This window comes from Gordonia sp. 852002-51296_SCH5728562-b (genome assembly GCF_001665475.1).
GTDB classification, from domain to species: Bacteria; Actinomycetota; Actinomycetes; order Mycobacteriales; family Mycobacteriaceae; genus Gordonia; species Gordonia sputi.
In genome coordinates this window covers 1-57671 of the sequence record NZ_LZMI01000063.1, presented here as the reverse complement: position 1 = coordinate 57671, position 57671 = coordinate 1, and the positions used below count along the sequence as shown (strand labels likewise).

52 protein-coding genes, 1 pseudogene and 1 riboswitch (2 of these 54 only partly in view) are annotated in these 57671 nt (G+C 65.8%); of the genes and pseudogenes, 27 read left to right on the top strand and 26 right to left on the bottom strand.

Annotated elements, in window-relative coordinates:
* Positions 1 to 23, top strand: partial view of a response regulator gene (locus A5766_RS23880; RefSeq protein WP_082965506.1) — the 3' end only. 733 nt of this gene lie to the left of the window's left edge; the window shows 23 of its 756 coding nt (coding positions 734-756); its start codon lies off the left edge, out of view; it ends in the stop codon at positions 21 to 23.
* Here A5766_RS23880 and A5766_RS11955 read toward each other — a convergent pair.
* Positions 1 to 732: the 5' portion of a maleate cis-trans isomerase family protein gene (locus A5766_RS11955; protein WP_064904845.1), read on the bottom strand. It extends 78 nt beyond the left edge of the window; 732 of the gene's 810 nt are visible here — the first part of the coding sequence; it begins with the start codon at positions 730 to 732; the stop codon falls past the left edge of the window. The two genes, A5766_RS23880 and A5766_RS11955, sit on opposite strands and share 101 nt — an antisense overlap.
* Before the next feature lie 73 nt (positions 733 to 805).
* On the opposite strand from A5766_RS11955, the gene A5766_RS11950 reads away from it, so the two are divergent.
* The 5 genes from A5766_RS11950 to A5766_RS11930 all read left to right on the top strand — a co-directional run bounded on the left by A5766_RS11950 (position 806) and on the right by A5766_RS11930 (position 5626).
* On the top strand, positions 806 to 2263 hold the full coding sequence (locus tag A5766_RS11950; protein ID WP_064904864.1) for an amidase: 1458 nt from the start codon (positions 806 to 808) through the stop codon (positions 2261 to 2263).
* Positions 2260 to 2757 (top strand): DUF3830 family protein, encoded by a 498-nt coding sequence (locus A5766_RS11945; RefSeq protein ID WP_064904843.1) that lies wholly within the window; start codon positions 2260 to 2262, stop codon positions 2755 to 2757. The genes A5766_RS11950 and A5766_RS11945 overlap by 4 nt, the downstream gene beginning before the upstream one ends.
* Before the next feature lie 15 nt (positions 2758 to 2772).
* The gene (locus A5766_RS11940; protein ID WP_231894627.1) at positions 2773 to 3480 is read left to right on the top strand and encodes a GntR family transcriptional regulator; all 708 of its coding nucleotides are present in this window, start codon (positions 2773 to 2775) and stop codon (positions 3478 to 3480) included.
* A 78-nt stretch (positions 3481 to 3558) separates the two neighbouring features.
* Complete coding sequence (locus A5766_RS11935; RefSeq protein WP_064904841.1) at positions 3559 to 4953, top strand: MFS transporter; 1395 nt, start codon at positions 3559 to 3561, stop codon at positions 4951 to 4953.
* Between the two features lie 88 nt (positions 4954 to 5041).
* Complete coding sequence (locus A5766_RS11930) at positions 5042 to 5626, top strand: TetR/AcrR family transcriptional regulator (RefSeq protein ID WP_082965505.1); 585 nt, start codon at positions 5042 to 5044, stop codon at positions 5624 to 5626.
* On the opposite strand, the gene A5766_RS11925 is transcribed toward A5766_RS11930, so the two are convergent.
* From A5766_RS11925 to A5766_RS11900, 6 genes are all read right to left on the bottom strand, one after another.
* Entirely contained in the window at positions 5615 to 6820 is a 1206-nt protein-coding gene (locus A5766_RS11925; protein WP_064904838.1) for a M20 family metallopeptidase, read from the bottom strand. The two genes, A5766_RS11930 and A5766_RS11925, sit on opposite strands and share 12 nt — an antisense overlap.
* A gap of 72 nt (positions 6821 to 6892) precedes the next feature.
* Positions 6893 to 8101: an aminotransferase-like domain-containing protein gene (locus A5766_RS11920; RefSeq protein ID WP_064904860.1), complete on the bottom strand. Its 1209-nt coding sequence runs from the start codon at positions 8099 to 8101 to the stop codon at positions 6893 to 6895.
* A 19-nt stretch (positions 8102 to 8120) separates the two neighbouring features.
* Complete coding sequence (locus A5766_RS11915; protein WP_064904836.1) at positions 8121 to 9314, bottom strand: M24 family metallopeptidase; 1194 nt, start codon at positions 9312 to 9314, stop codon at positions 8121 to 8123.
* A gap of 21 nt (positions 9315 to 9335) precedes the next feature.
* Positions 9336 to 10781 (bottom strand): NAD-dependent succinate-semialdehyde dehydrogenase, encoded by a 1446-nt coding sequence (locus A5766_RS11910; protein WP_064904834.1) that lies wholly within the window; start codon positions 10779 to 10781, stop codon positions 9336 to 9338.
* Positions 10778 to 13774 carry an FAD-binding and (Fe-S)-binding domain-containing protein gene (locus A5766_RS11905; protein ID WP_039855742.1) on the bottom strand — a complete coding sequence of 999 codons (2997 nt, stop codon included), beginning with the start codon at positions 13772 to 13774 and terminating at the stop codon, positions 10778 to 10780. The genes A5766_RS11910 and A5766_RS11905 overlap by 4 nt, the downstream gene beginning before the upstream one ends.
* A 9-nt stretch (positions 13775 to 13783) precedes the next feature.
* The gene (locus tag A5766_RS11900; protein WP_005206305.1) at positions 13784 to 15088 is read right to left on the bottom strand and encodes an aspartate aminotransferase family protein; all 1305 of its coding nucleotides are present in this window, start codon (positions 15086 to 15088) and stop codon (positions 13784 to 13786) included.
* A gap of 80 nt (positions 15089 to 15168) precedes the next feature.
* On the opposite strand from A5766_RS11900, the gene A5766_RS11895 reads away from it, so the two are divergent.
* The 5 genes from A5766_RS11895 to A5766_RS11875 all read left to right on the top strand — a co-directional run bounded on the left by A5766_RS11895 (position 15169) and on the right by A5766_RS11875 (position 19135).
* A complete protein-coding gene (locus A5766_RS11895) occupies positions 15169 to 16191 on the top strand; it encodes a D-2-hydroxyacid dehydrogenase (protein WP_039855751.1) in 1023 nt (340 codons plus the stop codon).
* A 107-nt stretch (positions 16192 to 16298) separates the two neighbouring features.
* Positions 16299 to 16610: a hypothetical protein gene (locus tag A5766_RS24705; protein WP_064904832.1), complete on the top strand. Its 312-nt coding sequence runs from the start codon at positions 16299 to 16301 to the stop codon at positions 16608 to 16610.
* 206 nt (positions 16611 to 16816) lie between these two features.
* Positions 16817 to 17764: a hypothetical protein gene (locus tag A5766_RS11885; protein ID WP_005207609.1), complete on the top strand. Its 948-nt coding sequence runs from the start codon at positions 16817 to 16819 to the stop codon at positions 17762 to 17764.
* An 80-nt stretch (positions 17765 to 17844) separates the two neighbouring features.
* A complete protein-coding gene (pyrE, locus tag A5766_RS11880) occupies positions 17845 to 18423 on the top strand; it encodes an orotate phosphoribosyltransferase (RefSeq protein ID WP_005207608.1) in 579 nt (192 codons plus the stop codon).
* Positions 18424 to 18427: 4 nt separating this feature from the next.
* Positions 18428 to 19135 (top strand): TrmH family RNA methyltransferase, encoded by a 708-nt coding sequence (locus tag A5766_RS11875; RefSeq protein ID WP_005207607.1) that lies wholly within the window; start codon positions 18428 to 18430, stop codon positions 19133 to 19135.
* A gap of 9 nt (positions 19136 to 19144) precedes the next feature.
* On the opposite strand, the gene A5766_RS11870 is transcribed toward A5766_RS11875, so the two are convergent.
* On the bottom strand, positions 19145 to 19882 hold the full coding sequence (locus tag A5766_RS11870) for a DedA family protein (protein WP_005207606.1): 738 nt from the start codon (positions 19880 to 19882) through the stop codon (positions 19145 to 19147).
* Between the two features lie 137 nt (positions 19883 to 20019).
* Positions 20020 to 20736 carry a VTT domain-containing protein gene (locus tag A5766_RS11865; RefSeq protein WP_039856338.1) on the bottom strand — a complete coding sequence of 239 codons (717 nt, stop codon included), beginning with the start codon at positions 20734 to 20736 and terminating at the stop codon, positions 20020 to 20022.
* A gap of 175 nt (positions 20737 to 20911) precedes the next feature.
* On the opposite strand from A5766_RS11865, the gene fbaA reads away from it, so the two are divergent.
* The gene (gene fbaA / locus A5766_RS11860) at positions 20912 to 21946 is read left to right on the top strand and encodes a class II fructose-bisphosphate aldolase (RefSeq protein WP_005207604.1); all 1035 of its coding nucleotides are present in this window, start codon (positions 20912 to 20914) and stop codon (positions 21944 to 21946) included.
* Positions 21947 to 22131: 185 nt separating this feature from the next.
* Here the strand turns inward: fbaA and A5766_RS11855 are convergent, their stop codons facing one another.
* Positions 22132 to 22470 carry a hypothetical protein gene (locus A5766_RS11855; RefSeq protein WP_005207603.1) on the bottom strand — a complete coding sequence of 113 codons (339 nt, stop codon included), beginning with the start codon at positions 22468 to 22470 and terminating at the stop codon, positions 22132 to 22134.
* Entirely contained in the window at positions 22467 to 24830 is a 2364-nt protein-coding gene (locus A5766_RS11850; RefSeq protein ID WP_064904830.1) for an Rv0361 family membrane protein, read from the bottom strand. The genes A5766_RS11855 and A5766_RS11850 overlap by 4 nt, the downstream gene beginning before the upstream one ends.
* Before the next feature lie 253 nt (positions 24831 to 25083).
* On the opposite strand from A5766_RS11850, the gene A5766_RS11845 reads away from it, so the two are divergent.
* On the top strand, positions 25084 to 25551 hold the full coding sequence (locus tag A5766_RS11845; RefSeq protein ID WP_039856335.1) for a DUF3151 domain-containing protein: 468 nt from the start codon (positions 25084 to 25086) through the stop codon (positions 25549 to 25551).
* Entirely contained in the window at positions 25548 to 26663 is a 1116-nt protein-coding gene (locus tag A5766_RS11840; RefSeq protein ID WP_005207600.1) for an FUSC family protein, read from the top strand. The genes A5766_RS11845 and A5766_RS11840 overlap by 4 nt, the downstream gene beginning before the upstream one ends.
* A gap of 3 nt (positions 26664 to 26666) precedes the next feature.
* On the opposite strand, the gene A5766_RS11835 is transcribed toward A5766_RS11840, so the two are convergent.
* Positions 26667 to 27083 carry a DUF2568 domain-containing protein gene (locus A5766_RS11835; protein ID WP_005207599.1) on the bottom strand — a complete coding sequence of 139 codons (417 nt, stop codon included), beginning with the start codon at positions 27081 to 27083 and terminating at the stop codon, positions 26667 to 26669.
* A 134-nt stretch (positions 27084 to 27217) separates the two neighbouring features.
* On the opposite strand from A5766_RS11835, the gene A5766_RS11830 reads away from it, so the two are divergent.
* Positions 27218 to 28141: a cation diffusion facilitator family transporter gene (locus A5766_RS11830; protein ID WP_064904828.1), complete on the top strand. Its 924-nt coding sequence runs from the start codon at positions 27218 to 27220 to the stop codon at positions 28139 to 28141.
* Between the two features lie 75 nt (positions 28142 to 28216).
* A complete protein-coding gene (locus A5766_RS11825) occupies positions 28217 to 29017 on the top strand; it encodes a polysaccharide deacetylase family protein (protein ID WP_064904826.1) in 801 nt (266 codons plus the stop codon).
* A gap of 50 nt (positions 29018 to 29067) precedes the next feature.
* Here the strand turns inward: A5766_RS11825 and A5766_RS11820 are convergent, their stop codons facing one another.
* Together A5766_RS11820 and A5766_RS11815 are read right to left on the bottom strand one after the other, a co-directional pair.
* A complete protein-coding gene (locus A5766_RS11820) occupies positions 29068 to 29931 on the bottom strand; it encodes a site-2 protease family protein (protein ID WP_005207593.1) in 864 nt (287 codons plus the stop codon).
* Positions 29932 to 29941: 10 nt separating this feature from the next.
* The gene (locus A5766_RS11815) at positions 29942 to 30565 is read right to left on the bottom strand and encodes a hypothetical protein (protein ID WP_156527445.1); all 624 of its coding nucleotides are present in this window, start codon (positions 30563 to 30565) and stop codon (positions 29942 to 29944) included.
* Positions 30566 to 30720: 155 nt separating this feature from the next.
* On the opposite strand from A5766_RS11815, the gene A5766_RS11810 reads away from it, so the two are divergent.
* The 3 genes from A5766_RS11810 (at position 30721) to A5766_RS11800 (ending at position 35140) form a co-directional block, all read left to right on the top strand.
* Positions 30721 to 32007: an adenylosuccinate synthase gene (locus A5766_RS11810; protein ID WP_005207590.1), complete on the top strand. Its 1287-nt coding sequence runs from the start codon at positions 30721 to 30723 to the stop codon at positions 32005 to 32007.
* A gap of 215 nt (positions 32008 to 32222) precedes the next feature.
* Positions 32223 to 33566, top strand: coding sequence for an NAD-dependent succinate-semialdehyde dehydrogenase (locus tag A5766_RS11805; RefSeq protein WP_005207589.1), 1344 nt, complete (start codon positions 32223 to 32225; stop codon positions 33564 to 33566).
* Positions 33567 to 33592: 26 nt separating this feature from the next.
* Entirely contained in the window at positions 33593 to 35140 is a 1548-nt protein-coding gene (locus A5766_RS11800) for an adenylate/guanylate cyclase domain-containing protein (RefSeq protein WP_064904822.1), read from the top strand.
* A 3-nt stretch (positions 35141 to 35143) separates the two neighbouring features.
* Here A5766_RS11800 and A5766_RS11795 read toward each other — a convergent pair whose 3' ends face one another.
* Positions 35144 to 36733 (bottom strand): Na+/H+ antiporter, encoded by a 1590-nt coding sequence (locus A5766_RS11795; protein WP_005207586.1) that lies wholly within the window; start codon positions 36731 to 36733, stop codon positions 35144 to 35146.
* Between the two features lie 88 nt (positions 36734 to 36821).
* Between A5766_RS11795 and A5766_RS23875 the strand changes: the two genes are divergently transcribed.
* Positions 36822 to 37166 carry a UBP-type zinc finger domain-containing protein gene (locus tag A5766_RS23875; protein WP_082965504.1) on the top strand — a complete coding sequence of 115 codons (345 nt, stop codon included), beginning with the start codon at positions 36822 to 36824 and terminating at the stop codon, positions 37164 to 37166.
* Positions 37167 to 37278: 112 nt separating this feature from the next.
* Complete coding sequence (gene purT / locus A5766_RS11785; protein ID WP_231894626.1) at positions 37279 to 38925, top strand: formate-dependent phosphoribosylglycinamide formyltransferase; 1647 nt, start codon at positions 37279 to 37281, stop codon at positions 38923 to 38925.
* Positions 38926 to 38947: 22 nt separating this feature from the next.
* Here the strand turns inward: purT and A5766_RS11780 are convergent, their stop codons facing one another.
* The 3 genes from A5766_RS11780 to A5766_RS11770 are packed head-to-tail and all read right to left on the bottom strand — an operon-like array spanning position 38948 to position 41909.
* Positions 38948 to 39775 (bottom strand): ABC transporter ATP-binding protein, encoded by an 828-nt coding sequence (locus tag A5766_RS11780; RefSeq protein ID WP_064904817.1) that lies wholly within the window; start codon positions 39773 to 39775, stop codon positions 38948 to 38950.
* Positions 39772 to 40878: a FecCD family ABC transporter permease gene (locus A5766_RS11775; RefSeq protein WP_005207582.1), complete on the bottom strand. Its 1107-nt coding sequence runs from the start codon at positions 40876 to 40878 to the stop codon at positions 39772 to 39774. The genes A5766_RS11780 and A5766_RS11775 overlap by 4 nt, the downstream gene beginning before the upstream one ends.
* A complete protein-coding gene (locus tag A5766_RS11770) occupies positions 40875 to 41909 on the bottom strand; it encodes a FecCD family ABC transporter permease (RefSeq protein WP_005207581.1) in 1035 nt (344 codons plus the stop codon). The genes A5766_RS11775 and A5766_RS11770 overlap by 4 nt, the downstream gene beginning before the upstream one ends.
* Before the next feature lie 265 nt (positions 41910 to 42174).
* Between A5766_RS11770 and A5766_RS11765 the strand changes: the two genes are divergently transcribed.
* A complete protein-coding gene (locus A5766_RS11765; RefSeq protein WP_005207580.1) occupies positions 42175 to 42723 on the top strand; it encodes a hypothetical protein in 549 nt (182 codons plus the stop codon).
* A gap of 100 nt (positions 42724 to 42823) precedes the next feature.
* On the opposite strand, the gene A5766_RS11760 is transcribed toward A5766_RS11765, so the two are convergent.
* Together A5766_RS11760 and A5766_RS11755 are read right to left on the bottom strand one after the other, a co-directional pair.
* The gene (locus A5766_RS11760; protein ID WP_005207579.1) at positions 42824 to 44215 is read right to left on the bottom strand and encodes an FAD-dependent oxidoreductase; all 1392 of its coding nucleotides are present in this window, start codon (positions 44213 to 44215) and stop codon (positions 42824 to 42826) included.
* Positions 44216 to 44363: 148 nt separating this feature from the next.
* Positions 44364 to 45404 carry an ABC transporter substrate-binding protein gene (locus A5766_RS11755; protein WP_005207578.1) on the bottom strand — a complete coding sequence of 347 codons (1041 nt, stop codon included), beginning with the start codon at positions 45402 to 45404 and terminating at the stop codon, positions 44364 to 44366.
* A 114-nt stretch (positions 45405 to 45518) separates the two neighbouring features.
* Between A5766_RS11755 and A5766_RS11750 the strand changes: the two genes are divergently transcribed.
* On the top strand, positions 45519 to 46019 hold the full coding sequence (locus A5766_RS11750) for an Rv0361 family membrane protein (RefSeq protein WP_005207577.1): 501 nt from the start codon (positions 45519 to 45521) through the stop codon (positions 46017 to 46019).
* Positions 46020 to 46042: 23 nt separating this feature from the next.
* On the opposite strand, the gene A5766_RS11745 is transcribed toward A5766_RS11750, so the two are convergent.
* Together A5766_RS11745 and A5766_RS11740 are read right to left on the bottom strand one after the other, a co-directional pair.
* Positions 46043 to 46909 carry a 3-hydroxyacyl-CoA dehydrogenase family protein gene (locus tag A5766_RS11745; protein ID WP_005207576.1) on the bottom strand — a complete coding sequence of 289 codons (867 nt, stop codon included), beginning with the start codon at positions 46907 to 46909 and terminating at the stop codon, positions 46043 to 46045.
* Between the two features lie 82 nt (positions 46910 to 46991).
* The gene (locus A5766_RS11740) at positions 46992 to 47906 is read right to left on the bottom strand and encodes a hypothetical protein (protein ID WP_005207575.1); all 915 of its coding nucleotides are present in this window, start codon (positions 47904 to 47906) and stop codon (positions 46992 to 46994) included.
* A gap of 142 nt (positions 47907 to 48048) precedes the next feature.
* Between A5766_RS11740 and A5766_RS11735 the strand changes: the two genes are divergently transcribed.
* Positions 48049 to 48912 carry a LysR family transcriptional regulator gene (locus tag A5766_RS11735; protein ID WP_005207574.1) on the top strand — a complete coding sequence of 288 codons (864 nt, stop codon included), beginning with the start codon at positions 48049 to 48051 and terminating at the stop codon, positions 48910 to 48912.
* Positions 48913 to 48921: 9 nt separating this feature from the next.
* Here the strand turns inward: A5766_RS11735 and A5766_RS11730 are convergent, their stop codons facing one another.
* Positions 48922 to 49746 (bottom strand): hypothetical protein, encoded by an 825-nt coding sequence (locus tag A5766_RS11730; RefSeq protein WP_064904816.1) that lies wholly within the window; start codon positions 49744 to 49746, stop codon positions 48922 to 48924.
* Between the two features lie 9 nt (positions 49747 to 49755).
* On the bottom strand, positions 49756 to 51477 hold the full coding sequence (locus A5766_RS11725; RefSeq protein ID WP_082965503.1) for a vWA domain-containing protein: 1722 nt from the start codon (positions 51475 to 51477) through the stop codon (positions 49756 to 49758).
* Between the two features lie 243 nt (positions 51478 to 51720).
* Between A5766_RS11725 and A5766_RS11720 the strand changes: the two genes are divergently transcribed.
* Positions 51721 to 52134 carry a rhodanese-like domain-containing protein gene (locus tag A5766_RS11720; protein WP_005207570.1) on the top strand — a complete coding sequence of 138 codons (414 nt, stop codon included), beginning with the start codon at positions 51721 to 51723 and terminating at the stop codon, positions 52132 to 52134.
* Positions 52131 to 53330 (top strand): O-succinylhomoserine sulfhydrylase, encoded by a 1200-nt coding sequence (locus A5766_RS11715; protein WP_064904858.1) that lies wholly within the window; start codon positions 52131 to 52133, stop codon positions 53328 to 53330. The genes A5766_RS11720 and A5766_RS11715 overlap by 4 nt, the downstream gene beginning before the upstream one ends.
* Here A5766_RS11715 and A5766_RS11710 read toward each other — a convergent pair.
* Entirely contained in the window at positions 53315 to 54253 is a 939-nt protein-coding gene (locus tag A5766_RS11710; RefSeq protein ID WP_005207568.1) for a GntR family transcriptional regulator, read from the bottom strand. The two genes, A5766_RS11715 and A5766_RS11710, sit on opposite strands and share 16 nt — an antisense overlap.
* A gap of 85 nt (positions 54254 to 54338) precedes the next feature.
* Here A5766_RS11710 and A5766_RS11705 point away from each other — a divergent pair.
* Positions 54339 to 55635: pseudogene (locus tag A5766_RS11705) on the top strand (aspartate aminotransferase family protein).
* Between the two features lie 553 nt (positions 55636 to 56188).
* Here the strand turns inward: A5766_RS11705 and A5766_RS11700 are convergent.
* Positions 56189 to 57289 carry an isochorismate synthase gene (locus tag A5766_RS11700; protein WP_064904811.1) on the bottom strand — a complete coding sequence of 367 codons (1101 nt, stop codon included), beginning with the start codon at positions 57287 to 57289 and terminating at the stop codon, positions 56189 to 56191.
* Between the two features lie 166 nt (positions 57290 to 57455).
* Positions 57456 to 57569, top strand: a riboswitch (SAM riboswitch).
* Positions 57570 to 57671 lie beyond the last annotated feature (102 nt).

Genomic DNA, 57671 nt, shown 5'->3' with positions numbered 1-57671 from the left:
CTGAAGAAGCGTCGTCTGACTGAACAGCGCGCCCAGCTTGTCCGAGTGCGGTGTCGCGCCCGCGAGCCGCGCGCCCTCCCAGGCGGTCACCTGATTCGCGGTCAGGACGGGTTTGCCGACCTGCGCCTCGAGGTCGTTGATCCAGGTTGCTGTGTGCAGCGCCGTGTCGGGGATCAGAATGGCCTGTGCCGCTGGGTGATCGGCGGTGACGACCATGTCGAACAGAGTGTCGCCGTCGATGGTCCCGGCGTCGGTCGCGGTCAGAATGTCGTTGGCGCGCATGCCGACGACCTCGATATCCGCGCCGGCGAGGAACGTCGTGAATCCCGCGGCGACCTCGCCCGGGTAGCTCGCCGCGACCGCGACAGCGTCGATCCCGAGCGCTCTGCACGCCTCGGCAAACGCGAGCGACGTCGACGATGCGGGTAGTCCCGCAGCCTCCGACAACTGTGCGGCCTGCCGCTGTGCGCCCTCCCATCCGTAGAGGAAGCTGCCCGAGGTGCAACCCCACATCAGCGCTGCGGGGTTGTATGTGCGTGCGCGCTGAGCGCCGTCGAGCAGTCGGTCGGACTCGCCGACAGCGCGCATGGCGCCGACGGTGTGATCGTCGGAGTCGATCTCGGTGATCACCACCGGCAGGCGAATCGACGGATCGAGTGCGTCTTCGATGAGCTGGTAGTCGTCCTCGGCAGCGTGGCCCGGGTAGAGCACCGCGCTGGTAGCGGTTGTCACGGGTTGACCTCCCGACTAGATTGTCAACAATCAAACAATTGTCGGTCTCACCGTATCGGAACTCGAGGTGACCATGCAGGACTCAGTGCGCACGATGTCGGCGTCGGAGCTCGGTGACGCCTACCGCAGTGGATTGCTGAGCCCTGTCGACGTCGCTGCCGAGCTACTGGACACCATCCCGCAGGTGAACGTCGAGATCAATGCCTTCTGCCTCGTAGACCCGGATACGACGATGGCTGCTGCGCGCGCGTCCGCAGATCGCTACGCGGCGTCGACTCCACTCAGCCCGCTCGACGGTGTGCCCGTGTCGATCAAGGATCTCCTGCTCACCGAGGGTTGGCCGACGCTGCGCGGCTCGTTGACGCTGAGCCCGGACACACAACGATCCGACGTCGACGCTCCAGCGGTGGCACGACTGCGCGATGCGGGAGCCGTGCCGCTCGGGAAGGTCACGACACCTGAATTCGGCTGGAAAGGCGTGACCGACAGTCCCCGCACCGGCATCACGCGCAATCCGTGGTCGACCGATCGGACGTCCGGTGGTTCGAGCGGCGGAAGCGCCGCTGCCCTCGCGGCGGGACTCGGGCCGTTGTCGGTGGGCACCGACGGTGGCGGCTCGATCCGTATTCCGGCTGCGTTCTGCGGAATCGTCGGACTCAAGCCGACGCTCGGCCGGGTGCCGATGTATCCGCCGAGTCCGTTTGCGCCGGTCGCGCACGTCGGACCGATGACACGCACCGTCGTCGACTGCGCATTGTTGCTCGACGTCATCGGCGGTTTCGATTCGCGCGACTGGTCGGCGGGGCCTACGCTCCAACCTGTCGCGCCCGCGATCATCGCAGGCGAGCGGGGCCTGTCCGGCCTCCGCATCGCCTACAGTCCTGATCTCGGCTACGGCGTCAATGACGCTGTGGTGCAATCGAATACGGAAACCGCGGTCGGGATACTGCGCGACCTCGGGGCCACGGTCGACGAGGTCGAGATCGGGTGGGACGATCCGGTCTGGGCTTATCACACCGTGTGGTTCGCGGGAGCGGCAGCCGTGGTCGAGGGTCTCGACCCCGCGCTCAGAGAGCTCGTCGACCCGAAACTGCTTGCGGCACTGGAACGTCACAGTGACTTCAGTGCGGCCGACTACGTGGATGCCACTGCGCTGCGGATGGCAATGGGCACACAGATGGGTGCGCTGCACGACGACTACGACGTTCTGGTGACACCGTCGATGCCATCGGTCGCGTTCGAGGCGGGTGAAGACGTGCCTGCGGGCTCGTCGTCGCAAGACTGGACGTCGTGGACGCCGTACAGCTACCCGTTCAATCTCACCGGCCAACCTGCGATAACGGTGCCGAGCGGATGCGCGCAGAACCCGTTGCTGCCGACCGGAATTCAGATCGTGGGCGCGCGGCACGACGACGCGACGGTACTGCGCGTTGCCGCAGCGTATGAGTCCGCCGCGAACGTCGGCGCGCTCGCGGAGGTGGCGCTCCAACGAAAGCCGCAGATTCCCAACGAAAGTCGAGATGGCTCGTGACCGATCGCTTCATCATCGTCAGCCTCACATCGCGCGATGTCAGCGCCAGGGCGAGACTGCTCGACGTCGAGGCGCCACGCACCGCCTCCGCGGTGTGGGACGCTTTGCCGTTGGGGGGTCAAGTTTTTCACGGTAAGTTCGCGCGCAACGAGATCTATACGTTGACGCCTGCGTTTGCCTCAGCGGAACCGGGATTCGAGAATACGACGGTCACGCCCATACCCGGCGACCTTTGCTATTTCACGTTCGACGGTGTATTGGACAATCCCGCTTACGGTTACGAATCCGACGCCGCGCCGTCGGAACACTCACTGCTCATCGACCTCGCGGTCTTCTATGGTCGAAACAACTTGCTGGTCAACGGGGATGTGGGGTGGGTTCCCGGAAATGTGTTCGCCACCATCACAGATGGTCTCGACGAGTTCGCCGCGGCGTGCAATGACATCTGGATGGGCGGCGCTCGCGGCGAAACCCTGACATTTGCGCGTGCATAGAGTACTAAGAAGAGGATGGTCACGATGGCAATGGAGCGAACACGATCGGACGGGCGTCGTGGAATTTCGGACGGGCGTCGTAGGGTTCTCGAACCGATCGAGCAGGAGTCGACACCTGCGATCATCGCCCGAAAGTTGCATGATGCGATTGCGAACGGTAACTTTCCGTCCGGCTCACAGTTGACCGAAGCAGGTCTCGCGGCAGACCTGGGAGTGAGCCGGGGCCCGCTGCGAGAGGCGATGCAACGCCTGACTGCAGAAGGGTTGCTGGTGAGTCACCGCAACCGAGGCTTGTTCGTCGTCTCGATGGACGACGACGACATCCGGGACATGTACATCGCCCGGACGGCCGTTGAACGTGCGGCGATAGAGCAGGTGATCGAACGTGGCGATCCTGCGGCGGTACAGGCTCTCACCGACGCAGTTGCGTTGATGCGTCGTCATATCGACGATCCGAACGGCGAAGACATGGCCGAAGCGGATATGCAATTCCATCAGACGTTGGTGGAATACGCGCGGAGTCAACGTTTGTCGCGCTTGCACAGCACGATCCTCGTGGAAACGAAGATGTGTCTACGCGCGATGCGAGGAACGTATTCCTCGGGAAAGGAACGTACCGACGAACACCAGGCATTGGTGGACTCCATCGCAGCGCGAGATGCGAAGGCGGCCGACGAGCTGATGATCGAGCACATGAGAGACGGTCTCCGCCGACTGCTCTAGACGATTGCGACGATCACCGCCCACCGATGTGAGTCAGCGCGAAGACACACTGGCCCCGAGTCCACCAGGAAGGCACAGATGGCTACGGCAAACTCCTCGGCAACCTATGAGGACCTCGCACCCGATCCCGAGTCGCGAGAAGGAAAAGCTCTACTCCGCAAGGCAATTGGCGCGTCGGCGATCGGCAACGCCACCGAGTGGTACGACTACGGCGTCTACGCCGCGACCGCCACCTACCTCACGCAGGCATTCTTCCCGGGGTCGCTCGGCTCGATAGGCACCATGCTCGGGTTCGCGATCTCGTTCGTTCTACGTCCGTTGGGTGGCATGATCTGGGGGCCGATCGGCGACCGGATCGGACGAAAGTCCGTGCTGGCCATAACGATTCTGTTGATCGCCGGTGCGACCGCGCTGATCGGCGTACTTCCGACACATGCCGTCGCCGGAATCTGGGCGCCGATTCTGCTGATCGCGCTTCGCGTGATCCAGGGCTTCTCCACCGGCGGTGAGTACGGCGGCGCGGCGACGTTCATGGCCGAGTACGCGCCGGACAACAAGCGCGGCAAGTACGGTTCGCTGCTGGAGTTCGGCACGCTCGCAGGGTTCAGCGCGGGCACCGCTATTGTTCTGTTCCTCGAGCTGTTGCTCTCCGACGAGCAGATGCAGACGTGGGGTTGGCGAATTCCGTTCCTGATCGCGCTGCCGCTCGGGTTGATCGGTCTCTATCTGCGTTCGCAGCTCGAAGACACCCCGGTGTTCCAGGAACTCGACAAGCGCGACGAGATCACCGGAAACGCCTACACCCGCTTCAAGGATCTGCTGAGCAACTACTGGAAGCCGATCCTGATCATGTTCGGCATGGTGATCGCACTCAACGTCGCGAACTACACGCTGCTGGCGTATCAGCCGACGTACCTGAAGGAGACGATCGGGCTTTCGGAGTCGTCGGGTTCGACGGTGGTGCTCATCGGTCAGCTCGCGATGATGGTGGTGATCCCGTTCTTCGGAGCGGCGTCGGACAAGACCGGGCGTAAACCGATGTGGTGGTTCTCCCTCATCGGACTCTTCGTACTCGCGATACCGCTCTACTGGTTGATGGGTAAGGGATTCGCCTGGGCGATAGTCGGATTCGTGATCCTGGGGCTGTTCTACGTGCCCCAGCTCTCGACCATCTCCGCGACGTTCCCGGCGATGTTCCCCACTCAGGTGCGCTACGCGGGCTTCGCGATCTCCTACAACGTGGCGACCGCCGCGTTCGGCGGCACCGCACCGCTCGTCAACGAGGCGGTGGTCAACGACACGGGCTGGAACCTGTTTCCCGCCGTCTACATGATGGGCGCGTGTGTGATCGGCATGGTGGCGTTGATCTTCTTGAAGGAGACGGCCGGGGCGTCGTTGCGCGGCACCGAGATTCCCGAGCGGACCGAGGACATCACGGCTTCGGAGAGCTCCGCTGCGGTGACTTCGCGCTGATCCCGGCTCCGACGTGCGGTGCTGACACCGGATTCGCCGTGGAGTGCTGAGGGTCTCCGGCGGTGCAACCAGCGATAAGATGGCGCATATGCCGAGACCTGAGTCGTATCATCACGGCGATCTCGCCGCAGCGTTGGTGCAGTCGGCGATCGAGTTGCTCAACGAGGACCACTCTGCGGATTTGTCGTTGCGCGCCGTCGCACGACGTGCAGGCGTCTCGCCCGCGGCACCCTACCGGCACTTCGCCGACCGTGAGGCATTGGTCTCGAGTGTTGCCGCGGTGGGCTATCGCGAGCTGACTGCGCGACTGAAAGCAGCCAGCGAGTCGCCGTCGAGCGTCGACGATGTAGCCGACATCGCCGTCGCCTACGTACGGTTCGCGTTGGAGCGGTCGGGCCTGTTCCGCGCGATGTTCGCGCAAGCGTGCGACCCGACGAGCCCGGATCGCATCGAGGCTGTCGACGCGATCCGGGAGTATCTGAATACTGTTGTCGCTGCCACGGTTTCGACGTCGGAGCCAGACGAGGTCGCGACCGCGATGTGGGCGCTGGTGCACGGGCTGGCGTTCTTGTACCTCGGCGGAAAGTTCACCGAAACCACCCCGGCCGAGATCGACGCACGCGTGCGCTCGACGGTGCGCGCTGTGCTCGTACGGACGCCGTCAGCCGAGTAGCTCCAGCGCCACCAACGCGTAAGCCCGTGCGGCAGTGACCAGATCGTCGACCGCGACGGATTCGTCCGGCTGATGGGCCTGGGTGTTGATGTTTCCCGGACCGCAGACGATTGCCGGGATGCCGAGGTCGCGACTGACGAAACCGCCGTCACACGCGGCGGTCCAGCCGCCGACGGACGTCTGGGCGTCCAGCGCGTTGAGTGCATCAACGGTTGCGGTGACCAGTGTGTGGTCGGCTGGAGTCTCGAAGCCCGGCATCTCCATGGTGACCGCGACGTCGACCTCGATGCCGTCGGAGTCGATGCCCGCGGCGGCGATACGGCTGCGCAGCCAGTCGGCGACGGCCTCCGCGCTCTCGTCCGGCATCAGTCTGCGGTCGACGCCGAGCGCCGCCATCGGGGCGACGACGGAAATACCCTGCCCGCCGCTCATCGTCCCCACGTTCCAGGTACCAGAGCCGAGAAGACCTGCGGCGCCCGCGGTCATCGCCTCGTGGTCGGCCCGGATGATGTCGATGATCGACGCCGCCGCATAGATCGCGCTGCGGCCGTCGTCGGGGCGACCGGAGTGTGCGGCCTTGCCTCGGATATCGATTTCCAGATACGACGCCCCGCGACACCCGCGCACGACGACCAGGTCAGTGGGTTCGGCGACGACGCAACCGACGAAGTCGCGGGAGGTGTCGGTGGTTGCGAGGTCTGGGCGGGCCACCAGGTCGCGGACGCCTGCGCCGTGCTCCTCCTCGTCGACGGTGCAGACCAACTGCACCGAACCGGAGAGTCGACCCTGCGCGGCCAGCGGCGCCAACGCCGACATCGCTGCGACGACCGAGGCCAGTCCGCCCTTCATGTCGACGGTGCCGCGCCCGGTCAGCACGCCGTCAGACAGCCGGGTGCGGTAGGGATCACCGGTCCAGCCGGGGCCTGCGGGTACGACGTCGGAGTGGCCGAGGAACATCAGTCCTGGCCCGTCGCCGCCGGGTAGCGTCGCGATGAGGTTGGGTCGGCCGGGCGACACCTCGTAGGTGGTGACGGTGAATCCGGCGTCACGACAGGCACTTTCGAGAACGGCGACCGCCCGGGCCTCGGTGCCGCCGGGGTTCTCGCTCGGGGCGTCGACCAAAGCTCTGGTGAGTGCGACGATCTCGTCCGGACGGATCCGGGCCACCACCGCGTCGGACTCGCTCACCGTCACTGGGATTCCCTTCGTGGTCGTCGGCCGGGCAGTGCCAACGTCAACTGCCGAGCCGACCTCAGCTGTTCTGTGTCATCCTCTCGCAGACATCCTCTCGCAGCTTCCTGCGAGACGTCGAATTCCCTCGTCGATGCGATCGGGCGTGCTCGACGCGAAGCACAGACGCAGGGCGTTGCGGAACCGGCCGGTCGGCGACAGCGCGGGGCCGGGGATGAACGCGACGCCGTCGGCGAGAGCGGTCTCGAACAGTTCTCGGGTGTCGATCTCGGCGAACTCGCCGCGCAGGGTCAGCCAGAGGAAGAAGCCGCCTTCGGGGTGGGTCGTCGACACGCGGTCGCCGAAATGGCGCTCGACCGAATCGAGCATCGCGTCCCTGCGTTCGCGGTAGAGAACCCGCAGGCCGGCGAGGTGATCTTCGAGGCCGCCGCGGGCGATGTACTCGGCGACGATGTGTTGGTTGGGCACGTTGGTGCAGGTGTCCATCGCCTGTTTGCCGTTGATGAGCAGTTGGCGCAGTGACGGGTCGGCGTCGACCCATCCGACCCGCCAGCCCGGCGCGAGGATCTTGGAGAACGTCCGCACCGAGAAGATCAGCGGATCGTGCGGCGACAGAGTCTGGAACGTCGGGACGTCGTCGCCGGAGAAGCGCAGCAGGCCGTACGGATCGTCGTCGATGATGACGGCGCCCCACTCGTGCGCCAGCCGCAACAGCTCGCGTCGACGCTCCTCGGAGAGGGTGACGCCCGACGGGTTCTGGAACGTCGGGATCGTATAGATCGCCTTGGGGGTGCGTCGGGTGCGGGCGACGAGGTCTTCGAGTGTGTCGATCTGCATGCCGTCGTCGTCGACGGGTACTTCGAGAAGCTGCGCGCCATACGACAGCGCGGTGGCGCTGCCGTTGGTGTACGTGGGTGATTCGACGACGACGAGGTCACCGGGGTCGACGAACAGTTTGGACGCGAGGTCGAGGCCCTGCATGCCGCCGGTGGTGATGACGAGGCGATCGAGGCTCGACGGGTCGGGTGTGGTGGCGAGGTAGTCGACGAGAAGTTGCAGCAGCCGTGGTTCGCCTTCTGTGGCACCGTAGGTGAACGACGAGTTGTCGAGGATCTCACCGGCGATCTGCCGAAACTCCGCGGCGGGGACGGCCTCGTCCGCGGGTGATCCCATCGCGAAGCGCACGATGTCGTGCGTCTGAGCGGCCAGCAGGGACGTCGACGAATCGATCATCGAGCCGACGAGATCCTTCGCGCGTCCGGCGAGGGGGAGCGTGTAGTTCATGGTGGTCACTGCTGACACCTCATTTCCTGATCAGTTCCCGCGGGAACGCGGTGAAGGTTTCGACGCCGGTCGGGCTGACGCGCACCGACTCGGAGAGCTCGAAACCGTAGTCGTCCATCCACATTCCGCAGACGATGTGAAAGGTCATGTTGGTTTCGAGGATGGTCTCGTCCTCGGTGCGGATGCTGATGGTGCGTTCACCCCAATCGGGCGGGTAACCGATCCCGATGGAATAGCCGAGGCGAGAGGGCTTTTCGAGACCGTACTTGGCGAGAGTCCAGTTCCAGGTCGACGCGAGCTCGCGCGTGGCGACACCGGGTTTGATCGCGTCGAGGACATTGTTGAGGCCCTCTGCCGTCGCGCCCGCGACATAGTCGAGATCCTTCGACGGTGCGCTCAGCGCCACGGTCCGGGCGAGTGGGCAGTGATACCGGTTGTGCGCACCGGACAATTCGACGACGACGGCCTCGTCGGGGGTGAAAGTGCCCTGGTGCCAGGTCAAGTGGGGAGTGTCGGCGGCGGCGCCGGTCGGCATCATCGGCACGATCGCGGGGTAGTCACCTCCGAACTGATCGGTGCCGGTGATCTGCGCCTGCGAGATCGCCGCTGCCGCATCACATTGCCGTACACCGACATCGATGGTCTCGATGGCTGCGCGCATCGCCTCCGAACACACCATGCCCGCCTGACGCATGAGCTGAACCTCGGCGTCGGATTTCACCGAACGCACCCAGTTGACGAGTTCGAAGTTGTCGACGAGCTTCCACTCGGGGATAGCGTTGTGCAGCGCGCGGTAAGCCTTGGGAGAGAAGAAGTGTGAGTCCATCTCGAGTCCGACGGAGCCGCCCTTCGACGCCGGTGCGACCTGGTGACGTTGGCGTAGCGCCCACGCGACCCAGTCGAAAGGGTGCACATGCGGGCGGTGCACGTAACTCTCGGGATAGCCGACGATCTGCTCGTCGGGTAGCCAAGTGGTGCGGTGTGCGCCATGCGCGTCCATCTCACGGGCGAAGAACAGCATCTCGCCGTCGATGGGGACGAACAGCATCTGCGGGGTGTAGAACGACCACGCGTTGTACCCGATGAGGTAGAAGATGTTCGCGGGATCGGTGACGATGATCGCCGAAAGTCCTTGCAGATCCATCAGTTCGCGCACGCGGGTCAAACGCTGCTGGTACTCGCTGTCGGTGAAGAGTTGGGCGCCGAGATACACCTATCGCCTCCTTTGGGGTTGTCAGCGGCGTCGGATCGGGGTGGACGTGTAGGTGACGTCGAGGAACTCCTCGATGCCGAGACGTCCGCCCTCGCGGCCGAGGCCCGACTCCTTGATCCCCCCGAACGGGGCCGCGGGGTTGGAGACCAGACCAGTGTTGACCCCGACCATACCCACCGCGAGGCCGGCCGAGATGGCGTCGAGGCGCTCGGCGTCGCGGCTGCAGACGTATCCGACCAGGCCGGCGGGCGTCCTGTTTGCAGCTGCGACCACGGTGTCGTCTGCCTCGATTCCGGAGCCGTCGAACGGGATCAGAGCCGCGACGGGACCGAAGATCTCGGTGCTCATGAGAGCGGACTCGGGGTGTACGTCGGTGAGGACCGTCGGCGGGTAGAAGTGGCCGGGACCATCGGGACGGGTGCCGCCGCACCGAAGCGACGCTCCGCGTCGAACCGCGTCGTCGACGAGCTCTTCGACCTTGTCGACGGCCTTGCGTTCGACGAGGGGGCCGACCTGCGTGCCCTCGGACAGTCCGTTCCCGACGGTGAGTGTTGACATGCGTTGCGTGAGGGCGCTTGCGAACTCGTCCATGACGTCACGATGCACGAAGATCCGGTTGGCCGCAGTGCATGCCTGCCCCATGTTGCGCATCTTCGCGACCATCACGGCGTCGAGTGCGGTGTCGAGATCGGCGTCGTCGCAGACGATGAAGGGTGCGTTGCCGCCGAGCTCCATCGAGGTGCGCATCACCGTATCGGCGGCCTGGCGCAGCAACAGTTTTCCCACCGCGGTGGAGCCGGTGAAGCTGACCTTGCGGGCGAGGCCCGACGACATCCACGCGCCGGCGACCTCACCCGGATCGCTTGTGGTGACCACGTTCAGGACGCCATCGGGCAGACCGGCCTCGCGGAGCACGTCGGCGAGGAGCAGCGAGGTCAACGGTGTCAGCTCCGCGGGCTTGAAGACCATGGTGCAGCCCGCGGCGATCGCCGGGCCGATTTTGCGTGTTCCCATCGCCAATGGGAAGTTCCACGGCGTGATCAGGATGCATGGGCCGACGGGGCGATGACGGACGACGACGCGGTTGCTGCCGTCCGGGGTGAGGAGGTGGTCGCCGCCGATGCGTACGGCTTCCTCGGCGAACCAGCGGAAGAACTCTGCGCCGTAGGCAACCTCGCCGCGTGCCTCGGGGTACGGCTTGCCCATCTCGGTGGTCATCAGGGTCGCGAACTCATCGGCCCGCGCGGTGATGAGTTCGTATGCGCGGTAGAGGATCTCGCTACGTGAGCGGGGACTGGTTGCCGCCCAGTCGGATTGGGCGTCGGCGGCACGACCCAGGGCGTCGAGCGCGTCGTCGGCGTTGCCGTCCGGGACCGACGTGATGACCTCGCCGGTCGCCGGATTCTCTACGTCGAAGCGGCGTTTCGAGGATGTGGGTGTCCAGGCTGTGTCGACGAGCAGTGTCATCGGAGTCCTTCCTCTGGTGATGGCTGTGCGCGGGGTAGTTCTTGTGCAAGGGGCAGCGCCTGTGCGAGCAGTTCGGCGAGGTGCTGCCCTTGGGCGTTGATGAGGGGGTCGGTGGCGGTCAGGTGGTCGACGCTCATCGCGCAGCTGAACCCGTCGGTGATGACCGGAGTTTCCGGCGCGGCACGGAGCGCGGGTGCGAGGGCGTTCTCGGCCACCGCGACGCTGACCTCGTAGTGACCCTTCTCGAAGCCGAAGTTGCCTGCGACGCCGCAGCATCCGTCGGCCGTGGTGACCTCGACACCGAGCGACTTCAGTGCGGCCGTCGAGGCGTGCGCGCCGAAGGCGGCGTACTCGTGGCAGTGGGTTTGGACCGTGACCGATTCGGGAAGGTCTGGGACCTGCAGCCCTGCCTCGACGAGTGTGGGCAGGTGGGCGGCGAAGCTCGTCACTCTTGCGGCGACACGGCGTGCGGCGGGCGAGTTGATCAGTTCTGGTAGGTCCGTGCGCAGTGCGGCCGCGCAGCTGGGTTCGGCGAGGACGAGGGGGCGGTCGGTGCCGTCGTCGAGTCGATCAGCGGTGCGGGTCAGTACCTTTCGAGCGTGGTCGAGCTGACCGGTTGAGATCCAGGTCAGTCCGCAGCACACGTCGTCGCGGGTGGCGACGGTGTCGCCGGTGGCTGCCAGGACGCGCGCCGCGGCGGTTGCGACGTGCGGGCGGAACGCCTTGGTGAAGGTGTCGACGATCAGCACGACGTCGGCGTCGGCGGGGTGGCCGAGTGCGCTCAGTGTCGCGCGCCTGTCCCGGCGAGTGGTGAAGCGGGGCATGGAGCGTCGAGCGTCGAGGCCGCCCGCGCGAGCGGCGAGGCGTCGGGCGAGTGGAGTTTGGAGAACTCGATTCAGCAGTGGTGCAACGGAGGTCGCGACGGGGAGCCAGGCGGGCATCCATCCGAGTGAGTAGTGCGAGAGAGGTCGTAGCCGGCGTCGATAGTGATGCGAGAGGAACTCCGACTTCAGTGACGCCATGTCGACGCCGGTGGGGCAGTCGCTCGAACATGCCTTGCATGACAGACAGAGGTCGAGTGCGTCGGCGACATCGGCAGACTGCCAACCGGATTCGACGCTGGGCGCGGTGCGCACCATGTCTTGTAGAACGCGTGCCCGGCCGCGCGTCGAGTCCTTCTCGTCGCGCGTCGCGCGATAGCTGGGGCACATCACCCCGCCGCTGGTAGTGCGGCAGCGACCGACACCGATGCAGCCCTGCACGGCATGGATGAACGGATCGAGTCCGGTGTGTTCGGGTGAGTGCTCGTCCGGGTCCGCGGAGTGCCACGGTCGGTTCGGAACGTCGGCGAGTGCGAGGTCGGTGGTGATGGGCGCAGGGTCGACGATGCTGCCGGGGTTGAGAATTCCCACGGGGTCCCAGATTCGCCGGAAGTCGTCGAAGGCGCGCAGCATCTCTGTGGAGTACATCAGCGGCAGGAGTGCTGATCGGGCGCGACCATCGCCGTGTTCACCCGACAGTGAACCACCATGAGCAACAACCAGTTCGGCGGCGCGGGTGCAGAACCGCGACATCACCTCGCGACCCTGCTCGGTGCGGAGGTCGAAGGTGATCCGCACGTGCATGCAGCCCGCACCGAAGTGTCCGTACAGCACGCCGGTGAGGTCGAACTCGTCGAGGAGGGTCGTGAAATCCTGCAGGTAGTCGGCGAGACGTTCCGGTGCGACGGCGGCGTCTTCCCAGCCGGGCCACGACTCGTGCGTCGTCGGTGCGTCGCTCTCCGGGTCGACGAGGCGCGCGGACAGTCCGGCGCCGTCTTCCCGGACGCGCCACAGTGCGCGACGTCGGGTCTCGTCGTCGACGAACGCGGCGTCGACCATGCACCCTCGCGTGCGGAGGTGTTCGATCAGGCGCTTGGCGGTTGCGGGGATGTCGGGTTCGGATTGTGCTGCGGCGCTCTCGTTGTCGAGGTCGATGAAGAGCCAGGAGTCGCCGTCGGGGAGGCCAGCTACGGTGTCGGGCCCGCGTCGGGCGGCCATGGTGGCGACGATGCCGCGGTCGATGCCTTCGATGGCCGACGGTGCGAAGGGAAGAATGTCGGGCACGTCGCGGGCAGCGTCTGCCACAGAGCGGTAGCCGACGCAGACGAGTAGCTGAGATGTCGGGGCCGCGACCATTCTGACGGTGGCGCCGACGACGATCGCGCAGGTGCCCTCGCTGCCCACGAGTGCCCGCGCGACGTCGAATCCGTTCTCCGGCAACAGGTGTGCCAGATGGTATCCCGACACCTGGCGGGGGATCTGTTCGAGTTGGGTGCGAAAGGCCGCGAGGTTGCGGGTGGTGAGGTCGGTGAGCTCGCGGGTGAGTTCGGCGGCTCGCGTGGTCGCTGCCGGATCATTCGGCAGTGTGGGTTCGATGCCCGATCGCGTTGCGGTCAGCCGTAATCCGTCAGCGGTGACGAGATCGAGTGCCTCGACGTGGTCGGTGGTGCGGCCGTGGCGCACCGAGTGATTTCCGCACGCGTCGTTCCCGATTGCCCCGCCGATGGTGGCGCGCGACGCCGACGACGGGTCGGGCGCGAAGGTGAGGCGGCCGCCGGTGGCTGTGCGCGCGGCGGCAGCCAGGTGTGTGAGGACGACGCCCGGGTCGACGTGGGCGGTCGCTGACTCGTCGTCGATGTGGTGGATACGCGTCATGTAGCGCGAGAAGTCGAGGATGACGCCGTCGCCGATAGCGTTGCCCGCCATTGACGTTCCGCCACCGCGTGCGGTGAGGGGTGTGCCGAGGCGATGACAGCAGGCCGCGATGCGAGCTACCTCGGCGGCGTCGCGGGGGAAGACAACTGCCACTGGCCGAACCCGATAATTGGATGCGTCGTAGGAGTATTCGGCACGCCGGCGCGACGACGCGTCGACCTCTATGTCGAGCCTGGTGAGCTCGGTGACGATCGGCGGCGTTGGCGTCGTGGGAGTGGGTAGTGGGTGTGGAGCCATTGTGTGTGGCTACGGACCGTCGTTGCGGGCGGCGACGTCGGACAGGGCGGCGCTGAATCGTTCGATGCCGGTGGCGATTTCGTGTTCGGTGACGACGAGGGCGGGAATCAGGCGGACCACGTTGGCCTCGGGTCCGCAGGTGAGGGTGAGCAGTCCGTGCCGGGTGGTGGCCTGCTGGACGGCGAGGGCCGTTGCTGCGTCGGGCACTGCGACGTCGCCGTCGCGGGAGACGAATTCGACACCGACCATGAGTCCGAGACCACGCACATCGCCGACGGCGTCGTAACCGGCTGTGACAGAACGGATTCCGGACAGCATCTGTTCGCCGCGGATGCGTGCGTTCTCGACGAGATCCTCGTCGTCGATGACGTCGAGCGTCGCGATGGCCGCCGCGGCGGCAACGGCATTGCCGCCGTACGTTCCGCCCTGCGAGCCGGGCCACGCCTGGCTCATCAACTCCGTCGGAGCGGCGATCGCGGAGATCGGGAAGCCCGACGCGAGACCCTTTGCGGTGATGAGGATATCGGGAGTGAGGTCGTCGGCGTGCTGATGTCCCCAGAACTTACCCGTGCGTCCGAATCCGGCCTGCACCTCGTCGATGATGAGCAGGATGCCGTGGCGGTCGGCGCGCTCGCGGAGTCCTGCGAGGAAGCGTGGTGGCGTCGGGAGGTATCCACCGTCGCCGAGTACGGGTTCGATGAGGAATGCGGCGGTGTCGTTCGGCGCAACCCGAGAGGCGAGCAGGTAGTCGAGTTCTTTGAGCGCGAAATCGATTGCGGCGTCGTCATTCCAGCCGTAGCGGTAGGCGTAGGGGAACGGCGCCATGTGCACGCCGCCCATGAGTGGTGAGAAGCCCGCGGAGAATCGGGTGCCGGCGCTGGTGAGGCTGGCGGCCGCGACGGTACGCCCGTGGAATCCGCCTTGGAAGACAATGATGTTGGGCTTCGCGGTTGCCATACGGGCCAGGCGCACCGCTGCCTCGACGGCCTCCGAGCCGGAGTTCGCGTAGAAGACGGAGTCGAGGCCGAGGGGGAGGACTGCGCCGAGTTTCTCGGTGAGATCGAGCAGCGGCTGATGCATCACGGTCGTGTACTGCGCGTGGATGATCTTGGTGCACTGCTCCTGAGCTGCGGCGACGACCCTCGGGTGGCAGTGGCCGGTGCTGGTGACCCCGATGCCGGTGGTGAAGTCGAGGTAGCTGTGGCCGTCGGTTCCGTGAATCCACGAGCCGAGTGCGTGATCGACGACGACGGGCGTCGCCTGCTTGAGGATCGGCGACAGCGACGCGGTCTGAGGCGTTGCGGCGAGGGTCATGGGTACACGGTGGACGTAGATCGTCGGATTGTCAACAATTAGACAGGGTGCGGTGTCTGGTGGGTGCGTGCACCGATACGGTGGCGGGTGTGACGTCCACCAAGCCGCAACTCGTCCTCCTCGGCGCCGACGACGCGCCCGGTCCCTACAACCTCGCCGACCTCGAGGCGCTGGCCGACGTGCGGCAGTGCACCGTCGAGACCTTGCCGCAGGTGCTGCCGGGTGCCGATGTTCTCGTCGTGTGGGACTTCTTCTCCCGTGCGCTGCGCGACAACTGGGGCGCCGCAACACAATCGCTGCGCTGGGTGCACGTCTGTGCCGCGGGTGTCGATTCGCTGCTGTTCGACGAGCTCGCCGACTCCGACATCGTGGTGACCAACGCGCACGGCGTCTTCGACCAACCGATCGCGGAGTTCGTGCTGGCGTCGATCCTGGCGCGGGACAAGCGCTTACATGAATCGGCGCGCCTGCAGTCGGCGCACGAATGGGTGTGGCGCGAGACGACGCGGACCGCGGGGTCGTCGGTGCTCGTCATCGGGACCGGGGGTATCGGACGTGCGATTGCGCGGCTGCTGCGCGCCGTCGGGATGCGCGTGACCGGCGCCGGGCGCACGGCGCGTCACGACGACCCCGACTTCGGCGAGGTGCGCGCGACCGACGAATTGAGCAGTTACGTCGGCGAATTCGACAACGTCGTCGTCGTGGCGCCGCTCACCGCGCAGACCGAGGGCATGATCGACGCGTCGGTGCTGTCGGCGATGCGCCCCGACGCGCACCTTGTCAACGTCGGCAGGGGCAGGCTCGTCGACGAGGCGGCGCTGGCCGACGCGCTGCGCAGCGGCGGGATCGGCGCGGCGTCGCTCGATGTCTTCGTCACCGAACCGCTGCCCGACGACAGCCCACTGTGGGACTTGGACAACGTCGCGATCTCGGCGCATATGAGCGGCGACGTTTATGGGTGGCGCGACGAGCTCGCCGATCAGGTGCTCGACAATCTACGGCGGTACGTCGGGGCCGGGTGCGAGGCGGGCGGCGAGGAGTTGTCGACGGCGCTGCGGAACGTCGTCGACAAGCGGCGGGGGTACGTGGCCTCGGGGAGGTGATCTCGACAAGCTCGATCAGCGGTGTTGGGCTCGATCGGCGGGGGTCTTCTGCTGGTTGAGCAGGCCGCGAGCGCAGCGAGCTGCCGTGTCGAAACCACGGTGCGCCTGTGTTGGTGGGCTGGGTCGGTGATCTCGACAAGCTCGATCAGCGGGGGTTTGGCTCGGGGCCGGGTGATCTCGACAGGCTCGATCAGCGGTTGGGGCTCGATCGGCGGGTGATCTCGACAAGCTCGATCAGCGGGGGTCTTCCGCTGGTTGAGCAGGCCGCGAGCGCAGCGAGCTGCCGTGTCGAAACCACGGTGTGCCTGGGCTGGTGGGCTGGGTCGGTGATCTCGACAAGCTCGATCAGCGGGGGTTGGCTCGATCGGCGGGTGATCTCGACAGGCTCGATCAGCGGTTGGGGCTCGATCGGCGGGTGATCTCGACAGGCTCGATCAGCGGACCGGGCTCGATCGGCGGGTGATCTCGACAAGCTCGATCAGCGGGGGTGGGCTCGATCGGCGGGTGATCTCGACAAGCTCGATCAGCGTTCGGGCTCGATCAGCGGGCGGGCTGCTCGATCGGCGGCGGGCGCGCGTGAGGCATTCTCGATCAGCGGTGCGGCCCTGAAGTAGGCTGTAGCGCGATGACCATCGTCTATTTCGTGATCGCAGCCGTGGCGCTGGCCGGTGCGGCGGCGCTGCTGTGGCTCGACCGCAAGCGTTCCAGCGGCACCCGCCACCAGCGTGCCGTGTGGGGTGATGCCCACGACTTCTCCTACCGTGCCTCAGATACCAAGCTACGCAAGGTGTTCCACCGCGCGACGATGAACGTTCCGGACAGTGTCGGAGTTCAGGATGTCGCATACGGAGTTTATGGCGGCGCCGAGGCCGTCGTCTTCGACCTCGACGACACGGCGACCGTCATCGCGGTCCGCCGCAATGCGCCGTCGAACGTGATCGTCGACCTACGCCACGAGGATGTGCTCGCGCCCGCGGAGGACGACGTCGAACTGCTCGGTGCGATGGGGCCGCGTGTCATGTTCTCCAACGACCTCGACGTCGCGCGACGGGTGTGTGACCGGAGGATGGTCGCGCTGGCCAACAACGCGCCGTCGTACGTCGAGGTGCTGTGGGACGAAGGCAACTGGGCGCTCGGTTCCATGCCGTTGACCGATGATGCGACCAAGCTCGACACGGGGCTCGAAGTGGTTCGACGCTTCGCTGACCTGCTGCGTGTGCTGCCGCCGGTGCAGGACCCGCAGGATCCGCCGGACCCGCGTGATCCGCACGGGCCGACGCGCGAAGAGTTCGCCGACGAGAAGACCGAGTCGATGCGCGACAAGGAGCGTCGGGCGCGCATTCAGGCGCAGGAGACGGCAGCTCCCGCGCCGCGCCGTCAACCTCCACCGCAGAATCAGCCACCCCAGGGTCAGCAGCCGCAAGCCCAGCCACCGCAGGGTGAGGCCGGGGCCAGGCGGGCTGCGTCGCCGACGACCGGTCGCGGCATGACCCCGATGCCGGTCCGACGATCGCGCACTGCACAGCCGTCCGAGACGGACGAGCGCCCCAATCGGCATCATCGTCGTGACTGAGCGTTTGACGCAGCTTTCGGGACACACGCAGCCATCGAGACATCCGACCGCGACGCACGAGCAGGAAGACTGAGCCGACTGTGACCTCCTCAACGCCCTCCGCATCCGCGACCCCCGAGGTGGACGGCGAGGCCCGCGCGGCGCTCGCGCGACTCGTCGCCGAACTGTCGGTGGTGCACGGCAAGGTGACGTTGTCGTCGGGACGTGAAGCCGACTACTACGTCGACCTGCGACGCGCCACGCTGCATCACGAGGCGTCGCCGTTGATCGGCAAGCTCATGCGGCAGCTCACCGCCGACTGGGGATACCAGGCGGTCGGCGGACTGACCTTGGGTGCCGACCCGGTTGCGACCGCGATCATGCACGCCCCGGGACGTCCCATCGACGCATTCGTGGTGCGCAAGGCCGCCAAGGCACACGGCATGCAGCGTCAGGTGGAGGGCCCCGACATCGAAGGCAAAGCGGTGCTGATCGTCGAGGACACCAGCACCACGGGTAATTCGCCTGCAACCGCTGTGGCGGCGGCGCGTGAGGCCGGAGCGGTCGTGGTGGGTGTCGCGACCGTCGTCGACCGTGCTACCGGAGCTGACGACGTGATCACGAAACTCGGTGTGCCGTACCGATCTCTGCTCGGCCTCGCCGACATCGGGCTTGCCTGAGGCGATGTCGACCGGCGGCACGTCGCCTGAGGGAACTGGTGCACCCGACGGATCGGACGTACCCGGACCCACCGAATGGCAGGCGAGACCCGCCGTCGGAGTGGGACCGTGGGACGTCGAACGGGATGGTCCGTTACCCGACGATCCGCGCTACGACCCGGAGTTGCTCGCCGAGGGCGACACCCGGAATGTCGTTGATGCATACCGGTATTGGCGTCGTGAGGCGATCGTCGACGACATCGATGCACGCCGACACCCGTTTCATGTGGCCATCGAGAACTTCGCGCACGACGCCAACATCGGGACCGTGGTGCGGACCGCGAACGCGTTTGCCGCGTCGGCGGTGCACATCGTCGGACGACGCCGCTGGAATCGTCGCGGAGCAATGGTGACAGACCGCTATCAGCATCTGCAGCACCATGATTCAGTGTCGGAGCTGATGACCTGGGCGCGCGAGAACGGTCTCGCAGTGGTCGCCGTCGACAACACTCCTGGCTCGGTACCGCTCGAAACCGCCGATCTCCCACGCGAATGCGTACTGCTCTTCGGTCAGGAGGGGCCAGGCGTCAGTGACGACGCGCAAGCGCAGGCGGATCTGACGGTGTCGATCGCGCAGTTCGGATCGACGCGAAGCATCAATGCGGGGGTGGCCGCCGGGATCGCGATGCACGCATGGATTCGGCAGCACGCCGACCTTGACGACGCGTGGTGACGCTCGGCGTCAGACGTTGTCGGGGGAGTGCGGATCGGCTGCAGCCGTCGCCTCGGAGGTCGCGACAGCATCGGTGGCAACCTTTTTCGCGGCGCGACGTCGGCGATACCACTCGATGAGCATCGGAGCGATCGACAGGATCACGATCAGGATGAAGATCGGCTCGATGAGCTTCTGCACCACCTCGAACCGGCCGAGCCAGTAGCCGAGCAGAACGATGCCGGCGCCCCAGACGATGGCTCCGATCACGTTGTAGAGCGCGAACACCGACCACCTCATGCGCGCGGCACCGGCGACGATCGGCGCGATGGTGCGCACGATGGGCACGAAGCGGGCCAGGAAGATGGTGATCGGGCCGTGCTTCTCGAAGAACTCCTGCGCCTCGATCAGGTAGCGCTCCTTGAGGAACCGGGCGTCGGGTTTGAACATCTCGGTCCCGATGAACCGGCCGATCCAATACCCCACCTGACCACCGAGGATCGCGGCGATCGGCACGAAGACCAACAGCTGCCACAGCGACGCGAACTGGTCGATGCCGTCCTTACCGCCTGCCGCGACCACCATGCCCGCGACGAACAGCAACGAGTCACCGGGGAGGACCGGGAACAGCACACCCGACTCGATGAAGACGACGAGTAGCAGCCCCCAGAACGCCCAGGCGCCGAACCAGCTCAGCACGTTGATGGGGTCGAGGATGCCGGGGAGAGCGACCACGGTGGTCGTATGGGCAAGCGCGGTGTCGATCACGGGTCACCAGGCTACTTGGCGAAGCTGTGCGAGAGCCAATGAGTGGCTGTCAGGGGGCCGAAGGGCCTCCTGCGGTGTCGGATTTGCGCTGCGCGGCGGCGTCGAATGCGCGCGCTACGCGGCGGCGGCAAATAGCGCTACGCGGCGTCGACCTTCTCTTCGACGACGGGTTGGCGGGAGCGTCGCCAGCGCTTGACGACCTCGGAGATGATCGGGAGCACCGAGACGAACACGATCAGCAGGAAGATCACGTCGACGTTGTCGCGAATGAACGAGATCTGGCCGAGGAAGTAGCCCAGGAGCGTCACGCCTGCACCCCAGACGACGGCGCCGATCGCGTTGTAGGCGAGGAACGTCGAGTAGCGCATCTTCGCAGCTCCGGCGACCAGTGGTGCGTAGGTGCGCACGATCGGCACGAAGCGCGCCAGGAAGATGGTGATGGGTCCGTGCTTCTCGAAGAAGTCATGCGCCTCGACGATGTAGGACTGCTTCAAGATGCGCGCGTCCGGCTTGAACAGGGAGTATCCGAGTCTGTTGCCGATGAGATAGCCGACCTGATCGCCGAGGAACGCCGCGATCGGAATGGTGACCAGGAGCACCCAGAGTGGCGCGAACGGCTCGATGTCGGCCGACTTCGCGGCCACGATCAGCCCCGCGGTGAACAACAGTGAGTCGCCCGGGAGTAGCGGGAAGAGCAGTCCTGACTCGATGAAGACCACCAACAGCAGTCCGGCGAGAATCCACGTGCCGAACGAGTTCAGCAGGTTGACCGGATCGAGGAAGCCGGGGAGCAGGGCGAGGTCGGTCGTTGCAGCGAGAGCAGGGGCTGTGGCGTCGAAAACAGAGGCGGTCACGGCTCCGAGGGTAGCGGAATCGGACAAAACACCCCATTCGCGTGTTGTCAGGCGTCGAACCGGAGGCTTCGCCCCAGGTGAGAGCGTCTTGCACACGCTGGAGTGGCACTTGCCATACTGAGAGGGACTCAACAGAGCTCGAAGTGTGAGATCCCACCCGGTTGGAGGACGTGACATGCCCATTGCAACCCCAGAGCAGTACGCCGAGATGTTCGCGAAGGCGAAGGAGGGTGGCTACGCATTTCCCGCGATCAACTGCACCTCGTCGTCGACGATCAACGCGGCCATCAAGGGTTTTGCCGATGCCGGGAGTGACGGCATCATCCAGTTCTCCACCGGTGGGGCGGAGTTCGGCTCGGGCCTCGGCGTCAAGGACATGGTGACCGGTGCGGTTGCGCTCGCCGAGTTCGCGCACGTGGTGGCAGCCAAGTACGACGTGACGATCGCGCTGCACACTGACCACTGTCCCAAGGACAAGCTCGACACCTACGTGCGTCCGCTGCTCGCCATCTCTCAGGAGCGCGTCGACGCCGGAAAGAATCCGCTGTTCCAGTCGCATATGTGGGACGGCAGCGCTGTGCCGATCGACGAGAACCTCGAGATCGCGCAGGAACTGCTCGTCAAGGCGGCTGCGGCGAAGATCATCCTCGAGGTCGAGATCGGCGTCGTCGGTGGTGAAGAAGACGGTGTCGAGGCGGAGATCAACGACAAGCTCTACACCTCGGCCGAGGACTTCGAGAAGACCGTCGACGCGCTCGGCGCAGGTGAGAAGGGCAAGTACCTGCTCGCCGCCACCTTCGGCAACGTGCACGGCGTCTACAAGCCGGGCAACGTGAAGCTGCGCCCCGACGTGCTCAAGCTGGGCCAGGACGTCGCGAGCAAGAAGCTCGGTCTGCCTGAGGGCTCCAAGCCGTTCGACTTCGTGTTCCACGGCGGATCGGGCTCGCTCAAGAGCGAGATCGAGGAAGCGCTCACGTACGGCGTCGTCAAGATGAACGTCGACACCGACACCCAGTACGCCTACACCCGACCGATCGCCGGGCACATGTTCAGCAACTACGACGGCGTGCTGAAGGTCGACGGCGAGGTCGGCAACAAGAAGGCCTACGACCCGCGCGTCTGGTCGAAGAAGGCTGAGACCAACATGTCCGAGCGCGTTGTCGAGGCATGCGACGACCTGAAGTCGAACGGCAAGTCGATCAGCGCCTGACGTTTCACGCCTGAACTTCGCACGCAGACCACCGCGCGCCCCCTCTCGGTTCGGGAGGGGGCGCGCGGTGCTTGTGTCGGAATGGCGGGAAAAGGGCGTGCTGGGTCGCGAGTTGCGGTTGCCCAGAGGCGCGGTATCCGAGCGCCTGGGCAACCGCAACAACGGGGCCTACGCGCTCAGTGCGCTCAGGACCAGATCAACCCGATGGCGACGGTCAAGGCCAACGCGGCCATGGCGATCGCCGCGCAGATCACTGCGGGGTCGGCTCGACGTTGCACCCGGACCCGCTGAGAGTGGACGCTCCGGGGAGCGGGGCGTCGTACAGGGACGTCGAGTTGCTTCGGATGGCCGAACGGTGTGGCGCCCGGCGCGTCGGCTGCCGGGACATAGGAGCGTCGCGCTGGTCGGGGCGTAACCCGCAGCGGCTGGGTCGTCGGACGGTGGACCGGCGCATGCCCACCCGGCACCCACCCTGTGCCGGGAATGTCGTCGCGTAGGGGACCTGGCGCCCTGCGACCGGTCACCGCGGCGTGCAGACCTTCCAGTCGCTGCCATCCTTCTGGAGATTGATGGTGACGGTCTGAGGCTCGTTGGGGTTGCTGGTTTGGTAGGCAGTCACCTCGACGACCGCCTTTGCCCCGTCGTCGGTCACCTTCGACGCCTTGATGTCTCCGGTGCGGACCAACTCGTTGCGCGCCTTCTGTGCCGAGTAGATCTTCTGGAAATCAGCGTCGGAGATGTTGGTGTAGAACTGATTCTCCTGACCGCACGTCACTGAGCGCAGCGTCGAGAGGTCGCCGTTGTAGAGGGCGGTGGAGAACTTCGACGCTGCGTCGGCAGCCTGGTCGGCTGCAGGCTTGGCGCGCGATGCGATAACGCCCCACACAACTCCCACGACGACCAGCGCCAGGACGACGAGCGCGCCGACCGTCAGCAGCAGACGACGGCTGGAGCCTTCCTTGCTCTTCGCAGTGGTCGTCGTCGACGTTCCGGCAGGTGGAATCACCTGTGGCTGGTGCGGCGTGGTCGACCAACCGGTCGACGTCGTGGGACGAGCCGTCGACGTTTGCGCAGTCTTCGCTGTGGACCCTGCTGCTGCAGCCGCTCCGACCGCGGCAGCTCCTGCGGCAGCCGCGCCACCGGCAACTGCGGCGCCCTTGCCGATGTTCACCTTGTCGGTGGTGCCCGTGTCGTCGGTGGTGGCTGTGTCTGTAGTGGCGCTGTCTGTCGGGGCGTCGGGCTTCTGTGCCTTCAGCGCGACGGTCTGCGCCTCGCCGTCGATGTGGCCTTCATCGTCAGCGGGTTCTTCGTCGGTGAGTTCCTCGTCGACAGACTCTTCGTCAACGCCCTCTTCATCGACAGAAGCGCTGTCGTCTTCTGTGGCTTCCGCGTCGGCCGACTCGTCGCTGTCGGTGCTCTCGGCGTCGGTTTCGGCCTCGGCCTCGGTCTCAGCCTCGGTCGCGGGCTCAGCCTCGGTCGCGGTCGATGTGTCGTCGACGTCGGCGGGTTCGACCTCGTCTTCGGCGCCTGTCTCGTCGTCGACGTCCGCGGCGTCGGACTCCGAAGTGGCTTCAGGCTCGGAAGTGGCGTCAGACTCGGAAGTAGTTGCAGCCGTAGGTGTTTCGTCGACGGGTTCGTCGTCGACGCTCAGGTCGCCCGCGTCCGTGGTCGCTTCGAAGGCTTCGAGGCGAGCTTCGGCGTCTTCCTTCTCGTGCTCGGTCTCGGCGGCGTCGACGGCTTCGGGATCGGCGGCATCGAGCTTCGCTTCGGACTCCGCCTCGGCACGGTCGGCAGCGATGGCGTCTGCGGTGTCGTCGGCGTCTTCGATCTCGGCGGCAGACGACTCGTCAGCGGCAGGGAACTCCGTGGCGTCGTCGGTTGCCTCGTCGCCCGCTTCCTCGTCCCCGACTGTATCTTCTGCTGCCTTCTCGTCGGTGTCGGTGTCGGTGTCGGTGTCGTCCGTATCGTGCGCCGCTACGGCAGCCGCGCCTGCGACTCCCGCTGCGACCGCGCCCGCCGCCGCGATCTTCCCCGCGTTGCCCTGACCGGCCTCTTCCGCGCTTTCTGTCTTCTCGGCGCCGCCGGCCTCTTCTGCCCTGTCTGTTTCCTCTGCGCTGTCTGTTTCCTCTGCGCTGTCCGTTTTCGCGGCACTGTCGGTCTCTTCGGTGCTGCCGGGCTCTTGAGTGCTGGCGGCGGACTCCTCAGCGGAGTCGGTGCCCGTGATGTCGACGTCGTCGAGGTCGGGCATGTCGCTGGTATCCGGCAGGTCGTCGCGCTTGATCACCCTGGTGTCGGTGGCGCTCGGCGACGCCGTGCCGGCAACCTTCACGACCGCGGGCTTGTGACCCTTGTCGTCCGAACCCTTGTCGTCCGAACTCGCGGCGTCGGAACTGTCGGTGTCAGTTGCTTCGGCTGCTTTGGCGTCGTCGGCCTCGGTGCCGCCCGCGAGGGGATCGATGTCGTCGAGGTCGTCGAGCGTGCTGGGATCGGGAAGCTGATCCCGCGAGATCACCTTTGTCGCGGAGTCGATGCCTCGACCTCCACGGGGCTTCGGGCCACTCGGGCGTGAATCCGTCCCCTGTGCGCCGCCGGCGCCCACCTCATCGACCTGAGACTTGTCCACAGATGATCCCGATTCCCCCGTTTGTGTATCCGTGACTGTTGTTGCCTCGGCGCCCGCCGATTCCTTCTTGCCCGCAGTCTCGCTCTTGCCCGCTGTCTCGCTGCGCGTCGACGTCCTCGCAGTGGACGCGGCCGGTGCTGAGTTCTTGGTCGGCGACGAGTAGGTCCGGCTCGACGTCCCCTCCAGACGTTCGGCGGCCTTCTTGCGTATCACCGAGAAGGCTTTGGTGACAGCCGATTTCCGATCACCGGATTGAGGCATCGTCGATCACCATTCCTTCCTCGAGCAAGTGGATTCTGCCGCGCATCGCGGCGTCGTGGTCGTGCAGCGACCAAGTGCGCCATTCACCCTAGCGAATCGTCGTTGTCACGGGCATCCGGGCAGGGGATGAGCATCTGCGCAGACTACTACCGCCGGGCAGATGTCGCGGGGGCGTCGAGCGGCCGTGCCCCGACCGGCTCGGCGGGTCGACCGAAGCGGACACGGTGTCGTGGCTCGATGCTTGAATAGGGGTGTGACTTCCTTTGGAGACTTGCTGGGCCCGCAACCGACACTCCTCCCAGGAGACGACGAGGCCGAATCGGATCTGCTCAACGGCGCATCGCCCGCTGCTGTAGCCGCCGAACATCCCACGGCGTCGATCGCCTGGGCATATCTGGCGGAAGGTGCGTTGACTGCGGGTGGTGTCGGAGCCGACGGTGAGCCCGCAGGTGAACAAACGCCTGACGTCGACGCCGTGATCGCCGCCTACGCCTACGCGCGCACCGGGTACCACCGCGGGCTCGACCAACTGCGCCGCAACGGGTGGAAGGGATTCGGACCCGTTCCGTGGTCGCATGAGGGCAACCAGGGCTTCCTGCGCTGCGTCGGCGCGTTGGCCAGAGCTGCTCGAGTCGTCGGTGAGCGCGACGAGTACCTGCGCTGCCTCGACCTCCTGAACGAAAGCGACCCGACCGCGGCAGAACAACTCGGCCTGGTGTGACCGCAACGCTGCGTGCACGGGTCAGCGCCAGGGTCAACGCGCTCCCGCGCCCCCTGCGCACCCGCATTCGGCGGCTGTACCTTTCTCTGCAACCGATCGTGCAATGCTCGATCGCGGCGGGTCTGGCGTGGTGGATCGCTCTCGACCTACTGCATCACTCACGTCCGTTCTTTGCGCCGATCGCGGCTGTCATCTCGCTGGGGCTGTCACTCGGTCAGCGGTGGCGGCGCGCCGTCGAACTGGTCGTCGGCGTCTCCATCGGAATCCTGATCGGCGATCTGCTGATCTCGCGGATCGGCTCGGGGACCTGGCAGATCATGGTCGTCGTCGCACTCGCGATGGCGACAGCGGTGTTCCTCGACGACGGCCCGCTGATCCCGATGCAGGCGGCGTCGTCGGCCGTGCTGGTCGCGACGCTCCTGCCGCCTGGTCAGGCGGGCGGCTACTACCGCGCGTTCGACGCGCTGATCGGCGGACTTGTCGGCATCACCGTCGGCGCGCTACTTCCAACGAACCCGGCGGCGCGTGGGCGGCGTGATGCGGCCGGGATTCTGGCGACGATGCGCGACGCCGCGAAGACCCTCGCGGCGGGACTGCGTGTGGGCGACCCCGACGTGGTGTTCTCGGCGCTTGAGAGCGCGCGCGGAACACAGGCCGCGATCAACACGATGCGCTCGGACATGGGTGGCGGCAAAGAGATCAGCACCATCTCGCCGCTGTACTGGCGGCAGCGAATACGACTCCAGCGAATCGCCGCGACAGCGGACCCCATCGACAACGGGGTGCGCAACTTCCGGATCGTCGCACGGCGCGCGCTCGGGATGACGCAGCGCGGCGAGAAGCTCCGCCCCGAACTGATCGAGATCATCGACGACCTCGGCGACGCGTTCGAGACGCTGCGTCGAATGATGCTCGCCGACCCCGGCGAATCGCCCGACCCCGCCGACGCCGCGCGGGTACTGCGCACGATCGCGCGCAAGGCTCGCGCGGAGCTCGTCGCCGAGAGTGACATGAGTGAGACCGCGCTGCTGGCAGAGATACGTTCGCTGCTGATCGACCTGCTGATGGTGTGTGGTCTTCGACGCTCCTCCGCGCAGGCGACGCTGCGCTGAGCGTCAGGCCTTGCCGTCGATCGCGCGCTGCCCCAGAGCGAAGATCGGCACCGACACCGCGACGCAGCCGATCGCGCCGTCGACCCCGATCAGTGCGCTCGCCCCGGCCGCGGCGACGACGATGAGACAGACGCCGAGCGCGATGCGCGGGACCAGCCGAAGGCGGCGTCGTGCTTTCGGCGACATCCAGCGTCCCCACACGCCACCGATCACCGCGAGCGCGACAACGCCGAGCAGTACGCCTGCGGCGGGACCCGCGAATGCGGCGCCCCAGTGATAGCCGACGGCCACCGCCGCGGACCAGAGTGCGACCTCGACAGCGAAGACCAGCGCTCCCCAGGTGTAATCGCGCATGCCGGACAGTGGGCGAACTTCGACGCCGTGCTGTCCAGCACTTTCGAGAGCGGTGCTCTTGTTCATGCTTTGAGTGTGCGCCTGTGTGACTGAAAAACAAGAGCAGTGATCTCGTTTCGCCTGAAACGGCCTAGAAGTAGAGATTTAGGCGACCCTAACCCTTGTCATATATGCGAAAACATGCATATATTGGCGAGACCATGGGTCACTCGCATACACACACGCACTCACACGGCGCCGGCGCCGGCGCCGCGACGTCGAATCGGCGGATCTGGCCGATGGCCATCGCCGTGGTGATGATCGGGACGTACTTCGTCGTCGAGCTCAGCGTCGGAATCGCAGTCAACTCGCTGGCCTTGATCGCCGACGCCGGGCACATGCTGACCGACGTCGTCGCACTGTTGATGGGTCTTGTCGCTCTGTTGCTCGCGCGCCACGGATCGACGACGGCCGAGCGGAGCTTCGGGTGGCACCGCGCCGAGGTCTTCACCGCGGTGGCCAATGCGGTGCTGCTGATCGGTGTTGCCGTCTTCGTGTTGTACGAGGCGATTCGACGCATCGGCTCTGATCCGGAAGTGCCCGGGCTGACGCTCATCGTGGTGGCGTTGGTCGGCCTGGCCGTCAACGTCGCGATGATGCTGCTGCTGCGTGCCGACTCCAAGGAGTCGATCGCGGTGCGCGGCGCGTACATGGAGGTATTGGCCGACGCCGTCGGAAGCGTCGGCGTGTTGGTCGCGGGCATCGTGACGATGACAACAGGTTGGGGCTATGCCGATATCGTGGTCGCGGTCCTGATCGCGATCTGGGTGGTACCCCGCGCGGTGCGTCTGGCCCGCGATGCCCTGCGCATTCTCAACCAGCAGGCACCCGACCACATCGACGTCGACGCTCTCGAGCACGAGCTCGCCGCTATCCCCGAGGTCCACGACGTCCACGACCTGCACGTCTGGTCACTGACCACCGGAATGGACGTCGCGACAGTGCATCTGGCGAGCAACTGTCCCAACGACGAGGTGCTCCCGCAGGCGCGCGCCGTGCTGGCCCGTCACGGCCTCACCCACGCCACGATTCAGGTCGATCCGGACCAAGCGGGCAAACGCTGCCGCGACGATATGGGCTGGTAACGCGACACACTCGATCGCGTCGCCCGTACGCCACCTTGGTGGGCTATCTTCACAGCCGTGAGACGTCGGGGGTTCATGACCTTCTTGGCTGCAGGGTTAGTCACTGCACTCGGGGGATGCGCGACAGCGCGTGTCGATGCGACGGCGCCGACGGCGTTGCCGTCGACCAACCCGATGTCGCCGACTCCGAAACCGGTTGCGCAGACACAGGTTCCGCAGGTGCCACCACCCGACGTCGCGCGCAAGGTTCCGATCCCCGCGGGAACACTGACCGGATTGCCCGGTACGGGAAGACATCTCGCGCTGACCGACGACGACGGCGCTAGTTCCGAGGTCGTCGGAGCGTACATCCGATTCGCGCGCGACACCGGCGCCCGGTTCACCTTCTTCGTCACCGGCGGCTTCGACTCCTGGACCGACCACAAAGCCGAGCTACGGCCGCTCGTCGAATCCGGTCAGATCCAACTCGGCAACCACACGTGGACCCACGCCGATCTCAAGTCGTTGTCGACCGAGGGCGTCGCCGATGAGCTGTCGCGGTGTAAGCGATTCCTGCGCAACATATTCGGCGTCGACGGCACTCCGTTCTTTCGCCCGCCGTACGGCTACCACAACGAGACGGTCGACGCCGTGGCCGCCGACCTCGGATACACGACACCCGTGCTGTGGTTCGGGTCGCTCTCGGACTCGGGATTGATCACCGAGCGCTACCTGGTGCAGTGTGCGCGGCAGTACTTCCATCCGCAGACCGTGATCATCGGCCACGCCAACCATCCGCCGGTGACCCACGTGTATCCGACGCTGGTGGAGATCATCCGCGAGCGTCGACTCAACATGGTCACGCTCGACGACTACTTCGTCACGCGCAGGGCGTGAATTGCGGAGCGGCCCGCCGGGGCTGCCAGAACATCAAGTCCGTCGGTAGATCACGTCCGCCAGAACATGAAGACGTTCCAGCCCTGGATCGCGAGATTCGATGGCACGCCGGACAATTCGAACAGCCAGCGGATGAGGTCGAAGAAGGCGGCGTTCAGTTGGGGAATGAACAGTAGCGCGAACACGATCAGGAATCCGTAGGGTGCGATCTTGGCGGCGTTCGCGCGTGCCTGCTGCGACAGGTACGGCTCGATGGCGTTGTAGCCGTCGAAACCCGGCATCGGAATCAGGTTCAGCACGGCCGCGGTGATCTGCAAGAAGGCGAGCATCGCCAGTGCCGCCCACAGATTGATGCCGTCGACGGCGAGAATCATCCCCGACATCAGGCCCGAGTGGAGGGGGATGTAGGCGTCGGGTGCCGCGATCCGGATGACGAGCAACAGGATCGCCGCGAGCAGGATGTTCATCGCGGGCCCTGCGAGTGAAACCAGCGTCTTCTGGCGGTTGGTCATGCCGCGTTCGTCGAGATATACAGCGCCGCCGGGGAATCCGATACCGCCGAGCAGGATGATCAACAGCGGTAGGCCGAGTGACAGCCCCGGATGCGTGTAGCGCATCGGATTGAGCGTGAGGTAGCCGCGCAGTTCGGCATTGCGATCGCCGAACCGGAACGCTGTGACGGCGTGGCCGAATTCGTGCAGGCACAGTGAGATGACCCAGCCGGCGAGCACCAACAGCAGGGTGCCGCCGATCGACGTCGCGTTGCGGCCGGGGTCCGAGACCGCGCACATCCAGCCACCGAGCACGGCGACGGCGATGAACGCGAAGAACAACCAGCCCGGTCGTATCGCGCGGGCGATCTCGCCGGGACGGGGATGCTTCGGCCGATCTGCGGCCCATGCATTCTCTGTCATGAGTGCACCGTCATGGGTGGACCAGCTTCCAGTCGATATGATGGCGGTAGAACGTCGACCGCTTCACGGTCCGCTCGGTCAGCACACCTTCACGCTCGACGACGAGATTGCTTCCGCCGGTCTGCGCCGCGCGCCCGACGTGCCAGGCGCCCGGCCGGAGCGGACGTTCGACGCGCGCGCGTACGCCCGGTGCCTCACGGGTCGGTTCGATCCGCACGCCGCGTACCGAACCGGTGAACAGTCGGGCGTCGTCGACGTAGCTCTCGCCGTGCAGCTTTGCGCCCTCGGCGCCGAGGTGACGTGCGCTGCCGACGAGGACGGTGGCGGCGTCGTCGCGGATCAGTGGTAGGGCGTGAGCGTCGCCGTCGCGGGCGAGGTCGACGGCCGCCTGTCCGTGCGGTAGGCCGTAGCGCCGGGTTGCCGGGGTGGCGTAGCTCGGCGTGTAGGCGACCTCGACGTCGAGTCGTTCGGAGATCATCAGGATCGCCACCACCTCGGCGAGCAGCACGTCGGGGTATGCGCAGTCGCCGGGTTCGACGATCAGCCGGCTCGGTGCGTCGGAAAGCGCGCCTTCGACGACTCGCCGTACCGCCTTGCGGGTCGGTGGCGACTGCCGGGCGTCGTCGACGATCACCGTCGACGACGAGATAACTGCATGGGACACGCCGACGAGCGTAGTCGGGCCGCAACGTCGATGTCGGGGCGTCGGCCAAGGGTTCTGCCCGGTCAGCAAGTAGGGTAGGTCCGTTACGGCGCGTTCCGCATGCGCGCGGCTAAGGAGTAGGGGACATGGCAGCGATCGTGCTTATCGGCGCCCAATGGGGCGACGAGGGCAAGGGCAAGGCGACCGATCTACTCGGCGAGAAGCTGCAGTGGGTCGTCCGCTACCAGGGCGGCAACAACGCGGGTCACACCGTCGTTCTCCCGAATGGTGAGACGTTCGCCCTGCACCTGATCCCCTCGGGCATCCTCACGCCGGGCGTCAACAACGTCATCGGCAACGGCGTCGTCGTCGACCCCGGGGTTCTGCTCACCGAGCTGAGCGGCCTCGAGGACCGCGACGTCGACACCACCGGCCTGATGATCTCGGCCGACGCGCACCTGCTGATGCCCTATCACGTGGCGATCGACAAGGTCACCGAGCGGTTCCTCGGAAACAAGAAGATCGGCACGACGGGCCGCGGCATCGGGCCCTGCTACCAAGACAAGATCGCGCGCGTCGGCGTGCGTGCGGCCGACGTCCTCGACGAGAAGATCTTCGCGCAGAAGGTCGAGGCCGCGCTCGAACTCAAGAACCAGATCCTGGTCAAGATCTACAACCGTCGCGCACTCGAACCCGCGCAGGTCGTCGACGAGGTCCTCACCCAGGCCGAGGGCTTCAAGCATCGCATCGCCAATACGCAGCTCCTGCTGAACCAGGCGCTCGAACGTGGCGAGACGGTGCTGCTCGAGGGCTCGCAGGGCACGCTGCTCGACGTCGACCACGGCACGTATCCCTACGTGACGTCGTCGAATCCGACGGCAGGCGGCGCCGCTGTCGGGTCGGGTATCGGACCGAACAAGATCACCACGGTGCTCGGCATTTTGAAGGCCTACACCACGCGCGTCGGCTCGGGTCCGTTCCCGACCGAGTTGTTCGACGAGTGGGGCGAGTACCTCGCGAAGACCGGCGGCGAGGTCGGTGTGACCACCGGCCGCGCCCGCCGTTGCGGTTGGTTCGACGCCGTGATCGCCCGCTACGCGACGCGCATCAACGGCATCACCGACTACTTCCTGACCAAGCTCGACGTGCTCTCCAGCCTCGACCGCGTCCCGATCTGCGTGGCCTATGAGGTCGACGGCGAGCGCGTCGACGAGATGCCGATGACCCAGACCGGCTTCCATCACGCCAAGCCGGTCTACGAGTACATGCCCGGCTGGTGGGAGGACATCTCACAGTGCAAGACGTTCGACGACCTGCCGAAGACCGCCCAGGACTACGTGTTGCGGCTCGAGGAGCTCTCGGGTGCGCACATCTCGTGCATCGGCGTCGGCCCCGGCCGTGACCAGACGATCGTCCGTCGGGCCATCATCTGACGAGCGCGGGTGAGCAGAAGAGCCGGACTGTGCGGAATCCGTCACCAACGGACGCGGGTTTCGCCGAAAAGTGAACTGCTTGAGTGAGAATGTTGCGGATTCCGCAACGTAAGCGCCCTAGAATTGTCGATTCACTCAGCGCGCGACCTCGTCGACTACTACATTCGTAGATGAAGTCGGCCGAGCGGCCGTGCGTGCAGACGAGGAGAATCGCAATGAGCTTGTACCAAGTCGTCGACCCCGCGACCGGCGACGTCGTCAAGGAGTACCCGACCGCCACCGATGAGCAGGTCGAGGCGGCGATCACCGCGGCGTCGGATGCGTTCACGACGTGGTCGAAGAACTCGACGGTCGCCGAGCGGGCCGCACTGATCCGACGCGTCGGCGAACTGCACACCGAGCGCAAGGACGAGCTGGCCAAGATCATCGTCCGCGAGATGGGCAAGCCGTACGACCAGTCCGTCGGCGAGGTCGAGTTCAGCGCCGCGATCTACGAGTACTACGCCGACAATGCCGAGAAGTTCCTCGCAGACGAGCCGATCGCGCTGCTCGAGGGCGAGGGGTCGGCGTTCATTCGACGCAGCGCTGTCGGTGTGCTGCTCGGCATCATGCCGTGGAACTACCCCTACTATCAGGTCGCGCGTTTCGCCGGTCCAAACCTGGTGCTGGGCAACACAATTGTGCTCAAACACGCCCCGCAGTGCCCCGAATCGGCTGCCGCTCTGCAACAGATCTTCCTCGACGCCGGGTACCCGGCCGGCGCGTACGTGAACGTCTACGCCACCAATGAGCAGATCGCCGAGGCGATCGCCGACCCGCGTGTGCAGGGGGTCTCGCTGACCGGATCGGAGCGCGCAGGTGCTGCCGTCGCAGAGGTCGCGGGTCGCAACCTGAAGAAGGTCGTCCTCGAACTCGGCGGGTCGGATCCGTTCATCCTGCTGTCCACCGACGACCTCGACGCAACGGTGTCGGCCGCGATCGACGGACGATTCGAGAACACCGGACAGGCGTGCAACGCCGCGAAGCGCTTCATCGTCGACGAGAGCGTCTACGACGACTTCATCGTCAAGTTCACCGAGAAGGTCAAGGCCGCAGGGGAGGGGCTGGCTCCGCTCTCGTCGGTTGCTGCCGCCGAGCGTCTCGAGGAGCAGGTGAACTCGGTGGTTGCCACCGGTGCGAGCCTCGAATCGGCAGGAGAACGCAAGGGTGCCTACTTCCCGCCCGGCGTGCTGACCGGCGTCGACCCCGACTCGATCGTCGCCAAGCAGGAGCTGTTCGGCCCGATCGCGACCGTCTACAAGGTCTCGGGTGAAGACGCCGCCGTCGCACTGGCCAACGACACTCCCTTCGGTCTGGGGTCGTACGTCTTCACCACCGATGCCGACCAGGCGCTACGCGTCGCCGACAAGATCGAGGCCGGGATGGTCTTCGTCAACGCCGTCGGCGCCGAGGGGGCGGAGTTGCCGTTCGGTGGCGTGAAGCGTTCGGGCTTCGGTCGCGAACTCGGACGTTTCGGCATCGACGAGTTCGTCAACAAGAAGATGATCCGGATCAGCTGACTCGCTGCCTGTGACACAGTAGGTGGATGATCCGCGGCAGGGGGGAACGCGACTACGGCTCGGTCCTGCTCGGGTCGGCGAGCGACGGTCCGACCAAACGGCGCGTTCGTATCCAGACGATCCTCACCGGGTCCATCGTCCTCTCCAATTTCGTCGGTGCTGTCGTCACCATCTCGCTGTCGTCCGTCGGCATCCCCGAACCGTCGACGTTCGCGCCGGAGATGTGGTGGATCAACTACATCGCGGTGCCGATCTACGTGGCGCTCGCGTTCGTCATCGGAATCGGTTGGGGTACCTACACCATCACCCGCGACCTGCGGTGGGCGATTCGACGACAGCCACCGACCAAGTCCGACGCACGCCGGACGAGGCGCGTCGCGGGCAGGCTGCTGCGACTACAGGCCGCGCTCTGGCTCGGAGCGGTCGTGATGTTCACCATCATGTACGGGATCCAGAGCCCGATGCTCATCCCGAAGATGTTCTTCGTCATCGGGTTGTCGGGTGCCGTGGTCGTCGGTGTCACGTACCTGTTGATCGAGCTCGCGCTGCGACCGGTATCCGCGGATCTGATCAGTGCGGGTTACCGACGTCGCAAGCGTTCGGGCGTGCTGTCTCGCGCGGTGGTCGCGTGGATCGTCGGGTCGGCGACGCCCATCGTCGGCATCCTGCTTCTGGTGTCATTCGGGGCGTTCCGCAAGGACACCAGCAAGCTCGACCTCTTCGTCGGAGTCTTCGTGCTCGCGGTGATCTCACTCGGTACCGGACTACTCCTGACGTGGCTGACCACGACGAGTGTCACCGGTCCGCTGCGGAGTGTCCGCAACGGGATGAACAAGGTGCAGGCGGGCAATGTCGACGTCGACCTCGTCGTCTACGACGGCACCGAACTCGGCGACCTGCAGGTGGGCTTCAACTCGATGGTCAGTGGCCTGCGTGAGCGCGAGCGGATGCGAGATCTGTTCGGCCGCCACGTGGGTCGTGAGGTGGCCGAAGCGGCGTTGAGCTCCGACCCCGCACTCGGCGGAACCGAACGCACGGTCGCGGCTCTGTTCGTCGACGTGATCGGTTCGACGACGCTGGCCGCGCAACGATCTCCGACGGAGGTGGTCGAGATCTTGAACCGCTTCTTCGCGGTGATCGTGCGGGCCGTCGAGCAACAGCGCGGACTGGTCAACAAGTTCGAGGGCGACGCCGTGCTCGCCATCTTCGGGGCACCGATCGACCTCGACGACGCCGCGGGCGCCGCGCTGTGTACCGCCCGCGAGATCGCTCGGGAACTCGAGCGTCGGGTACCAGAACTCTCCGCGGGCATCGGCGTCGGATTCGGGCCTGCGGTCGCCGGCAACGTCGGGGCGATCGAGCGCTTCGAGTACACGATCATCGGCGACCCGGTCAACGAGAGCGCCCGACTTTCCGAACTCGCCAAGCGAGATCCACGTCGTCCGTTGGCATCCGGGCGAACCGTCGACGTCGCGAACCCACAGGAAGCGGCGCACTGGGAGGAGCAGGAGACGACGTCGCTGCGCGGACGCACCGAGGAGACGCGCGTCTACGCCGCGGTGGTCGACGACTGACCGTTACGCCTCGCGGTCGTTGGTGCCCTCGGCGAAGTCGAGACGACGCAGCGCGGTACGCAGCACCTCGTCGTCGATGTGCCCGGCGTCGCGCTCGTCGATGAAGACCTTTCGTTGGATCGCAAGCATCTTGCTGCGCATGCGGTTTCCGGCTGCCGTCGGACTCTCGCCGATGTCCTCGGGGCCGCGCCCGAGCTCTTCCCATGCCGTATTGCGTTGTGTGGTAATCCATTTGCGCAGCATCGCCACCTGGAGATGTCGCGGGTCGTGATCGCCGATGTCTGATGCCATCGTGTCGAGGTAGGCCTCGGCCTCCCGTGATGCCCGATCCTGTGCTGCTGCGTATGCGAGCCGGTCGGTCGCGTCGTCGTTGTCGCAGACACCGAGACGTCGGATCACCCACGGCAGGCTGACACCCTGGATCAGCAGGGTGCCGACGACCACCACGAAGGTCAGGAACAGAATCTCCGCGCGGGCGGGGAACGGTTCGCCCGACTCCGTTGTCAGGGGGATGGAGAACGCCGCGGCCAGAGAGACGACGCCGCGCATGCCCGACCACCCGACGACGAACAGCCACGACGGTTTGGGCGGAGGTTCTCGTCGTCGAACTCCCGGCAGCAGTCGGGACGCATACGTGAACAGGTACACCCATGCGAAGCGCACAAGGATCGTGGCGATCAGGACCATTGCGGCGTCGAATGCGATGTGGAGCCAGGATTGCCCTGCGAGTCCGCGAATGAGATCGGGCAACTGCAGGCCGATCAGCAGGAAGACGAACGCCTCGAGGAGTGCGTCGATCGATTTGCGGACGGCTTCGTCCTGAAGTCGTGTCGCGTAGCCGACGCGCACCGACCGCTGCCCGATGAACAGCCCCGCGACGACGACGGCGATCACGCCGGAGGTGTGCAGTTCCTCCGCGACGAAGTAGGTCGCGAACGGCACCATGAGCCCGATGGCCGTCTCGATCGTCGGGTCGCTCAGCCAGTCGCGGACGCGAAACACGAGGTAGCCGATCAGCAGGCCGATGACGACACCTCCGATCGCCGCGAGCAGGAACGTCTCGATGCCGTCCCACACCGACGTCGTCGCACCGACCGCGGCAGCGAGTGCCACCCGGAGTGCGGTGAGCGCTGTCGCGTCGTTGAGCAGACTCTCGCCGCCGAGAAGGGTCATGATCCGCCGCGGAAGCCCGACCCTGCGCCCGATCGCCTGGGCAGAGACCGCATCGGGCGGCGCGACGATGGCACCGAGGACCAGCGCGGCGGCCAGCGGCAGATGCGGCACCGACGCGTACGCCACAAGGCCGACGACCACCGCGGTGGCGAGCGGAAGACCGATGGCCAGCATGCCGATGGCACGACGATTCGCGCGGATCTCCTGGTAAGAGCTGTCCTGCGCCGCGGAGTAGAGCAGTGGCGGCAGAATGACGAACAGGACGAAATCGGGGTCGAGTTCGGCCGCCGACAGGCCCGGTATCCACCCGATCGCCAGCCCGGCGAGGACCAGAACCAGGGGCGCCGACAGGTTGTAGTGCCGTGACAGCGCCGCGATCACCACCGACAGCACCCCGACCAGCAGAAGAGAAGCGCTCACTGCGCAAACCTAGCCCGAGTTCGAGACTTTGACGCGATCATCAAGTCGCCGGGTGTCCCCGGCGATGGCGTCGGGGATAATAGGTGGCATGCGTTTGTTCGGTCGATCACGTACCCGTGCCGGTGACCCCCGTGGCGAATCCGGGGGCGTCGAGGCCAGATGTCCGGAGCTCGCGGAGATCGGAATCGACGCGGCAGCCGACCCAGGTCCCGCCCACGGCGACATCAGCGTCTGCGAAGACTGCATGCAACTCGGCGAGCAGCACTGGGCCCATCTGCGTATCTGCCTCGAGTGCGGCCACGTCGGTTGCTGTGATTCGAGCCCGCGTCAGCACGCGACCGCCCATTTCCACGACGTCGGCCACCCCGTCATGCGGTCGGCCGAACCGGGCGAGCGCTGGCGCTGGTGCTACATCCACGAGGTCATGGGTTGACCACGGACTGATGTGTTGAGGCGGCGGTCGGGTGCGCGGGGATGAGTTCGAGTGAATGAGTACCGGGGAGATGGGGCGCGTCGGCGCAAATCCGGCACGTAAGATTGCTCCCATGACCTCGATCAACGGGAGTAGCGCGGACGACCACGCCACCGGCGCGGCGACACCTGATGTGTCGCCCGCGCAGCCGACCGTGGGGCCGCCCGACATCATCGGCACGCCACTGTCGCCGACCGCCACAAGGGTGATGGTGCTCGGCGCCGGAGAACTCGGCAAAGAGCTGATCATCGGCTTCCAGCGATTGGGCGTCGAGGTGATCGCTGTCGACCGCTACCCGGGTGCGCCCGGGCAGCAGGTCGCGCATCACGCCGAGGTGATAGATATGACCGACGGCGATGCGCTGATCGGCCTCGTCGAGAAGTACTCGCCCGCATACGTCGTCCCCGAGATCGAAGCCATCGCCACCGACGCCTTGGCGACCATCGAGCGCCGCGGACTCGCAGAGGTCATCCCCACCGCTTCCGCGGTGATGGCCACGATGAACCGCGAGGGAATTCGACGCCTCGCCGACGAAGAACTGGGCCTGCCCACGTCGCCGTATCTGTTCGCCGGTTCGCACGACGAGCTGACGATTGCCGCCGAACAGGTCGGATACCCGTGCGTGGTGAAGCCGGTGATGTCGTCGTCGGGCAAAGGACAGACCGTGGTTCGCGGTCCGGAGGACATCGACAAGGCGTGGGGGACCGCGACGACCGGCGGACGAGTTGCCGGTGAGCGTGTCATCGTCGAGGGTTTCATCGAGTTCGACTACGAGATCACCCTGCTCACGGTGCGGGCGATCGACCCCGCGACCGGCCGACTGGTGACGCACTTCTGTGCGCCGATCGGGCATCGTCAGGTCAACGGCGACTACGTCGAGAGCTGGCAGCCGCACGAGATGAGTGCCTTCGCGCTGGGTGCCGCGACGTCGATCGCCGCACGTATCGCAACGGCGATGGGCGACGGAAACCTCGGTGGCCGTGGCATTTTCGGCGTCGAACTGTTCGTCAAGGGCGACGACGTGTACTTCTCCGAGGTCTCTCCACGCCCGCACGACACCGGACTCGTCACCATGGCGACGCAGCGACTCTCGGAGTTCGAGATGCATGCCAGAGCGATCCTGGGCCTGCCGGTCGACGTGACGCTCGCGTCGCCGGGGGCGTCGGCCGTCATCTACGGCCAGCTCGACGAGAAGGGGATCGGGTTCGAGTACGTCGCGCAGGCACTTGCGTTGCCCGAGACCGACATTCGACTCTTCGGCAAGCCCGAGAGTTTCCGCCGCCGCAGGATGGGCGTGGTCACCGCAACCGCCGACGACGTCGCCACCGCCCGTGAACGTGCCGTTCGGGCCGCGTCGATCGTCACGCCCGTTCCCGGCAGGCCTGCTCGACGCGGCGTCGTGGTGCCGCTTCGTGCTCCCGGCCCGCCCGCGGCGCCGATACCTCCTGTGGGGCAACGTCCTCAGCCCGCCGCGCAGCGTCCGCCGTCGGCACAGCAGCGCCCGCAGGCGGCAGGGCAGCGCCCTCCAGCAGCACAGCAGCGTCCCGCGGCAGACCAACGTCCGCCCGCGCCGGAACAGCGGCCCGCGGCGGGGGCGCAGCGTCCGCCCGTGGCCGGACAGCGACCGCAGCAGCCCGCGCCTCGCCCGTCGCGCCAACCCGCGCCGCACTCCGCCGCGCCGAATGGTCGCCCGGTGACGCCCGGTCGGTCGTCGAACTAGCTCGAGCTCTCAGCTCGAGAGGTCAGCTCGACAGTTCACCTGCGGACGAGCCGACTTCGGTTCGCGCACTGCGGGTTCCGATCGGAATGATCAGTGGGTCGCCGTACACGGGGTCGGTGATCACGCGCGCGTTCAGTCCGAACGCGTCGTCGAGTAATTCTTCTGTGATGACCTCGTTGGGGGTGCCCTGCGCCACGATCTTTCCGGCCGTCATCACGAACAGCGAATCACTGTAGCGGGCAGCGAGATTCAGATCGTGCAGCACCATCACCACGGTCTTGTCGTGTTCGGTGCGCAGCGAGTACACGAGGTCGAGTACCTCGACGGAGTGCGCGAGGTCGAGGTAGGTGGTCGGTTCGTCGAGCAGGAGAAGGTCGGTGCCCTGCGCGAGCGTCATCGCGATCCACACGCGCTGGCGCTGACCGCCGGACAACGCGTCGATGTGTCGATCGGCCAGGTCCGTCGTCCCGGTCATCTCCAACGCAGACGCCACCGCGGCCTCGTCGTCGGGAGATGCCTGCTGGTACCACTTCTGGTGTGGGAACCGTCCGCGGCCGACGAGGTCGGCGACGGTGAGTCCCTCTGGCGCCACGGGATTCTGGGGGAGTATCCCGAGCTTGCGTGCGACCTCTTTGGGCTTGGTGTGGTTGATGTCGGCACCGTCGAGAAGCACGACGCCCTCGCGCGGGTGCAGCAGGCGCGACATGGCACGCAGCAGCGTCGACTTGCCGCATCCGTTGGGGCCGATGATCGTCGTGACCGCGGCGTCGGGGATCTCGACGTCGAGACCCTCGATGACGACGCGATCGTCGTAGCCGACGCTGAGTCCTTGGCCGACGAGTCTGCTCATACTGTCGCCTTCCGTGACATCGAGACCATGAGATAGATGAGGAACGGTCCGCCCACCGCCGCGGTGACGATGCCAACCGGAAGTCCACTGGGAAGTACCGTGCGGCACAACAGATCACCGGCGAGCACAAGAATCGCTCCGATCACCCCGGCCAGCAGCGGTGTGGGAACCGGTGTCCTGGCCAGCCGCATCCCGATCTGCGGTGCGAGCAGGGCGATGAATGCGATGGGACCCGCTGCCGATACCGCCATCGCGGTCAATCCGACAGCGACGAGCAGCACCGTGGTCGACACCGCGGTGGTGCGAACCCCGAGTCCGCGCGCCATGTCCTGGCCGAGCGACAGCGCGTCGATCTGGCGGGACATCATCGCGATCACGACGATGCCGACGACGACTGCGATCGCGACGGGCCACACACTCGACCAGGTGGATTGCGACACCGACCCGACGAGCCAGACCTGTGCGCGGGCAACATCTTTGATGTCGGCGCGGGTGAGGAGGAACGACGTCAGGGCCTGCAGCAGCCAGGTCACGCCGACGCCGATCAGCACGAGTCGGAGCGGGTTGATGCCGTGGTTGGCCTTGCGTCCCGGCCACGCGAGGATGTACATGACGATCGCCGTCACGACACCGCCGATGAGGGCGGCAGCGGGGACTCCGATGTCGGCAAGCCATGCGCCCCAACCGTTTGCGAAGGCAATGGCGGCCACGGCGGCAGCGCTCGACCCGGCCGTGATACCCAGAATGTCAGGCGTGGCAAGGGGATTGCGCGCAATCAACTGGCTCAGTGCGCCTGCAGCGCCCAACGCGAAACCGACCAAGACCGAGACCAGAGCGCGGGGAAGGGAATCCGAGAGCACGACGACGTTCTCGATGCGCGTGCCGCCACCGAGCAGAATGCGCGCGACGTCGAGCGGCGTCAGTGGATAGTCACTGACACCGACACTCAACAGGAACAGCAGCAGCATCAGTGCGAGTCCGGTGAGTGTCACCGCGACCATGCGGGGACGCACCACCCACGACGACGGACCGATGTGGACGACGAGACGTCGGCGTTCGAGCGTCGGAGTGGCCGTGGTCTGGGGTGTGGTCTCGGTCGTCATACGTTCGTCAGCTTCTGTCGGCGGACCATGGCAATCAGGAACGGTGCCCCGACCATCGCGAGGACGACGCCGACCTGGACCTCGCCCGGGCGGGCGATGACTCGTCCGATGACGTCGCAGACCAGCATGAGTGTCGCTCCGATGAGCGCCGAGTAGGGGATGATCCAGCGGTAGTCGGGCCCGGTGAACGCGCGGGCGATGTGCGGTACGACGAGCCCGAGGAACACGATGGGCCCACAGGCGGCGGTCGCTGCCCCGACCAGCAGTGTGATCGCTGCGATACCGACCGCTCGGATCACCAGCACGCGTGAGCCGAGCGCCGTCGTCATCTCATCGCCGAGGCTCAGGATGTTGAGGAAGAATCCGCTCGCCAGCGCGAGGACCAACCCGGCGATGACGAAGGGCAGTGCCGCCCAGAAGATGTCGATGCCGCGCCCGGACGTCGAGCCGACACTCCAGAACCGCCAGGCGTCGAGCGACGCCGTATCGGAGAGGACCACGGCAGACGTGATCGCCGTGAGCATCGCCGAGAGTCCGGTGCCCGCGAGGATCAGCGTGACCGGGCCGGTACCGGTCAGTGCCGAGACGCCGAAGACCGCGCACGACGCGACGATCGCGCCGAGAAGGCCGAATCCCATGAACGCCATCGGCGAGGAGATACCGAGCACGTAGACCCCGCACACCACAGCGCACGCGGCACCGGCGTTGACGCCGAGCATGCCGGGATCGGCGATGGGGTTACGGGTGTGTCCCTGCGTGATCGCACCCGCGGCGCCGATCGCCAGACCACAGAGCAAGCCGAGCACGGTTCGCGGGATTCGCAGATCCCACACGATGCCCGCGACGTCGTCGGGCATGCTGACCGATGGCGCGCGCAGGTGGATGATCGAGTTCCAGATCTGACTGACGCCTGAGGTGAACGCATCCCAGGTTTGCGCAGGTGGGACGTTGCGCGTGCCGATGATCACCGACGCGATGACCGCCGCGGTGAGGACCGCAACGATCACCAACAAGCCGGATATTCGACGCACGAAGGGCAACCTTACCTGAGTTGGAATGTCCGGTTCCGGGCCGAGGGTTCATGTCGCGGCGCGACGCGGGGCCGATGTCACGGAGTGATTGCCAAACGGGCAAGATGTTCAGCGCCGGTAACAAGTTCCTGTGAGTTTCCGATAAGCATGATCAGACGGGACGAACCGTCGGGGGTGAACGTCCACAGTCGCACCCCCGGTGCGTCGACAGCTCGCAGGTCGGTACACGCACGACGACACACGTGAATCAGGAAGGTCATACGACATGAAGAAGTCTGTGAAGCGCGCCATCGCCGCGGTCGCTGCCGCCAGCGGTATCGCCGCCGGCTCTGTCGCTGCTGCGACACCCGCCCAAGCTGCCGGTCCCGGCGATCTCGCCCTCTTCGGCGGAGTCAACTGCTACTTCAAGGGCTGGGGTCCCACCTGGGACAACCTTCCCGGCTGGCGCATGCACCGCTGGATGGGCGTGAAGAACATCGGCGGATCGACCATGACCAACGTGAACGTCACCGAGTTCGGTGGGCCGACGAAGAAGACCGCGATCAAGGGTCAGCCCGCAGGTGTGCTCAAGCCGGGCCAGTTCTACATGGCATCGGAGACCACCTGGCGTAGCTGCTTCCCGTCGTCGATCTCCGGGTACACCATCGGAGCCCAGACGGAGAACATTCTCAACAACGCGGGCTTCTGGTGGAACGTCGACCAGCAGAAGGGCGAGAACGGAACCGCCCCGAACACGCAGAAGGTCGCGCCGTCGAACAACAACGCGGGCAACCAGGCTGCTCCGGCCGCCGCAGTCGAGGCCGCACAGAACTGATACACCCCGATCGCCTGGCGATCGGTTCCCTCTCACACAAAGAACGCCGACCGGAATCCGGTCGGCGTTCTTTTGTGCCGTGTGTCAGGTGCGCTGTGCGTCAGGCCTTCTGAACCTTGTGCGGTTCGGATGCGGCGATCATGTCCTCGCGCTCGACGACCTTCACGCGCTCGCGGCCCTCAGCGGCGCCGAGGGCGCGCTCGTGCTCGTCGAGGCGGTACCAGCCGTCCCACGTGGTGAACGGGATGTTCTTGGACTCGAGCAGCTCGATGATCGCGTCTTCCGACGGGTTGGCGGGGTCGAGCAGTGCGCCGTTACCCATGTCTTCGATGATGCACTCGACGGTCTCGTTGGCGTCGCCCTTGGTGTGACCGATGAGGCCGACCGGGCCACGCTTGATCCACCCGGTTGCATAGAGGCCGGTGAGGTGGGAGCCGTCGTCGTAGATGCGTCCTGCCTCATTGGGGATGACGCCTGCCTGCGAGTCGAACGGGATGTGGGGCAGGTTGTCCGACAGGTAGCCGACGGCGCGGTAGACCGCGGTGACGTCCCAGTCGGTGTGCTTGCCGGTCGGCTTGACGTTGCCGGTGCCGTCGAGCTGGGTGCGCTCGGTGCGCAGGCCGACGACCTCGCCGTTCTCGCCGAGGATCTCGATCGGGCTCTCGAAGAAGTGCAGGAAGAGCTTGTGGATCGCGCCTTCCTTGGGCTCACGCATCGCGTAGTTCTCGATGATCGTCGCGACCTGGTCGGTGATCTTGGAACCGCGACGGGCGACGGCCGAGCCCTCGTCGTAGTCGATGTCCTCGGGGCTGACGACGACCTCGATGTTGGGCGAGTGGTCGAGCTCCTTGAGCTCGAGCGGCGTGAACTTCGCCTGTGCGGGGCCGCGGCGTCCGAACACATGGACCTCGATGGCCTTGTTGGACTTGAGGCCCTCGTAGACGTTGGCGGGGATTTCGGTGGGGAGCAGTTCGTCGCCGGTCTTGGCCAGCACGCGCGCGACGTCGAGTGCGACGTTGCCGACGCCGATGACGGCGACCTTCTCCTGCTCGAGCGGCCACTCGCGCGGGAAGTCGGGATGTCCGTCGTACCAGGCGACGAACTGTGCCGCGCCGTAGCTGCGGTCGAGGTCGATGCCGGGGATGTCGAGTGCGCGGTCGTCGGTGGCGCCGGTCGAGAAGACCACGGCGTCGTAGTGCGACTTGAGCTCGTCGAGCGTGATGTCGGTGCCGTAGTCGATGTTGCCGAGCAGACGGACCTGCGGCTTGTCGAGGACCTTGTGCAGCGCGGTGATGATGCCCTTGATGCGCGGGTGGTCGGGGGCGACGCCGTAGCGGATCAGGCCGAACGGCGCGGGCATGCGCTCGTACAGATCGATGCTGACGCCGCGATCCTTGGCGGTGTCGGACTTCATCAAGGCATCGGCGGCGTAGATGCCGGCGGGGCCGGCTCCGACGATGGCAACCCGCAGCGGGCGGCTCTGATCAGTCATAGAGTGTCGTCTACCTCGTGCTCAGGGGTTTCTCGACGCGCCAGGTATGTCGCTGGAGTGCGGTGGAGCGTCGACGCTTATCCCCTCTACGGTAGGCGCTGGGCACCGCTAACCAAAATCATCTGTGAGGGTTACCTCAGTAGTCTCGCTAACTCGTCGGACGCTTACTTGCCGCTTCGGCGATGGGCGCAACGGCCTTGTCGGCGACCCACGGGACCGTCAGAACCGTCGGCACCGACATCGCGCTTCCGACCTGCTGATCGAGATAGACGGTTCGGCCCTGCGTCACGAACGCCTGGCGGTTCCACGTCGGATCGGCCTTGAGCTTGGCATTCGCGCCCGACCAGTCCACTGTGACGACCACGTCCGCCGCATCGAGCATGTCGAGCCTCTCGGCCGAGATCGAACCATAGAAGCCGCTGGTGATCGTCGGTTTGAGTGACTCGGGGAAGCTGAGTCCGTAGTCGGCGAGCATCTGCGCACGCCCGTCACCCGGCCCGTAGATGGAGACACCACCGTCCGTCGACCCGGTGACCACGACACCCGTCTTGCCCTTGAGCTCCGGATGTTGGGCAACCAGATCGGCGACGTGCTTCTTTGACTCGGCGATCTTCTTCGACGCCGCGTCGGGAAGTCCGACGGCCTTACCGATCTCGGTGGTCTGGACGCCCCACGGCACCTGCCAATCCTGGTATCGCGCGGGCCGCACGATGGTCGGCACTGCCTTGCTCAGGGTGTCGTACTGCTCGCGGGTGGGTGCCGCGCCGACCGCGGTCACCAGCTGCGGGTTGGTCGAGAGCGCTTTGGCGATCTGCGCACCGAACTCCGCCGACACGTTGGGCAGGATCACCGGCTTGGCGTCGCCGAGGAGTTCGGCATTCCACGGGGCGCTGCGCTGTGTGGGATCGGCGAACGGCGCGATCGTTGTCGGAGTGATCCCGAGGGCCAGCAGCGTATCGCCGTCGCCGACCCCCATCGCGGCGACGCGAGTGGGCTGGGTGGAGATGGTCGTCGAACCGTATTTGTGCTCGATGGTGACCGGCAGCGCGCCGGGTTCGGCCGCCGGAGCCGACGACCTGGCAGCGTCGCCGTTCTCGTCGGGGGCCGAGCAGCCGACGAGAACCAGAGTCGACGCCGCGATGGTCGCGAACACGGCGAGCAGTGGGCGGACGTGTCGTGAATGGGGCACGGGGTGGTCCTCTCGTAGGTGGCGCTCTTAGGGTCACCTTACGAGATGTGGTGCCGCAGATGTCCGGATCGGGGGTAGCGCGGGCCTGATTCGACGACAACTACACTGCCTGGCATGGCCAGCGGTGCATCCGACAGCAAAAACCCCGATAGTGACCTCGACGCCGACGACCAGCGCCCACGCACCTGGAAAGACGCGTGGCCCTTCTGGATTGCGCTGGTCATCGTGGTGGTGGCGATTCTCGCCGTCGTGTTGTCCAACATGCTGCGTCCGGCGGAGGAACGCGCAAGCGATTCCGGTCAGGTTCAGTTCGCGATCAACGACAACTACACCGCGCGCAACAACGTCGACTACGGCAAGTTCAAGCAGTCGACGTGTGCCGCCGACACGTCGTCGAGCTCATTCATCTCCGAGCAGGAGTTCGTGAGTCAGAACCGGACCTCGGTCGAGTCGAAGGGCCGCATCGTGATTCCGGAGATCACCGACGTGACGGTCAACGGCGACCGCGCGACGGCCCGCGTGCACTGGCACTTCGACAAGACGCCCGACGACAAGCAGACCACGAGCGTCGTCGTGGTGAAGGACGACGGCACGTGGAAGCTCTGCAAGAGCTGACGGTTTACTGGTAGGTGCAGCAGTCACTCGTAGGTGTAGAAGCCCTCGCCGGTCTTGCGGCCGAGCTTGCCGTCGTCGACGTAGCGCTCGAGCAGTTCGCGTGGACCGGTCGGCAGGTTCGGATTCTCTGCGGCGTAATGGTTTTCGATGTCGAGCACGACGTCGAGTCCCACGCTGTCCATCATGGCGAACGGGCCGGTTGGCATGTGCCAGTTGATCTTGAACATCTCGTCGATGTCGTGTGGCGTCGACACGCCCTCGGCGACGACTTCGAGTGACTCACGCTTGATGGCCGCCCAGATGCGGTTGAAGATGAATCCCGTGCTCTCCCTGCGTGCTTCGAACGGGTGGATGCCGAACTCGGGTAGCACGACGAGAAGCGAGTCGAGGACGTCGCGGGCGGTCTCGCCGTCGGACATGAGGTCGACGGCGTTCGACATCGGCGGCATGTAGAAGTGCATGTTGCACATGCGTTCTGGGTTCCGCACGTTCTCGATCATCGTCGACGATGCGTACGACGACGAGTTGGTCGCGAAGATCGCGTCATCGTCTGCGGCCGCGTCGATCTCGCCCCACAGCGGGATCTTGATGTCGAGGCGCTCGGGCACGGCCTCGACGACCAGCCACGCGCCAGCAACCGCATCAGCGAGGGTTGATGCCGGGATCACCTTTCCCGCAACGCCTTTGCCGATGATCTTCAGCGTCTCGTCGATGGTGTCATCGACGTACTGGGCGGCTGCCTCACGTTGGTCGGCGCTCTGGTCGAAGATCCGCACCTCGCCGCCTCGAGTGGAGAACATAAGGGCGATTCGACGCCCGAGGGTGCCTGCCCCGACGACGGCCACCGGCCGTGCGTCGACGTCGTCGAGTGACTTCGCGTAGTTGCTCATCGCGTGTGCTTCTTTCGAGAGATATTGCGGGGGTGGATATTTGGCTTCTTCGGAGCCCTGGTGTTTTTAGGGCCCGGTGTTCTCAGAGCCCGGCTATGCCCGTGAACGACGAGTCGGGCAGATGGACGATCTCGCGTACGGCGTGGTCGCCACCGATCTCGACAGACCGGATCGAGCCACCGAGATCGCTGACGTAGACCAACCCGGCGTCGGTATCGACGGCCAGGCCGATCGCCTCGTCGAAGCCGTGGGCGAGAATCTCCGGGGTGGCGCCTGCGTGACCCTTGTCGGGTATCGCCGCCCGGTTGAGCGTGTTGCCGTCGGGCGCTGCTCCGCGATCCGTCCAGAAGACGGTGTTGGTGTCGAGGTCGAGGTGGAGGTCGATCGGTTCGGGCAGGTCGTGCCACAGCACTTCGATATCCGTTCGGGTGGAGGCGGTTTCGCCCTCCGGGAGGTCGAGGCCCGCGCGCAAGATCTTCCCGCGTCCGCCCTTGCTCGGGCCCTTCTGCGTCCAGTAGAGGAACCCGCCGACCGGGTCCGCCGCGACTCCGACGCATTCCTGTGTCCAGGTGTCGTCTCGGGTGTTGTGGACCAGCGGGGTCAGGCCGGTGCCGTCGGTGGCAACGCGATAGACCGTCGTACCCTCGCGGTCGCAGAAGTAGAGAAGGCCGGCGTCGAAGTCAGCGGTGAGCTGCTTGCCGGTGGTGATGGTGCCGTCGGGAACCAGCTGGGTCTGTCCGGAGCCGTCGAGGGCGCAGTTGCGCACCGATCCGTTCGGAGCGCTGAAATCCCATTCATCGTCGGGGGAGGTCCCGGCTGTCACTGCTACGCGGGTTGGCTTGCCCATCGTCGTCCAGTAGATGCGGTCGGGCGTGGTCACGATCCCGTCCGGCAGGTAGCCCGTCTGATCGGTCACGGTCTCGACGGTGCCGTCGGTCGCGTCGACCCGCAGGATGGAGTGCTTGCGGCCGTTGAGAACGTACAGATGCTCGAACATGGTGCCTCCCGATTCGCCGGCGAACAGAGCTCGTTTATCTCCACGCTAGGAGCGTTGTGGCCGGAAGGGAACGACCAGTTCGGACGCTCCGGTATTGCCTGAACGGAAATACCAAGCGCGATCTGGAGTGTTGGATATTTCCATGGATGTCATGCACCTGCGTTTCTTCCTCGCCGTGGCACGTGAGCTGAACTTCACCAGGGCTGCGGAGTCGCTCCACATGTCCGCGCCTCCGCTGAGTAAACGGATCAAGGCACTGGAGTCCGAGCTCGGCGTCCGCCTCTTCGACAGGTCGACGCATCACACCGCGCTCACCGATGCAGGTAGGGCGCTGATTCCGCTTGCCGAGCGGGTCGTCGCAGATCTCGACGCACTACCGTCCGCCGTGCGCGCGACCCACCACACGGACCTGCGTCTTGCCGTGCCGGATGAGCTCACACACGAGCAGCGTCGACGTATCTCGGCGGTCGCCGATCAGGTGGAGGAGACCCATCGGGTGATCATCTCCCAGATGCCGTCGCTGGAAATGCCGGAGCAACTTCTCGGCGGCGAGATCGATCTCGCGATCTCGCATCTTCCCGAACACCATCCTGACCTTGTGGGTACGCTGCTCGCGACGTCGAGAGTGGTGGCCGTCGTCGACGCGTCGAGATTCGCGGGGGTCGACGCGATCACGACGGCTGACCTGCGGGGAATGACACTGGTATCCGGGCCGAGACACTGGGATCTGCGGTACGGGCCGTGCACGCGGCTCCTGCGCGATCTCGGTGTGCTCGTCGACGCGGCGCACCGCTACTCGACCATCACCGGCATGGCATTGATGCTCCGCGGCGGTGACCGATTCACCTTGGTTCCGGAAGGGACGGAATCGATGCGCGCCATAGATCGCAGCGAGTTCACGCTTCTGCCCATCTCCGATCTCGCGATGCCCATGGACACGTGGGCAATCCGGCGCGCCGACGGCCACGACCTCGACGCCGTCGTTGCGGCGCTTGCGGCGGAGTGAATGTTCCTGTCAGTTCGGCGTACCGAGCGCAGGGCAATCGAATCCGTTGGAGTGCGGGCTCCAACTGTAGGAGAAGCTGTTGTCTGCTGTGTTGGTCGAGCCGTTCGGTTGCCACGAATCTCCGCTGAACACGAAGTAGTTCTCCTCGCGCCTGCCGCCACCGGGGACGGGAATGCCCTCCCGGGTTGCGGCGCTGAGATCGACGAAAGCGATCTCGCCGGGCTGCTTGCACTTGACGAATTGCTGTTTGCCGTGTGACGAGCCGAGGTACCAGATGCCCGGTGTGCGCTGAGCACCCTGTTGATTGGGATCGGGTGGCTGCGGAAGGGCAACGAGTTTGCTTCCATCCCAACTGATCACGGCGAACTGCTCAGGGTTTCCCTGGCCCATGGCGAGGTGGAGGGCGATATCGGCGCCCTGCGCCCGACTCATCGCGAAGGCGCCGCGAAAGATCTCGGTGGGGGCCGTGTACGGCACGCCGTTGAAGTCCTCGGTGAGGCGGAATACGTTGCCATTGATCGCCGCGAGAGTGGTGACGTGCGAAGTTCCGAATGCCACTTGGGGACTTGGTGAGTCGGACGCGTAGGCGATCGCGACCTCATCGGTCTGGCCGTCGCCGTCGACGTCGACCTTGCGCACCACCTCACAGGTGCCCGAGACTCCATTGCACGGATTGACATACGCCTTCGGTGCGGCCGCTGGGGTGTCGGTGCCCGTGCTGGCATCTCCCGAGATCTGTCTATCGCACGACGTGGTGAGCAGGACGAGAGCGGCGACGCCCGAGACAACCAGGGCACGCCACGGCGACGTGGCGAGCAAGGCTACCGATCGCATGGGTTCTCCTTATCCGAATCCGACATAGATGACCTTGGATATCGCCACGTCTCGGAGCGATTCGCCGCTGGCGCCACCGACTTTCGCGGTCCAGCCGGTGGAGGACTGCGCCAGGGGATAGGAATTCTTGTCCGAGAAGACGTACGACGTGGGGCGCAGGGGATTGTCGCCGCAGTTGTATGTGGCGACAGCATCCGGACGCGCGCTGTTGCCCGGTGCGACGCCGCGCGACGCCACGTAGACGCAGCGGGTGCCGTCGGCGAGTTCGAGACCGAAGGGGATGTGATTCGCTGGTGGTTTGGGGTCGCTTACCGGCGGCTGTGATGGAGTGATGATGAATTCCGTCGTGCTGAACGGATCTGTCACGCAGAGCAGGCTGTGGCCGTCGAATGAGGGTGCGCACAGGCCCTGATCCATACCGGAAGAGCCCGAGCACCAGGATATTCCAGCCTCGGCGGCACCCGGTACGGGGTTGATCGTGCAGGCGTAGTAGCCACCAGAGTTGTGCCTGGCGTCCTTGAGCCACCCGGGAGTGGTGTTGCCGGACTTGGTGAACGGTCTGATGATCTCACTTGCCGGCGCTGACGACGTGGCGGAAGAGCGTGGCGCACAACCACAGACGACGATCCTCGTGATGGTCGACGCGTCGTCGGCTCCCTGTGAGGTGATGCGGTATCCGGTTGTGGTGTCCGGCTCGGCCACAAACGTCGAGTTCCGGGTTCCGTCTGAATTCGACGACGTAGCAACAGGATTGCCGTAAAAGTGTTTGGCCTCGCTCAGTGTGCCGCCGACGCGGACGCCGTCGATGGTCCGGGCATTTCCTTGCGGCCGAATTTCGACAAGCGTGCCGGTCGCGTCGAACACCCACTCGCAGTCCTGCCACACGATGATGGTCTGATTTCCGGTGCGTCGACCGCCGAGCGGAAAGTCGGAGTGCGACTGTCGGATCTCTTGCAAGCCGTTGCCGATCGCGATGCCGCGCAACGATCCTCCGTTGATCGCCGACGACGCCGCCGCCTGATTCTGCGTTGCCAAGAGGCGAGCCTGTAGCTGGGCTGCGTTCGCGGCTTGGACGAACAATCCGCCTCCTGCCGCTGCGACACAACGCAGTTGATCCGAAGCCTCGCCTGATGTCTTGAAACCGATCGTCGAGATCTGGAGGTCGGGATGCTGAGCAACCAACGAACGGGCTACCGGGCAGGGCGGTTGCCCGCATGTGTCCTCCCCGTCCGAGACGAGCACGATGGCGGCTGGTCCGGTGGGGGGAAGTGTGGTCGCAGCTTGGGTGAGCGATGCCGCGATAGGCGTGAACCCCCGCGGAGTAATGGAGTCGACGGCCTGGTGCACTCGGTTCTTGTCGAGGGTTGCCAGCGGCACGAGGGTGCGGATGTCGCGGCAACCCGCGGTGTACTCGCTCGCTGATGTTCCTGTGCCTGTTCCGTACGCGATCAGGGCGAGCTGTGAATCGTTGGGCAGGGAGTCGACAAGTGAGTTCGCTGCCGTCTTGGCCGCATCAATGCGTGGTCCCGGAGCGTCTGAGGTGAGCATTGAATCGGACGCATCAACGATCAGTGCGGTGGGCGAGATCTCGCCGACCGACGCGGACGACGCGGACTTCGTGTCTCCGGAACTCGTGTCTCCGGACTTCGACGGAGTTCCCGTCGTGCTGCACGCGGCGACCGCCGCGCACATGACGACAGATAGGAACAGAACGCCCCATGTGCCACGCATGCTCCCTCTTCCCGCCGGGCCTGCCAGCGGCGGCCAACTACCGCGGGACAGTAGCCCAAGCTGCGGTGATGACGAATCGATCGGCGGGGCGAGTAGGGGATTTGGCTCGATCAGACGACAAGAATTGGTGCGGACGGCCGACACCGAGATGCGTGAGAGCGCTCGGGGCGCGAGGCACGCCCACCTCGCGCGCGAGTACCCTGACTATTCGACGATTCCCCCACAGTGGAAGGTGTGCAGGGCATGACCTATGCAGGCGATCTGACTCCCCAGCAGGCCTGGGAGAGGCTGGAGACCGACCCCAACACGGTTCTGGTCGACTGTCGCACCACGGCGGAATGGGCCTTCGTCGGCGTTCCCGACCTGGAAGTCATCGAGAAGAACGCCGTCTTCGTCGAGTGGAACACCTTCCCCAACGGATCGCCCAACCAGGCATTCATCGCGGAACTGCGCGATGCGGGTATTCGTGACGACAACGAAGTGATCTTCCTGTGCCGCTCGGGTCATCGCTCGATCGGAGCCGCCGAGGCCGCGACCGCAGCGGGAATCACCAAGGCGTACAACGTCCTCGACGGATTCGAGGGTGGGCTCGACGAGAACGACCACCGCGGTGCCGTCGGGTGGCGTGCGTCGAATCTTCCGTGGAGGCAGTCGTGAGTCACGAACTGCCAGAAGGTGTTTCCTTCGACACCCTCGCCGTCCGCGGTGGCCTGGCTCGCTCCGGCTTCTTCGAGACCTCCGAGGCGCTCTACCTGACCAGTGGCTACGTCTACGACTCCGCAGAAGCGGCCGAGCGCGCATTCACCGGTGAGGACGAGCGATTCGTCTACTCCCGCTACGGAAATCCGACGACGGCCATGTTCGAGGAGCGCCTACGCCTACTCGACGGTGCCGAGGCATGTTTCGCGACGGCGAGCGGTATGGCCGCGGTATTCGTGGCGCTCGGCGCGCTGCTGAAGGCGGGCGATCGGCTCGTCGCGGCCCGCAGCCTGTTCGGTTCGTGCTTCGTCGTGTGCAACGAGATCCTGCCGCGCTGGGGCGTTGAAACGGTTTTCGTCGACGGGGAGGATCTCGACCAGTGGGAGCAGGCGCTGTCGACGCCTACCGACGCCGTGTTCTTCGAGACGCCGTCGAATCCGATGCAGACGCTCGTCGACGTCGCCAAGGTGTCTGAGCTTGCTCATGCTGCGGGCGCAAAAGTGGTGTTGGACAACGTTTTCGCCACACCGCTGCTGCAACGCGGGTTCGACCTCGGCGCCGACGTGATCGTTTACTCGGGTACCAAGCACATCGACGGCCAGGGCCGCGTGATGGGTGGTGCGGTGTTGGGCACCAAGGAATTCATCGACGGTCCCGTGCAAACCCTGATGCGTCACACCGGTCCCGCGCTGAGTCCGTTCAACGCGTGGACACTGCTCAAGGGACTCGAGACCATGCGCCTGCGCGTCGACGCGTCGGTGGCGTCGGCGTTGCGGATCGCCGAGTTCCTCGAGGCCGACCCGCGTGTGCGGTGGACCAAGTACCCGTTCATCACCTCGCATCCGCAGTACGACCTCGCAACCAAGCAGATGTCGGGCGGCGGCACCGTCGTGACGTTCGAACTCAACGACCGCGACGGCGTCGACGGCAAGAAGCGTGCGTTCGAGCTGCTCAACGCGTTGCAGGTCATCGACATCTCGAACAATCTCGGCGACTCCAAGTCGCTCATTACCCACCCCGCCACGACGACGCATCGCGCGATGGGCCCCGACGGTCGGGCGGCGATCGGACTCAGCGATGCGGTGGTGCGGCTCTCGGTGGGGCTCGAGGGCGTCGACGACCTGCTCGGCGATCTGGATCAGGCGCTCGGCTGACTCGCCGAACGTAGGTCGCGCAGTACCTCCCGAACCATGCGCACCGACGCGTCGTCGAGGACGTTGCCGAACTCGATGACGCGTACCCGCTGAGCCAGTCTGTCGGCGAGTTCTGCTGTCTCGCTGGGGATCACGACGACGTCGAGTCCTGCGAGCTCGTCGTCGGACGTTCCGTCGAGCATCGTGACGTCTGTGATGCCCGCGGCTGACAGTGAATCCCTTACGCTCGCAGCCTGTTCGGCGGTGTTGTACCAGAGTCCGACCTTCTGTTCGGGCGGGACGTCGGCGATCTGCATGAGTGTGCGGATGTGCGGTGCGACGACGATGGCCACCACCTCGGCACGATCATTCAGCAGCTCGCGAACCTGCGCGAGATGGAAGAACGTGGTGAGCACCAGGTCGGCAGGGATGGCGTCGGGGTCGAAGTGGTCGAGTACGAGAGGGGTGACCCGAATGCCGAGCTTCTCGGTGAGTTCGTCAGCGAAGTAGTCGGCGCGGTCGTCGTTGCACTCGACGAAGTACACGCGAGGTGAATCGGACTGCGTGACAGCGAGATTCAGTGCGAGCTCACCGATCTCGGCGGGGGAGAGTCCGAGCTGGAGGCACTCGTCGACCGCGCGTTGCAGTGTCTCGCGAGCGGTATCGCGTGCTTCGGACCGCGGCTGCGTCGACGTCGCGGCAAGCACGACCATCCCGCCGCGGCCCCGCGATTCCACCAGTCCGGCCGCGCGCAGGTCGCCGTAGGCCCGCGCGACGGTGTTCCGGTTGATGCCGAGGTTGTCGGCGAGCATCCGGGAACCGGGTAGGCGGTCGCCGGCGCCGAGTTGTCCCATCTCGATCATGAAGGTCAACTGCGTGACGATCTGCCGGTAAATGGGCATGTCAGAGTGCTCGCTGACGCTGATCGGCGGCTGAGGTCCCATCGGGGTCGTGTGCTCCTGAAAGATGAATGTCCTAACTGACTATGCCATAGTTGGATGATCCGCACGACCGATCTTGAGGACGACCATGACAGACGACGCCTTCTGGGATGCCGCCCAGCGACACCTGACCCGCTACATTCCCGCGTTCACACCGCGCATCATCGAGCGCGCCTCGGGGTCGTACGTCTACGACTCCGACGGCAACGCCATCCTCGACTTCACGTCGGGTCAGATGAGCGCCGTGCTGGGCCATTCGCACCCCGCGATCGTCGAAGCGGTATCGAATTCGGTTGCCACGCTTGACCATTTGTTCAGCGGCATGCTCAGCAGGCCCGTCGTCGACTTTGCTTCACGGCTGTCGACGACGCTGCCCGACAACCTCACGCGCACAGTGCTGTTGACCACGGGGGCCGAGTCCAACGAGGCGGCGATCAAGATGGCCAAGCTCGCCACGGGACGCTACGAGATCGTCTCGTTCGACCGGTCGTGGCACGGAATGACTTCTGGCGCAGCGGCCGCCACGTTCTCGGCGGGTCGACGCGGCTACGGCCCCACGCTGCCCGGCAACTTCACGCTTCCCACTCCGAACGCCTACCGATCGCCGTTCCGCAACGCCGACGGGTCCTACGACTGGGAAGCCGAACTGGAGGTACGGATTCGCGGCCGTCGACACGCAGTCGAACGGCTCGCTCGCCGCGTGCATCGTCGAACCGATCTTGTCGTCGGGTGGCATCATCGAACTGCCCGAGGGCTATCTCGCGCGGTTGCGACAGATGTGCGACGACCGCGGCATGTTGTTGATCCTCGACGAGGCGCAGACCGGGCTCGGCCGCACCGGCACGATGTACGCATTCGAGCGCGACGGGGTTGCTCCGGACATTCTCACGCTGTCGAAGACTCTCGGCGCAGGCCTACCCGTCGCGGCCGTTGTGACGAGCGCAGAGATCGAAGACCGTTGCGCGGAGCGAGGATTCCTCTTCTACACCACGCACGCATCCGACCCGCTCGCCGCGACCGTCGCCCTCACGGTGCTCGACGTGATCGAACGGGAGGGACTCGTCGAGCGTGCCGCCAAGCTCGGAGATGTTCTGCGCGAGAGGCTGATCGGGCTGCGCGACGACGTCGAGGTGGTCGGCGACGTCCGCGGCCGCGGGCTGCTGCAGGGCGTCGAGCTCGTGACCGACAAGGCGTCGCGCACACCCGCGGATGCGTTGGGCGCCAAGGTGACTGCCGCCTGCCTCGAGCGCGGACTGCACATGAACATCGTTCAGCTCCCGGGCATGGGCGGCATCTTCCGCATCGCCCCGCCGCTGACGATCAGCGACGACGAACTGCACCACGGCCTCGACATCCTGACCGACTCGCTCGCGGCGTCGCTCTGAGGGCTGCGGTTTTCGCCCGGGCGCTGGGCCGCCGGGCTGTCGGACTGACCCGTTGGGCCCCGCCGCGCAGAATCTAGGGGAAGGGACTCTTCCTCGGCTTTTGTGCCTTTCCCCGCGTTGCAACCGGGGGAAGGCTCAGGAACCCGGGGAAACGATCTTTCCCCTAGTTTCGGCGTCGGGCGTGGGGCCGGCTGCCGAGCTGGTGGTTGGGCGCCGGGCCGACGTGCAGAATCTAAGGGGAAGGGATTCTTCCTCGGCTCGTGTGCGTTTGCTCGCGTTGTAGCCGGGGGAAGGCTCAGGAACCCGGGGAAACAATCCTTCCCCTACTTTCCGCGCGGGTGTGGAGGCGTCTGGGCGTGGGGCTGCGGCGTCGACGTGATCCGAGCGCTTCGACGCTGGGCGGTCGTGCAGGTTCTAGGGGAAGGGATTTTTCCGCGACTTGTGTGCCTTTCCCCGCTTTGCAACCGGGGGAAGGCTCAGGATCTCGGGGAAACGATCCTTCCCCTACTTTCCGCGCGGGCGTCGGCCGGGCACAACGCCCACGGCCTCGGCGTCAACCGAGCTCGGCGACGCCCAGCGCCCGCAGGACGGTCGCGAGCTTCGCCGACGTCTCGTCGAGCTCCGCCTGCGGCTCCGACCCGGCGACGATGCCGCCGCCCGCCCAGGTGCGGACGTGGTGACGGTCGTCGGACAGTTCGAGCGAACGGATCGTCACCATCCACTCGCCGTCGCCGGCGGCGCCCGACCATCCGACGGCGCCAGCGTAGAATCCACGACGCTCCTCGTGGGTCGAGATGAATTGTGCTGCAACATCTCCCGGTGTTCCACACACTGCAGGGGTCGGGCTCAACAACAGCGCGAGGTCGAGGGCGGTGATCGTCGGGTCGGTCAGCACACCGCGAATCGGTGTCGCCAGATGCCACATCTCGCCGGTCGAGACGAGCGACGGCTGATCGGACACGTCGAGTTCGCGACAGATCGGCTCGAGCGCATCACGAAGATGCTCGACGACGAATGCGTGCTCGGCCCGGTCCTTCGTCGAAGCCAGCAGCGCGCGCCCGGCGGCGTGATCGACGTCGGGGTCTGCTGATCGCGCCGCCGATCCGGCATAGGGACGGCACGTCACCTCCAGACCTTGCTTGCGCAGCAACACTTCTGGGCTCGCTCCGAGGAGCCATCGGGCTCGCGGGTCGGTGTGCTCGTCGACGCTGAGGTCGACGAGAAACGCAGAGTGCTCGGCGTTTCCGTACGCCAGTGCCTCGAGAAGTCGATCCGGGTCGACGGGCGGTTCGACGTCGAATTCGACGGCGCGGGCGAGCACGACCTTCGACAACGCCCCCGCGTCGATCTCGTCGATGGCACGTGCGACCCGGTCCCGATGCGTCGCGGCGTCGGGAATCAGCGTGACGTGCTCGGCGTGGGCGGGTTCGGGTGCTTTCCCCATGATCGCAGAACCGCTGTGCGTGATGGTCTCGGGAACCAGCAGCGCGGCGTCGTCGGCCGAGGTGAACCCGATCGCCCCCGTGATGGCGCCGATGCGCCCGGAACGCAACGCCTCGGCGGCCTCGGTGGCATCGGTGAATCCCGCTGATGCGCCGCGCGCACGAACCGTGCCGTGCGGCCTGGACAGGACGAATACCTCCGAAGCTGGCATGGATTCACGCTACCGGTTGCGTGGAAGTGCAACCGCGTACAGGCCGATCAGGCTGGCGCACAGAATCTGGGTCACTAACACGCTCGGTGATCGCGCCCTCGGCCGCCTTTCGTCCACGCTGAGCGAAAGTTGACAGCTCAGCGTCGTGTCGGTGATCCTGGGAACAGGTCATGAGTGCCAGCGACAAGCCCCGGCTAGCTGGTCGGCAACCCTCCTCCGCGGTGGGGTGCTCCGGGTGACGACCTGGCCGTGCCCAGGGTGGGTACGGCAAGCGTGGATTCCAAGGAGACTATTCGATGACTGCTGTCGTCACCCGTTCGCACACCGATTTCTCACAGGTCAAGGCTATTTCGACTGCGCAGAGCCCGACTATCGCCCCACT

Coding starts and splice junctions, on each gene's coding strand:
- A5766_RS11950 (WP_064904864.1), top strand. CDS start 806: ATGCAGGACTCAGTGCGCACGATGTCGGCGTCGGAGCTCGGTGACGCC.
- A5766_RS11940 (WP_231894627.1), top strand. CDS start 2,773: ATGGTCACGATGGCAATGGAGCGAACACGATCGGACGGGCGTCGTGGA.
- A5766_RS11935 (WP_064904841.1), top strand. CDS start 3,559: ATGGCTACGGCAAACTCCTCGGCAACCTATGAGGACCTCGCACCCGAT.
- A5766_RS11930 (WP_082965505.1), top strand. CDS start 5,042: ATGCCGAGACCTGAGTCGTATCATCACGGCGATCTCGCCGCAGCGTTG.
- A5766_RS11920 (WP_064904860.1), bottom strand. CDS start 8,101: ATGAACTACACGCTCCCCCTCGCCGGACGCGCGAAGGATCTCGTCGGC.
- A5766_RS11910 (WP_064904834.1), bottom strand. CDS start 10,781: ATGACACTGCTCGTCGACACAGCCTGGACACCCACATCCTCGAAACGC.
- A5766_RS11905 (WP_039855742.1), bottom strand. CDS start 13,774: ATGGCTCCACACCCACTACCCACTCCCACGACGCCAACGCCGCCGATC.
- A5766_RS11900 (WP_005206305.1), bottom strand. CDS start 15,088: ATGACCCTCGCCGCAACGCCTCAGACCGCGTCGCTGTCGCCGATCCTC.
- A5766_RS11885 (WP_005207609.1), top strand. CDS start 16,817: ATGACCATCGTCTATTTCGTGATCGCAGCCGTGGCGCTGGCCGGTGCG.
- A5766_RS11875 (WP_005207607.1), top strand. CDS start 18,428: ATGTCGACCGGCGGCACGTCGCCTGAGGGAACTGGTGCACCCGACGGA.
- fbaA (WP_005207604.1), top strand. CDS start 20,912: ATGCCCATTGCAACCCCAGAGCAGTACGCCGAGATGTTCGCGAAGGCG.
- A5766_RS11850 (WP_064904830.1), bottom strand. CDS start 24,830: ATGCCTCAATCCGGTGATCGGAAATCGGCTGTCACCAAAGCCTTCTCG.
- A5766_RS11835 (WP_005207599.1), bottom strand. CDS start 27,083: ATGAACAAGAGCACCGCTCTCGAAAGTGCTGGACAGCACGGCGTCGAA.
- A5766_RS11830 (WP_064904828.1), top strand. CDS start 27,218: ATGGGTCACTCGCATACACACACGCACTCACACGGCGCCGGCGCCGGC.
- A5766_RS11825 (WP_064904826.1), top strand. CDS start 28,217: ATGACCTTCTTGGCTGCAGGGTTAGTCACTGCACTCGGGGGATGCGCG.
- A5766_RS11820 (WP_005207593.1), bottom strand. CDS start 29,931: ATGACAGAGAATGCATGGGCCGCAGATCGGCCGAAGCATCCCCGTCCC.
- A5766_RS11810 (WP_005207590.1), top strand. CDS start 30,721: ATGGCAGCGATCGTGCTTATCGGCGCCCAATGGGGCGACGAGGGCAAG.
- A5766_RS11805 (WP_005207589.1), top strand. CDS start 32,223: ATGAGCTTGTACCAAGTCGTCGACCCCGCGACCGGCGACGTCGTCAAG.
- A5766_RS11800 (WP_064904822.1), top strand. CDS start 33,593: ATGATCCGCGGCAGGGGGGAACGCGACTACGGCTCGGTCCTGCTCGGG.
- A5766_RS23875 (WP_082965504.1), top strand. CDS start 36,822: ATGCGTTTGTTCGGTCGATCACGTACCCGTGCCGGTGACCCCCGTGGC.
- purT (WP_231894626.1), top strand. CDS start 37,279: ATGACCTCGATCAACGGGAGTAGCGCGGACGACCACGCCACCGGCGCG.
- A5766_RS11780 (WP_064904817.1), bottom strand. CDS start 39,775: ATGAGCAGACTCGTCGGCCAAGGACTCAGCGTCGGCTACGACGATCGC.
- A5766_RS11775 (WP_005207582.1), bottom strand. CDS start 40,878: ATGACGACCGAGACCACACCCCAGACCACGGCCACTCCGACGCTCGAA.
- A5766_RS11765 (WP_005207580.1), top strand. CDS start 42,175: ATGAAGAAGTCTGTGAAGCGCGCCATCGCCGCGGTCGCTGCCGCCAGC.
- A5766_RS11760 (WP_005207579.1), bottom strand. CDS start 44,215: ATGACTGATCAGAGCCGCCCGCTGCGGGTTGCCATCGTCGGAGCCGGC.
- A5766_RS11750 (WP_005207577.1), top strand. CDS start 45,519: ATGGCCAGCGGTGCATCCGACAGCAAAAACCCCGATAGTGACCTCGAC.
- A5766_RS11745 (WP_005207576.1), bottom strand. CDS start 46,909: ATGAGCAACTACGCGAAGTCACTCGACGACGTCGACGCACGGCCGGTG.
- A5766_RS11740 (WP_005207575.1), bottom strand. CDS start 47,906: ATGTTCGAGCATCTGTACGTTCTCAACGGCCGCAAGCACTCCATCCTG.
- A5766_RS11735 (WP_005207574.1), top strand. CDS start 48,049: ATGGATGTCATGCACCTGCGTTTCTTCCTCGCCGTGGCACGTGAGCTG.
- A5766_RS11730 (WP_064904816.1), bottom strand. CDS start 49,746: ATGCGATCGGTAGCCTTGCTCGCCACGTCGCCGTGGCGTGCCCTGGTT.
- A5766_RS11725 (WP_082965503.1), bottom strand. CDS start 51,477: ATGCGTGGCACATGGGGCGTTCTGTTCCTATCTGTCGTCATGTGCGCG.
- A5766_RS11720 (WP_005207570.1), top strand. CDS start 51,721: ATGACCTATGCAGGCGATCTGACTCCCCAGCAGGCCTGGGAGAGGCTG.
- A5766_RS11710 (WP_005207568.1), bottom strand. CDS start 54,253: ATGGGACCTCAGCCGCCGATCAGCGTCAGCGAGCACTCTGACATGCCC.
- A5766_RS11700 (WP_064904811.1), bottom strand. CDS start 57,289: ATGCCAGCTTCGGAGGTATTCGTCCTGTCCAGGCCGCACGGCACGGTT.